We start from the raw sequence: 43160 nt of genomic DNA, 5'->3' as shown, positions 1-43160 counted from the left end.
GCCGGCGGTGGCGGGGGCCTTGCCACCTGCACCGCAGACGGTGGCGGGCCACGCCGCAGCTCAGGTTGCAATTGAGGTTTTGGCGCAACCGCAGCAGCCGGCCTTGATGGCGCGGCGGCACTGGCTGGCGGCGCAACCGCGGGCTGCCGGCCTGCCGGAGCCGCGGGAGCAGTCGCGCCAGTAGCCGGCCGCGCACTGACAGCGCCGGGTGTGGTGGGCGCCCCCGGGCGCAACGGACCCGGAGCTGGCCTTGCGGTCGGATTGACGGCGGCGCTTGGGGGCGTGGGTGGCGCGCCCCTGGCGCCCGGAACCGGCAGGGCGTTGGTCCTCGGCACGGGCTGTGTCGACGGCAGCGCGGCGGGTGCGTTCGCCGGCTGCACCGCGCTCGGCCGTCCGGTCTGCCCGGCCGGAGCGCCGGGCAAACCCGTCCTCACGGCAGGATTGATCGCGGCGCTTGGCGGCACAGGCGCTTTGCCCTGCTGGATCAGCGTGGCCCGTTGCGCCACCGCAGGCGGCAGCGTCGGTGTGGCGCCACCAACCTGGGCCGGCGCAACCCTCGACGCCGGGATGCCGGGACGTCCCCTGTCACCAAGTCCCGCCGCAGGCAAAGTGGGCTGCGGCCTGTTGATGACGCTGTTGATCACGGTCCGGTTGTGGATGTTGGCAAAGATGATGTTGTTCGGCGGCGGCGCGACATAGCGCGGCGGCCTCACATAGACCGGTATCGGCACAAAGATCGGCTGCGGCAGGATGAACAGCCCGATCGGCGGCGGTGGCGGCTCCAGCACCACGAAATCGTCCGGCGGCGGCGGCAGGTAGTAGACCGGCGCCGGTGGTGGCGGGACAAAATCGAACTCGGGATCGCTGAACACCAGCACCGGACGATCGACATAGATGAACTCGTCCGGCGGCGGCGGCGGCACGTCGTAATCGATGACATCGAATGTCGGCGGCGGCTCGAGCGGCGCGGTGAGAATGGCAAGACGGCGGCGCGCATCGGCCGCATGAGGCCCGCGCGGGTAACGTTGCAGATACGACCAATAAGCGTTCGGGGTGTCGGCACGGTAGGTGCGGCGCCAGGTGATCGCTTCGCGCCGCGCCGCCACGATCGCCCTCACCCGCTTTGCCATGGGATCGTCGGGATAGGCGGCGAGAAACTCCTCATAGGCCGGCAACGTGTCGCGCTCCAGCGCCGCGGCGTAAGCGTCCTGCACGCCGAGATCACGGATCGGCTTGCTGCGGATGGCGGCGACTTGATCCGGCGGCGCCGGGGCGGGCGCATCCGGTGAGCGCTCAAAGAACGTGAAGGTAGCGTCGACCTTCTGGCTGTCCCATGGCACCTGGGCGCCCTTGCTGGCTTCGTTGACGCGAAGCCGGACGCGATTGAAGACCTCCGGCAGCGGCAATCCACCTGTCCGGATCATCTCGGCCAGCGATTGGGCGTAGATGCCGTACGGTCCCTGCTCGGCAGGCGCTACCGTCCCGGGCGCTGCGTTGAACGCGATCAGCATATGCGGATCAGCCTCGACCAGAGCGAGACCGCTTGCGATCTGTCCCTCGACGAACGGCTGCTGCCGCGCCGCGTCCAGCACGACGATTCCGGCCTTCAACGGGAGCGAAGCGAGTTGGCGGATGTAGTCGCCGGTACGCAGCGCCTCGGTCGGAATGTCGGTATCCCGGTTGATCGCGGAATCGACCGGCACGAAATAGTTCTCGCCGGCCAATTGCAGCCCGTAACCGGCCAGATAGACCATCGCGACCGTGTCCGGCCCCGAGCTTTCGGCCTTCTGGATGAAGTCGCGGAAACTCTTGCGCAGCGTGTCGCCATCGAGGTCGCGGGCGCCGATCACGTCGAATCCCGCCGCCTGCAAGGTTTGGGCGATCAGGCCGGCATCGTTGGCCGCGGTTGCCAGCGGCGATTTCGCATAGGCGGCATTGCCGACCACCAGCGCGATGCGCTTTTCCTGCTGTTGCGCAACAGCGGAGCTCAAATGACCGGCCAGACCGGACATCGCGACGAGACACACCGAGAGGATCGACAAACTTCTTGCTGCCCGCATGGGATCCCACCCTGTCTCCGCCCGCGCTGTATGAGACGCGCGTTAAGCTGAACCTTTCTTGAACAAATGCGCTCTCAGCAAGGCATTCTGCAAGTCAAATCGCGCCCTGGATTCCTGCTCCTCCCGGTTCCGGCTCGGAGATTCGCATTGTCGCGGCCGCCTGGCGGGCGTATCCTTTCACCCTAATCGTGTTCGCCCGCATCGTGAGGCGACTGCGCGAGTTCCTCCCGGTGTGCGGAATGCCCATGCAATGGAGGAAATCGTCATGACCGTCGCCCCAACCCTGCAGAAATACCTGGATCAAAGCGTCACCTACGACGTGATCCCTCATGCCCCCACGAAGTCATCGACGCGCACAGCAGAAGCCTGCCACGTGCCGGGCGATGCGCTGGCCAAGGCCGTCGTGCTGCGCCGTGACGGCGGCTACATGATGGCCGTTCTTCCGGCCTCCCATCACCTGCATCTGTCGACCCTGAAAAGTCAGCTCGGCCACAAGGTCGACCTGGCGAGCGAAAAAGAGATCGCGGAACTGTTTGTCGACTGCGACATTGGAGCCATCCCGCCGGTTGGCGAGTGCTATGGGCTCGATGTCATCATCGACGACAGCATCGACGCGCGACGGGACATCTACATGGAGGCCGGCGATCATTCGACCCTGATCCGCATGGACGGCGAGCAATTCGCGCGACTCAACGCCAAGGCTTGGCGCGGCCACTTCAGCACGCACGATTGAGGCCGCTTGATCGTGCCTACGCCCGCGTCGATTTCGACGCGGGCTCTACCCATTAGCGCAAGGGCTGCCGCGCGTCAGTGATGGGCGGAAACGCTCTTCACGCATCCGGCCAACAAATCATTGGGCGCTGAACGGCTGACGTCGCCGAGGCTGATCATGCCGACCATTCGCTTGCTCTTGTTGATCACCGGCAACCTGCGGACCTGCAGCGTCTCCATGTGATGGACGGCCTTGGCAAGGTCATCGTCCTCGCGGCAGCAATGGATGCCTTCGGTCATCACGTCGCGCGCCAGCGCACGGCTAGGGTCGAACTTGCCATTCGCAAGCCCTTTGCAGACGATGTCGCGATCGGTGACCATCCCGACCAGATGGTCGTCCTCTCCGATCGGAATGCAGCCGATATCATGTTCTCGCATCAGCTTCGCGACTTCGGTGATAGGCGTATCGGGGTTGACCCAGTCGACGCCCTTGTGCATCGCGTCTTTGACTTTCATGGCGGACCTCCGTAACTGCGATTTCAGGTAATACTCCCGTGATGCAGCACAGTTCCCCCTCGATTCGATTATATGACGGTTCAGGTAGGTCGGCATCGAAAAAGGCAATGACAACTTCTTGAATTCGCGAAACGCATCGTTGCGCGGGTTGAAGTGCCCCCGCAACTCAGAAGGATGTCAGAAGAAGCCGAGCTTTTTCGGGCTGTAGCTGACCAAGAGGTTCTTGGTCTGCTGGTAGTGGGCCCCGATAGACTTTAGTCGGCTTGATAAACGGCGGCGCGGTGGCCGCGGACTGCTCGGGACGCCTACAGCGTCTGCACGTCCACCACACCGGCCACCGCCTTGATCGCACCTGCGATCTGCGGCGAGACCTTGAAGCGGCCCGGCAGCTTCATCTCCACCTCGGTCTGCAGGTCGAGCATGATGACGAGCGAGACGTCGCCATCGGCGCCCCCCGACGGCGCAGGCTTCGCCGGCAGGCCCTTGGCCGAACCGTTTTGCGCTGATGCTTCCGGCATGTTGAGCCGTCGCGCAATCGAATCCAGCGGTTTGGTGTCGCGAACGAAAATCCGCAGGCCCTTCTGGGTTTTGGCCGCAGCGTCATCCAGCGGCTCGGCATGCAGCACCCGCGCGCGCACGTCTTCGCCCTGCAACTCGGCGCCGAGCTGCAGCAATACGGCCGCTCCCGGCTCCAGCACGTCGCGGTATTGCGCCAGGCCTTCGAAAAACAATACGGCCTCAAAATGTCCAGTCGGGTCCGACAGTCCCATGATGCCCATCTTGTTGCCGGTCTTGGTGCGGCGCTCCATGCGCGACACCACGGTGGCTGCAACTTTGCCCGCCGTTGCACCGGTCTTCACGGCACGCGAGAATTCCGCCCAGGACTGCACCCGCAGCCGCTTCAACACGGTGGCGTAGTCGTCGAGCGGATGGCCGGACAGGAAGAAACCGACGGCATCGTACTCGCGGCGGAGTTTTTCGGCCGGCAACCAGGGCTCGATCTGCGGCAGCATGATGGTCGGCGCGTCGGCAGCATTGCCGAACATGTCGTTCTGACCGATCGTTGCGGCTTCGTGGCTGCGCTGACAGGCGGCGAGAATCGCGTCCGCCCCGGCAAAGACGCGGGCGCGGTTCGACTCGAGCGTGTCGAATGCGCCGGCCGCGGCCAGGCTTTCGATGACGCGCTTGTTGATCGCGCGCGGATTGACGCGGGCGGCGAAGTCCGCAAGCGAGGTGAAGGCGCCCTTCTCGCGCTCCTCCACGATCTGCTCGACCGCCTGCAGGCCGACGCCCTTCAGCGCCGCCAGCGCATAGTAGATGGTCTTCTCGCCAACCTCGAAGGTGGCGCCCGAGCGGTTGATGTTCGGTGCCTCGACCTTGATGCCGAGCCGCTGCGCCTCGGCGCGAAATTCCGAGAGCTTGTCGGTGTTGTTGAGTTCGAGCGTCATCGACGCTGCCAGAAACTCTACCGGGTAATGCGCCTTCATGTAGGCGGTGTGGTAGGACACCAGCGCGTAAGCCGCGGCGTGACTCTTGTTGAAGCCGTAGTCGGCGAATTTGGCGAGCAGTTCGAAGATCGTGTCCGCCTGCCCCTTCGGCACGCCGTTCTTGACGGCGCCGGCGACGAAGATCGCGCGCTGCTTCTCCATCTCGGCGCGGATCTTCTTGCCCATCGCGCGGCGCAGCAGGTCGGCGTCGCCGAGCGAATAGCCGGCCATCACCTGCGCGATCTGCATCACCTGTTCCTGGTAGATGATGACGCCGAACGTCTCTTTCAGGATCGGCTCCAGGATCGGATGCAGATATTCCGGCTCCTCGTCGCCGTGCTTGCGCGCGCAATAGGTCGGGATGTTGGCCATCGGACCCGGGCGATAGAGCGCCACCAGCGCGATGATGTCTTCGAAGCGGTCCGGCCGCATGTCGATCAGCGCGCGCCGCATACCCTGGCTTTCCACCTGGAACACGCCGACCACATCGCCCCGCGCCAGCATCTGGTAACTCGGCGCATCGTCGATCGGCAGCGTCGCCAGATCGACGTGGATGTTGCGCTGCCTGAGGAGCTTCACCGCGACGTCGAGCACGGTCAGCGTCTTCAGGCCGAGGAAGTCGAACTTCACGAGCCCGGCCGGCTCGACCCATTTCATGTTGAACTGGGTCACCGGCATGTCGGATTTGGGATCGCGATAGAGCGGCACCAGTTCGCTTAAAGGCCGGTCGCCGATCACGATGCCGGCGGCGTGGGTCGAGGCGTGGCGGGTCAATCCTTCGAGGCGCTGGGCGATGTCAAAGGCGCGCGCAACTACCGGATCCTCGTCTCGAAACGCCTGCAGCTTGGGTTCGCCCTCGATCGCCTGCGCCAGCGTCACCGGCGCGGCGGGATTTTGCGGCACTAGTTTTGTGAGCTTGTCGACCTGGCCGTAGGGCATCTGCAGCACGCGGCCGACGTCGCGCAGCACTCCGCGCGCCTGCAGCGTTCCGAAGGTGATGATCTGCGCCACCTGATCGCGGCCATAGCGCTGCTGCACGTAGTCGATCACCTCGCCGCGGCGGTCCTGGCAGAAGTCGATGTCGAAGTCCGGCATCGAGACGCGTTCGGGGTTGAGGAATCGTTCGAACAGTAGCCCGAAGCGAATGGGATCGAGGTCGGTAATGGTGAGCGCGTAGGCGACCAGCGAGCCGGCGCCGGAGCCGCGGCCCGGACCGACCGGAATATCGTGGGCCTTGGCCCATTTGATAAAGTCCGAGACGATCAGAAAGTAGCCCGCATAGTTCATGCGGTTGATGACGTCGATCTCGAAGGCGAGACGCTTCTGGTATTCCTCTTCCGTCGCGCCGGGCGACAGGCCATGAACCTGGAGACGCCGTGCGAGCCCCGCCTCGGCCTGACGCTTCAGCTCCGCGGCTTCTTCGGTTGCCGCGTCGGAGCCCGAATCGGCGCCGACGGTGAAACGCGGCAGGATCGGCTTTCTTGTCTTTGGCCGGAACGAGCAGCGCTCGGCGATCTCGATCGTGGAGGCCAGCGCTTCCGGAATGTCGGCAAACAGCACCGCCATTTCGGCGCGGGTCTTGAAGCGGTGATCCGGGGTGAGCTGCTCGCGGTCGGCCTCGGCGATCAGCTTGCCGCCGGCGATGCACAACAACGCATCATGGGCCTCATAATCGTCGTTCGACGCGAAATATGGCTCGTTGGTCGCGACCAGCGGCAGGCCCTTGGCGTAAGCGAGATCGATCAGGCCGGCCTCGACGCGACGCTCCTTGTCGACGCCATGGCGCTGCAATTCGACATAGAGGCGATCGCCGAACAGGCCCGCCAGCCGGTCGATACGCGCGGCTGCAAGCGCTGTGTGATCGGCGTTGAGCGCCAGCGAAATCGGGCCGTCGGGGCCGCCGGTCAGCGCGATCAAATCCTCGGCATCGCCTTCCAGCCATTCGAGCTTGATGTGCGGGGATTGATGGACCGGCGTTTCCAAAAACGCCCGCGAGTTCAGCCGCATCAGGCTGCGGTAACCGCGCTCGCGCGCTGCCAGCAGGACGATTCGCGACGGCGTGGCGGCAAGCGAATTACGGGCGTTGGGATCCTGGTCGCCGAAATCGACGGCGAGCTCGCAACCGACAATCGGCTGGATGCCGTAGCCCGCCATCTTGTCGGAGAATTCGAGCGCTCCGAACATGTTGTCAGTGTCGGTCAGCGCCAGCGCCGGCTGGCGATCGGCTTTCGCCAGTTCGCCGAGTTTGGCGATCTTGATGGAGCCCTTCAGCAGCGAATAGGCCGAATGAACGTGGAGATGAACGAATCCGGCACTGGACATGGTCGCTTAACAGGCTCTCGCATCATGGTGAGGAGCGATCATCGGCCGCTGGGTGCGCACCGACTCGCTGCCGCAATGGTGATGCCTTGGCCGGAAGGAGTCCACGCGGAACGCCGCTTGCGCGCCCGCCATACGGCTTTTCCCCAGCCACCCCCGCAAGCCGAATCGGGCCGGGTCTCCGCCGCGCCTCAAAACTGCGGAATCACCTGCGCCCACACTGCGATCATCCCGACAAACAGCGTAATCGACGCCAGTGCTGCCGCCTCTTCCACGAACATCCGCAACATGATCCGACTCCCATTGTCAAAGAACATATGAGGAACATTGTTCCTTTTTTGTTCTCGGAGTCAAGGCCCGTCTCACGGCACATCTTGCGACCATTCCGGCTTGGTTAACCGGCCAGCCGCCAGCAACAAAAAAGCCCCGGGGCAACGCCCGGGGCTTCGATGTTGGTCGCAGGTCGCGTGCGATCAGTACCTCGCGACGCCCGGAGCGCCGAACTTGTAGTTCAGGCGGGCGGTGACGAGATCAACGTCCTGACTGATACGGTCGGTGCCGACGAAGCCGCCACCCGGCGCAGTGAAGGTGTAGGTACGGTCCTGCATGAACAGGTGATTGTACTCGACGCCAATCGACCAGTTCGGCGCGAAGGCGTATTCGAGGCCGGCGCCGATCGTGCCGCCCCAGCGGGTGTCGTCGCCGGTGACGCCAATGGTCGCGCCTGCAAGGTTGGAGATGCGGTAGCTATTCGAGGTCACAGCAGCACCGCCCTTGACGTAGAGCAGGACGTTGTTGACGGCATAACCAACCTGACCGGTGAACAGGCCGAACGCATCGACGTTCGTGTGGTTGCGAGTAGCGAACACCTGGCTCAAATTGCTGCCCGAGAAGTCGGCCCAGTTGCCCTGGGCTTCAACGCCGAACACCCAGGTGCCAGCCTGCCAGCGATAGCCGACCTGACCACCGACCGTTCCGCCAGTCGCATCATGGGAGCCCTCGGGGCCGACGAGACCAGAAGGCGGAACCGAATCCCACTCGTTGCGGCTCGAACCCCAGCCGCCGTTCGCACCGATGTAGAATCCGGTCCAATCATACACGGCCGCGACCATCGGGGGCGCCTTGGTGTAAGGGCGCGCAGCGAGATCAGCAGCAACAGCCGGCGCAGCCGCGCCGAGCGCGATCAGACTGGCCGTAACAAGCAAAACCTTCTTCATTCTTTATTCCCGTTCCTTTTTGACAGCCCCCAAGGCCGCCGCATGCTCATAGCATTGTCTGCTCGAATTGCTGTAACCTCACTGCAACAACGCACGTCAAACGGCCTCAGTGTGAACGTAAGTTAATGTTGTCTTGCAGGCATTTTTTGAAACATTGCGCCGAACCTGGCCGCAAAAAATTCACGTTCTAGTTTTGCGGCGGTATTGCAAGGCGGATTGGCTTGACGTGATTGCAGAGCTGCGGCTTGTGTCGGTCAGAATGGAACGCGAAGTGCCGATGCGCCGTGAGGGAGATTCGAAATGCGTAGAGCGATTCTGGCCGTGCTGACCGCGATCGGATTGGCAGCTATCGGTGCTGCGCCTGCCGAAGCGGTCGGCACTCGATATCCGTTCTGCCTTCAGGGAGACGAATATCCGGCGCTGAGCTACTGCACCTTCACGAGCTACGAACAGTGCCAGGCGACTGCATCGGGACGCTTCCTCACCTGCATCGCCAATCCTTATTATGTCGGCGAGAGCGAACCGCCGCCCTCCAACTATCGCCCGCTGCCCGGCCGCGTGCTGCCGCCTGCCCCCGGCTACGGCAGATACTGACCACCACCACCGAGGGCTCGTTGCGCCCTGTTTGCTTTGCGCCCGCCGACGGCCATTCCAACGCGCGAACGTGATTTGACGCGGACGTTGGCGAGTCGTCTGCTTAGCGACTGAAGATTGCAAACGCTGCGGCGGAGGTTGCATGCGAAGGGCATTGCCGGCGCTCATGGTCGCCGGTGCTGTGTCGGCTGCGGTTGCGATGCCCGCGGCGGCGCGCGAGTTTCCCTGCGGCATCAAGGGCTGCGATTTCGGCGCCGGTACCGGCGATTGCAGTTTTTCGTCGCTCGCGCAGTGTCAGGCAACCGCCTCAGGGCGAGATGCGAGTTGCGCTGCGAACCCCTATTTCAACGCCAAGGCGGAAATGCAGACCGATCGCAGCCGCCAATCCCGAAGGAGATTCTGATGCGTATTCTGGCTTTGGCAATTTTGGCAGTCGGGGCGGCCTCGGCAGCGGCACCGGCGCAGGCACAGACTTACGATCCGCGCTATCCGGTTTGCCTGCATGTTTATAACAGGGGGATCAACTATTACGAATGTGCCTATACCTCCCTGCCTCAATGCAACATGTCGGCGTCGGGCCGCTCGGCGCAATGCGAGATCAATCCGTATTACGCACATGCATCTCAAGAACCGTCGGCACGCCGCCACAAGCGCTACCGCAACGGCTACTGAACGCGAGCCCTTGCAACGCGCGAACGTGATTTGACGCTGGAGCGCCTCGAATGTCTGCTGGCCGTCTGCACATGAGGACCGATTGCACGTCTCAAAGGAGATTCTGATGCGCATTCCGGTTTTGGCGATCCTCGCGATTGCAACGATCTCCGCTTCGGCGCCGGCTTGGGCGCAGACCTACGGCTCCGACTATCCGGTCTGCCTGCGTGTCTACGGCCCGGCCACCTACTACGAGTGCCGCTATACGTCGCTGGCGCAATGTAATCTGTCCGCCTCGGGGCGCGCGGCGCAATGCGTGCCCAATCCCTACGCGTCGAACGCCTATCAGGATCGGCCGGTGCGCAAGCGCGGCGTTTACTGAACGCCGCTATTCCATTTCGACGACCCGGCCATCGACCAGCGACACCCGCCGGTCCATGCGGCCGGCCAACTCCATGTTGTGGGTGGCGATCAGCATCGCGACCTGCGTCGCCTTCACAAGTTGCATCAGCGCCTTGAAGACGTGATCGGCGGTATGCGGATCGAGATTTCCGGTCGGCTCGTCGGCGAGTAGCGCCCGGGGCGCATTGGCGACCGCGCGCGCGATGGCGACGCGCTGCTGTTCGCCGCCGGACAGTTCCGCCGGACGGTGCGAGATGCGATCGCCGAGGCCGAGATAGGCCAAAATCTCCTGCGAGCGCTTGATCGTCTCGGAGCGTTTGAGGCCGCGGATCATCTGCGGCAGCATGACGTTTTCGAGCGCGGTGAATTCCGGCAACAGTCGGTGCGATTGATAGACGAAGCCGATATCGGAGCGCCGGATCCGAGTACGGTCGATATCTGATAGTTGCGAGGTCGGCGTGCCCGCGACATAGACCTCACCCTCGTCGGGGCTTTCGAGCAGGCCCGCGATGTGCAGCAACGTCGACTTGCCCGACCCCGACGGCGCCACCAGCGCCACCGACTGTCCCGCCCACAGCGCAAGCTTGGCGCCGTTGAGGATGGTCAGCGTCGCCTCGCCCTGTCGGTACTCGCGTTTTATCTCGTGGAGATAGATAACGGGTACATCTTCCGCCTCCTCGGCCATCGCGCCCTCACTCATAACGGAGCGCGTCGACGGGATCGAGGCGCGCGGCGCGCCAGGACGGATAGAGTGTCGCCAGGAACGACAGCGTCAGCGCCATGATCACCACCGCAGTGGTCTCGCCGAAATCAATCTCGGCCGGCAGCCGGGAGAGGAAATAGAGTTCCGGCGAGAACAATTCGGTGTTGGTCATCCAGGACAGGAACTGCCGGATCGATTCGATATTCAGGCAGATCAGCATGCCGACGAAAAATCCGGTCAGCGTGCCGACCACACCGATCGCAGCGCCCGTGATCAGGAATATCCGCATGATCGAGCCCTGCGAGGCGCCCATGGTGCGCAGGATGGCGATGTCCTGGCCCTTGTCCTTGACCAGCATGATCAGGCCCGAAACGATGTTGAGCGCGGCAACCAGCACGATCATGGTCAGGATCAAAAACATCACGTTGCGCTCGACCTGAAGCGCGTTGAAAAAGGTCGAGTTGCGCTGCCGCCAGTCGACCAGAAACACCGGCCGCCCGGCTGCCTCCGTCACGCTCTTGCGGAACGCGTCGATTCGATCGGGATTGCTGGTGAATACCTCGATCGCGGTGACATCGTCCTTGCGGTTGAAATAGGCCTGCGACTCCGGCAGCGGCATGAACACGAAGCTTGCGTCATATTCCGACATGCCAATCTCGAACACGGCCGCGACCTTGTAAGGCTTGATGCGCGGCGTCGTGCCCATCGGGGTCACCGCGCCCTTGGGCGCAACCAGCGTGATGGTGTCGCCGGCATGCAGCGACAATTGATCGGCGAGCCGGCGTCCGATGATGACGCCCTGCCCCTCATCAAATCCCTCCATCGTGCCTTGCTTGATGTTCTTGGCGATCGAGGTGAGGTTGTTCAGGTCCGCAGAGCGCATGCCGCGTACCAGCACACCGGCAGCATTAAAGGCTGAGGACGCCAGCGCCTGGCCGTCCACGACCGGCGCGGCAAGGCGGATGCCGTCGACCAGGCTGACGCGCTCGGCGACGTCCTTCCAGTCGGTCAGCGGCGATTCCAGCGGCTGCACCAACAGATGGCCGTTGAGCCCGAGGATCTTGTCCAGCAATTCCTTGCGAAAACCGTTCATCACGGCCATCACGATGATCAGCGTGGCGACGCCGAGCATGATGCCGAGGAACGAAAAGCCAGCAATGACGGAAATGAAGCCTTCCTTGCGACGCGCCCGCAGGTAACGCCCGGACAGCAGCCATTCGAAGGGCGCAAAAGGCGGAGTTCGGGCTGTCTCGTTCATGGTCTCATCCATTACTCGATAATCCCATGATTCGGGCCAAATGTGGCCGTATTGGCCAACATATAAGCCGCGGTGGATATCTTATCCCGCGATCTTCGCCACCACTTCCGCCGGGCTGAGATTCTCGCGCGACCCATCGCTGCGCCGCTTGATCTCGAGCTTGCCCTCGGCGAGGCCCTTCGGCCCGACCAGAATCTGCCAAGGGATGCCGATCAGGTCGGCGGCCGCGAATTTCGCGCCGGCGCGCTGGTCGGTATCGTCGTAGAGCACGTCGACGCCCTTGGCCTGAAGCTCGCGATAAAGCTTCTCGCAGGCGCCATCGACGGCTGCGTCGCCCTGCTTCAAATTCAAGATCACGGCGGTGAACGGCGCCACGGCTTCCGGCCATTTGATGCCGGCATCGTCGTGGCAGGCCTCGATGATGGCGCCGACCAGCCGCGAGACACCGACGCCGTAGGAACCGCCATGGATCGGCACGTCGATGCCGTCGGGGCCGGCGACCAGCGCCTTCATCGCATCGGAATATTTGGTGCCGAAGTAGAAAATCTGGCCGACCTCGATGCCGCGCGTGTTGACGCGCTTGTCGGCAGGCACCTCGTGCTCGTAACGAGCGGCATCGTGGACGTCCTCGGTTGCGGCATAGACCGACGTCCATTGCTTGATGATCGGAGTGAGATCTCCGTCGTAATCGACGTCGTCGGGCGGGATCGGCAGGTTCAGCACGTCGCTGTTGCAGAACACGCCGGACTCTCCGGTTTCCGCGAGCACGATGAATTCATGGCTGAGATCACCACCGATCGGCCCGGTCTCGGCGCGCATCGGGATCGCCTTCAATCCCATCCGAGCGAAGGTGCGCAGGTAAGCGACGAACATCCGATTATAGGAACGGCGCGCCGCCGCCTCGTCGATATCGAAGGAGTACGCATCCTTCATCAGGAACTCGCGGCCGCGCATCACGCCGAAACGCGGGCGCTGCTCGTCGCGGAACTTCCACTGGATGTGATAGAGATTTAGCGGCAGATTTCTGTAGGATTTGACGTAGGCGCGAAAGATCTCGGTGATCATTTCCTCATTGGTCGGCCCATACAGCAATTCGCGCTTGTGGCGGTCGCTGATGCGCAGCATCTCCGGGCCGTAGGCGTCGTAGCGTCCGCTCTCGCGCCAGAGGTCGGCGAGCTGCAGCGTCGGCATCAACAGTTCCAGGGCGCCGGCGCGGTCCTGTTCCTCGCGGACGATCTGCTCGATCTTCTTCAGCACCCGGAAGCCCAGCGGCAGCCAGGCGTAAATGCCTGCAGCCTCCTGCCGCATCATGCCCGCGCGCAGCATCAGCCGATGCGAGACGATCTCCGCCTCCTTCGGATTCTCTTTCAGGATGGGTAGAAAAAAACGCGACAACCGCATGGGACAACTCGAGGAATCAGTGGGCTACCGGAAGACGTGCAGTGAAACCGGATCGGCTGCGAAAACACAAGGCCGGAAGCCGCGAAAAAGCCGCTGAAAACGCGGATTTGTGGGTCGTTCTGGCAGGGTTTCGTAGGATGGGTGGAGCGAAGCGATACCCGTCGCCTTCGCGGTTGCAGGCATTGATGGGTATCGCTTCGCTCCACCCATCCTAAAATTGCTCGCCGCCTATTTCTTCATGCCGGAATGATCGTGCTTCATTTCACCCCCGGCTGGCCCCCGCGCGCCGACGCCCTGCACGTCGAGCGACAACGTCACCTTTCCTGCCTTCTCGAATTCGAGGGTAACCGGCACCTTGTCGCCCTGCTTGAAGGGCTGCTTGAGATCCATCAGCATCAGGTGATAACCGCCCGGCGCGAGCTTGACGGTCTTGCCCGGCTCGATCGGCAGGCCCTTGTCGAGCGGCCGCATCGTCATGACGCCGTTGTTCATCGCCATCTCGTGAATTTCGACCTTGCCGATGTTATCGCCCGAGCCGCCAACAAGCTTGTCCGGCGCGCTGCCCTTGTTTTCGACGGTGAGATAGCCGCCGGCGATTTTTGCGCCGCTCGGTGTAGCGCGGCTCCAGGCTTGCTTGATGACGAGGTCTCCGGCCTTGACCTCCTGGGCGTGCACGGGCGTACCCAGGAGAGCAAACAGGGTAACGAAGGCGAACAATGGCAAGACAGGTTTCATCGGATGTCTTTCGATTCATGAAGTATGGCCGGCACACAACGGACGGTCGGCCGCCGTTGCATTAACGTGAGAATGCAACGTGCATGTTCACAATAGCGGGATTGCGTCCTTATTTCTTCGTGGCCTTTTGCTGAATCAACCATTTTTCGAGGTCCGGTATTTCCGCCGAACCTTCGATCGTGGTCACGGTTCCATCCCGCCCGATCAGGAGCGTGCGCGGGATGTCCCCCTGCCAGGCGGGATCGATCTCGAACCGGAGGCGTTCGACGAAGCCGTCGCTGAAAATCCAGTTCTCCGCCGATCCGAGCCCCGCCTTCTCTAGCATCGCACGCGTTGCGCGGTCCAGATTCGGAACAAGGTCGGCACTGATCATCACAACGTCGATCTCCGAATGGTCCTTCATGAATTGTCCGAGCAACGGCAATTCGACCTTGCAAGGACCACAGGTGACGCCCCAGAAATGCACCAGCGTCGGGCGCCCGGCATGGGAACGCAGCACGTCCTGCCAGCTTCCCCGCACGAACGGCTTGAGCGTGAGCTCGGACGGCGTCTCGGCGCCGGGCGCAGCGCCCAGACAGGCAACGAGGAATATGGCGGCGAGCAGAAGGCGTCTCATGATCCATCTCCGATCGGCAGAAGGCGATATCCGTCGGCCTTGGTCATCCAGGAAAGGTAGGTCTTCTGTCCGGCGCTGACCAGCAACGGGTGGTCAGATGTGTCCGTCGTCGTGGCGATCACGACCGGCTTTGACCAGCTCGTGCCCTCATCATGCGACGTCATTGCGTTGACGGCGGTCTTCTCGCCATCGAACTCTTTCCAGACCATGGTGGCGCCGCGCGGGCCGGCAAGCACGTAGGGCCGCGTGGGATTGCGGTCGGAGCGGCCGAGCGGAAGCGGATCGGAAAACGTGCGCCCCTCATCTTGCGAGCGGGCGTAGAACAGCCCCTTGCGCGCCTTGCCACTGGTGTACCAGGTCGCGTGGTAAGTGCCGGCGGGCGAGATCGAAAGACTTGGCCCATGATGCGGGCAGGCGGCAATCTGCCAGTCGTCATGGCTGACGCGGCGAACCTCGCTCGGCGTCGCCGGATCGGCAAACGTCATGATCGCGTGATCGCGCACACCGCCTTCGAAGATGTTCCTGAACACCACCACGGGACGGCCGGCGCCTGCGAACGCCAGGCCGAGCCGGCAACATTCGCAGGTGTTGTCGGCTGCCAGCCGCGTCTCGGAATAGCTCGCGCCGCCATCCTTCGACGACGCGAAGAACAGCCCTGCCCCTTCGTATTTCCTGCCCTCCTCACGCGCAGGCGCCCGGTTGCGCTTGTCGATCCAGGCTGCAAACACCGAACCGTCAGCATCAAGACCGAGCGCGACAAAGCGCTGGCTCTCGTTGCTTGAGGTAATCGGCCGCAACTCGGCAAAGCTCTGGCCGCCATCGGCCGACCTTGTGGTAAGCACCTGGCCATTGAACGCCTTGTCCCGGAAGCGCGAAAAGGCCAGTGCAATGCCGCCGTTCTTGTCGATGACGATCTGCGGACGCGCATCCGGACCCCAATCGAGGTTGAGCTTTTCCCTGGTCACCTGAACCGGCGATGAAAAGCTGCGCCCCTCGTCCTTCGAACTCGCCACCGAAATCTGACCTCCCGCCATCCAGACGAGCCACAGCGTTCCATCCGGCGCGAAGGCCGGCGTCACCTTCGACGCGCAGCGCAAGATGGCCTCCTCGCATGCCGCTTCCGAGGCATGCTGATGATGGCTCATCTGCGCATGCGCGGCGGGCTGGCAGAGCGAGAAGGCGAGCATCGCGAGCAGGCTCATTCGCAGCATGGCTTTACTCCTTTTGAAGTGTTGTCCGGTCATTTGAACGCCAGCTTCATTCCGGCGATGAACGCGCGCGGCGAACCGGCGTAGATCGAGCCGGTCGTGTTGGCCAATACGCCGGCGGAGTTCTGGATACCGCCGGCCGTCACCGAGTTTGCGATGTTGTTCGCGGAAGCCACATAGGTCCGGTCAAATACGTTCCTGACTTCGACATACATACTCAACGAATTGAAATAGTCGGACACGAGATCCGTCTTGTAGTGAACGTTGAGATTGACCAGTTCGTAGCCGGGCGCCTTCAAGAGATTGGCGTTGTCCATGTAGAACGATTCTTTCCACTGGACTTCGACAAATGCGCCGAGGCCCGCGAGCGGCCCCCACATCTGCTCATAGCCAAGGCGCGCGGTGAGTTCGTTCGGCGAGATGCCGGGAATCTTGTTGCCCGCGCGGTTGAAGCTGAACGTTGCGCCGTTGACGATATTCTCGGTGTATTGGGTGTAGACCTCGTCGAGATAGGTGTACGCCGCGGTAAATCGCCAACCCGGCAGGAACTGCCAATCGGCCGCCAGTTCGATGCCGCGATGCTCCGATCTCGGCGCATTGAACGTATAGCTCGCATTGGGCGCGCCGACCTGAGTTGCCTGGGTCACCAACTCGTCCTTGAAGAACTCGTAGAATCCCGTCGCGCTGAACCTGAGCGTGTTGTTCGGCGTCCAGTCGAAGCCGAGGTCGTAGCCGATGTTCTTCTGCGTCCTAAGCTGCGTGTTGTTGCCGTTCTGCCCGTTCGGGAGGACAAAGAGATTTCCGACCTGCGGCGTGCCGTAGCCGGTGGCGACGCGCGCGCGAAACAGCCATTCGGGGTTCAGCCTATAGAGCAGCGCCAGCTCGGGCGCGGCGTTCTGAAATTGCCGATCGGCGACTATCGGCACTCCTGGCGTCGCCGTTGGAACATTGGGCGTGTTGTAGGCGTAAGAGGTGTTAATCCCCTTGAGATGAGTGGTTTCCCATCCAATGCCGGCGATAGCCGTCAGATTCGGCGTCAGCTTGAGTTCTTCGCGAGCGCGAACGCCATAGTTCGTGGTGTCGCTCCAGGTATTGCTTTGCAGAAGACCGAGCCTCGCATTGCCTCCCGGCATGACGTGACGTGAGTCGCTTGACGCCGTCAGCGTGTTGTAGAACGCGCCAAAATACGTCGTCGATTCCATGCCGAGGATTTCGCCGCGCTTGGTGACGTCGCTCATGTAGTTGTACGACGGGAAATCGCCGATCGCGCTGGTTGCTCCGGTCGGCTGACTGATGTTGCGATCGTCGAACACGAACTGGTTGCGCCAGGTCGTCGTATTGTCGAAATCGTGCTCCCATCTACCGCCGACGATGGTGCGGCGATCTTCGCGGCCGAGCCCGGCCTGGATGGCGGTGATCGGAGTCCTTGTGCCGTTGAAGCCGTTGTTAAGCAGGTTAACCGAGGCGCAGCCAGCGATGCCCGCCATATCGCAGCCCTGCTGGAACGGGTTCTGATAATACTGGTTGAGCGACAGCCGGATCGGCACCCGTGCATCGAGATTGTTGTTGATGAACTTGACCGTGAAGCGATCGTCAGGCGTCGCCTGCAACGTCCCTAAGAAATTCACCGTCTGGGTGTTGAACCAGCTATTCTGGATAAAACCGTCGCCGCGCGCGTCGCTGGCGAACAGCGAATACTCGAAATTGCCGACCTTCTTGCCTGCGGCAAGATAGTTATTGAGATATCCGAAGCTGCCGCCATCGACGCCGTATTCGACCCCGTCGATTGTATGCCCCCGGCGGGTGCGGAAATTGAGCGCGCCGCCGGTGGCGTAGTTGCCAAAGAGCGCTGACGACGGTCCTCGAATGACATCGATCGCGCCATAGGCCTTGGGATCGATCAGGTCGCTGCGGGACAGCCCGTCCGGCTGGGTGACCGGAAAGCCGTCGTCGAAGATCACGAGATTGCGGATGGCAAAGCCGTTGCGGGCGTTGGAGCCGCGAATCGAGATGCCGATATCGCGCGGCCCGTTGCCCTGCTTCACCGAGATACCCGGGCTCTCGCGCAGCACGTCGGCCACGGAGAACGACGGCCGGTTGTCGAACTGACTGCGATCGATGGTCGTCTCGGTCTGGCCATTGGGCGCCTGGTAGAGCAACGCACGCGCCACGCTGGGGGTAATGCCGGCGGTTAGCGACCCTGAAGGCGCAGGGTTGGCCGAAGGCGGCCTCGCCTGCGTTCTTGCAGCGGCGCGAACGGTCGGCCCGCGAGCCGCAGGTCTGGCGGTCGCGGGGCGCGGGGCGTCGACGGTCACCGCCGGCAAGGCCGTCTGGGCGGTCGCGTTCGACGGCGTGAGGCATAGCGCACTGCCAAGCACAAGCAGGCTCGCGCTTCCCAAAACACGATGGGGGTACATAAGACATTCCTGACGCCAGCACTTTGGCTGGCTTGCTCAACTGAACGAACTGGCACGGCCGCGGCCGCACCATTTGACGAAGGTCAAGTGAAGTCAGGAAATGGAGGGAGGCGCACGCGCCTGCGCGTGGCGGCCGGCGCGAGCGTTTGTCAGCCGGAAAGCAAAGTCGAACCAGGTCACCTGCTCGGCAACCCGATCGACGTCGATCACCGCAGTCTGCGGCACGTCGACCGGCGCACCGGTCTGCAGCACGTTGCAAACCGAACAGCATCCGTCGTGGGCGCGGTGGTTGGCCTGGTCAGCCTGCCCGGCACCGGGCGTGCCATTGCCGTGGCAGATCACGGCACCAGCGAGCGGATCGGAGGCCGCGATGCTCGCCGCCCAGCATGCGCCGATCGGTGCAAAAATCTGCACCACCAGAGCAATCAGGACGATTGGCAGGAAATTCTTCAGCCGCCGGCGCATCGCAAAACCCATCCGCTTCAGACCTTAATCACCCCTGGAGTCCGAAGTCGAGCACAGGTTCCCGGAACTATGTTGCAGCTTCAAGGAGTAAACCTGGCGAAAAGAGATGCGTTTTGCAGCATTTGGACGGCGTCCTACCATGATACCAAGTCTCGGGCGAATTAGTGTTAAATCCACAACCCTCAGTCGTAAATTCCCAATCATTTCGCAGAGTGCTGGAATTTTGAACAAACGTTGCTGAAATTGGTGACAAGACGAAAAAGATGGTCTACCAATTCAGGCTCAGGCTTGCCGACAGGCAAAGCTTGGTGGTCCAAGTCTCGGGAGGAGCCCTGACGCGCACAAGCAGCGTCGCCTCGACAATCAAGAGCAAATCTCACTTTTCGGGGAAATTAAGGGTCGACACAATTTTTGAGCAGGGCTTGGTGCCCTGCTCTTTTTTTTCGTTACGATCGCAAACGACAATGACGGCATCGTCAAATCCGATCGAGCGAAGTTTTGAACTGGCCGCCGAGCGCTGCGAAGATCTGACGCCGCTGGTCTATCGCCGCCTGTTCGAGGCGCATCCCGAAGCGCGGGCGATGTTTCGGACCGAGGGCAGCGAACTCGTCAAGGGCTCGATGCTGGCCCTCACGGTCGACGCCATTCTGGATTTTGCCGGCCAACGCACCGGCCATTTCCGCCTGATCGCATCGGAAGCTTCCTCGCACGACGCCTATGGCACGCCGCGTGAACTGTTCGTCGCGTTCTTCGGCATCATCGCGCAGACGGTACGCGAAATCATCGGGCCGGACTGGTCTGGCGAAATCGATGCGGCGTGGCAAGAACTGCTCGGCGAGATCGGGGGCCTCGTTGCAGCGCAGTGAAATGACGAGACCAAAGTCTCCCGGCGCTCATTGATACCGACGATCAAGTCATCCGGTGGCGCAAACGCGCCGAGTGTGAAAGACTGCCTCGATCCGCGGTGCGTGCAATCGACGCCGACGGCCATAACAAACGACAAGCGAGGGAGCAAACGATGTCCGGAACTGACAAAACGGCAACGACCAGGCGCGACCTTCTTCAGGCCGCGGGCGCGGCTGGCGCAGCCACCGCCCTGCTCGGGGGACTGGGTATTAATCCAGCGCTGGCGGCGGCCGCACGTTCAGAGAAACCGTTGAAGGCGGCGTTCTCCAATGCGGGCCTGCAGGCGACCTGGTGCGCCCAAGGCAAGCAGGCGGCGGAATGGTGGGGCAAGCTGTTCAACGTCGAAGTTACCTGGTTCGACGGCCAGCTCGACGCCGTCAAGCAACGCGCGGCGATCGATAACATGGCGTCGCAAAAATGGGATTTCGTCGCCATCCAGGCGTTCGGCATCGGCACGCTGACCCAGCCCGTGCAGAAGATGATCGATGCCGGCATTCCCGTGATCGACATGGACACGCTGATCGCGCCGCTCGATCAGATCAAGGTTCATTCGTTCCTGGCGCCCGACAATGAGTTCATGGGCGCTTCGGTGACCCAGGCGCTGTGCAACGCCATGGGCGGCAAGGGCAAGATCATCATGACGCAGGGCGCGCTCGGCCATACCGGCGCGCAGGGCCGCGCCAAGGGCTTTAACACGGTGGTGAAGCAATTCCCGAACATCGAGGTGCTGGACACCCAGCCCGCGGATTGGGACGTCTCGAAGACGGCGCGGCTGTGGGAGACCTATCTGACAAAGTACCCGCAGATCGACGCGGCCTTCTTCCACAATGACGACATGGCGCTGGCCGCCTACAACATCATGAAAGCGCGGAACCGCACCAACATCCTGATCGGCGGCGTCGACGCCATGCCGCCGGCGATCCAGGCGGTGAGCGAAGGTCGCATGTTCGCGACAGTCCGCAATCCCTCCTGCCGCATCCACGGCGGCGCCATCATTGCCGGCGTGGCCGCGGTGACCGCGGGCGAGAAGAGCGGACAGGGTATTCCAAAGCATGTCATCACCGACGGTCCGGTAGTGACAAAGGCCAATGCCGCCGGCATGCAATGGATGCAGGACCATTTCCTGATCTGAGCCAGCATGCCCGCGGGAGTTAGGCCCATTCTCGAACTGCAAGAGATCACGAAGGCCTTCGGCGGCGTCGAAGCCCTTCGTGGTGTCGATTTTGCGCTTTCTCCCGGCGAGATCCACGGTCTCGTCGGCGAGAACGGCGCGGGCAAAAGCACGCTGATGAAGATCATCGCCGGCGTGCATTCCGATTTTTCCGGCCGCTTTATCCTGGACGGCCGGGAGACCCGCTTCCGCTCGGTGCGCGACGCGCATGCGGCGGGTATCGCCATGGTGCATCAGGAGCTGAGCGTGGCGCCCGATCTGTCGGTGGCCGAGAACGTCTTTCTCGGCAACCAGCCGACCAACCGCTTTGGCTTCGTGCAATGGCGGCGCATGGCGCGCGAGGCCGGCGAGCAACTCAAACGTTTCGGCATCGACGTCGATCCGATGTCGCGGCTCGGCGACCTGCCGATCGGCCTGCAGCAACTGATCGAGATCGCCCGCGTGCTGTTCTCGGGGGCCCGCATCATCATCCTCGACGAGCCGACCTCGGCGCTGTCGCCGCCGGAAGTGGAGCGCCTGTTCGCGACCCTGAAGCGGCTGCGGGATGAAGGCACCAGCATCGTCTTCATCTCGCATTTCATCGAGGACATCCTGCGCGTCTCCGACGTCGTAACGGTGTTCCGCAACGGCAGGAAGGTCGCCGAGACGAGGGCCGCCGATACCAACAAGCCCGCGCTGATCGAGGCCATGATCGGCCATGGCCGCGAGGCGCTGGAGGAGACCTACACGCATGACATCATGCTGCCGCCGCCCGGCGAGAAGCCGGTCGTGCTCAACGCGAGCGGGCTGTCGCTCGCCCGCAGCCTGCGCGACGTTTCGTTCGACGTTCGCGCCGGCGAAGTGCTGGGCATCTACGGCTTTATGGGATGCGGGCAGCTCGAACTGGCGCGGATCCTGTTCGGCAAGCTCAAACCCGACCAGGGCTCGCTGGCGATCGCCGGCAAACAAAAAGCCTTCCGCAGCACGGCCGGCGCGCGCCGCGCCGGCATCGCCTTTGTGCCCGAGAGCCGGCGCGACATGCTGTTCCACCAGGAGCCGGTCTACAAGAACATCTCGATCAGCGTCCTCGACCGCATTTCATCCCTGCTGCTCAAGCCGTCGCGCGAACGCGAGATCGCGAGCCGACAGGTCGAGCAATTGCGGATCCGGCCCGCGGCCGTCGATCTCGATCTCGGCATGCTCTCGGGCGGCAATCAGCAGAAGGTCGCGCTGGCGAAGTGGTTGAGCTATCCGCCGCGGCTATTGGTGCTGTGCGAACCGACCCGCGGCATGGATGTCGGCGCCAAGGACGACGTCATTCACATCGTCAGAGATTTGCGCGCCAAGGGGCTCGCCGTCATCGTGCTCTCCACCGAGCCGGAGACGGTGCTGTCGCTCGCCGACCGCATCATCGTGCTCAAGCGCGGCGCGGTGGTGCGCGAATTTTCCAACGAACGGATCAGCAAGGACCGCCTGCTCGAAGCGGCGTGAGGAGACCGACATGACTTCAGGTGAAAGCGTGACAGTCCCCGCTCCAGATCGCAAACGCCCGCACCGGCTCGCCGTGATGCTGCGCTCCCAGATGCGCAATATCGCGCCGTTCCTGACGCTGATCTGCCTGTTCGGCTTCTTCGCCGCCGCCAGCCCCTCGTTTGCGACGCTGGACAATCTTGGCAACATCCTCACCCAGATATCGGTCACCGGCATCATCGCCGTCGGCCTCACCTTCGTGATCCTGTGCGCCGAAATCGACCTCTCGATCGCCGCGATCGCCAACGTCACCGGCATTGCGGTCGCCTATTTCACGCTGCAGGAATCCTACGTCAACATTGCCAACGTGCCGATGCCCGGATGGGCCGCGATCCTCTTGGCGCTGGCGCTTTGCGCCCTGCTCGGCCTCGTTAACGCCTTCGGCCTGACCGTGATCGGCATCCCCTCCTTCATCATGACGCTGGCGATGATGCAGATCGCCGCCGGCATCTCGGCGCTGTTGGTGCGCGGGCAGATCGCCTACAAGGTGCCGCCGCTGGTCACGACGCTTGGTTCAACGTCGATCGGCGGGATTCCCTGGATCGTGATCGTGGCCGCGCTGATGCTGCTCGGCGGCCATCTGGTGCTGACCTACACCCGCTTCGGCCGCTACGTCTACATGGTCGGCGGAAACCGCGAGGCGGCGGAATATTCCGGGCTCAACGTCAAGCTCATCCTCGGCAGCGTCATGGTGATCTCGGCGGTCTGCGCCGGCATCGGCGGCATGCTCGGCGTCGCGCATTTCGGCAGCGCGCAGCAGAACGAGTTCGACACCTATCTTCTGGATTCGATCGCCGCCGTCGTGGTCGGCGGCACCAGTCTCTTTGGCGGTCGCGGCGGCATCGGCAACACCATCGTCGGCCTGTTCGTGCTCGGCGTGCTCAACAACGGGCTTGACCACGTCAACATCGACAGCTTCCTGAAGATACTGATCCGCGGCCTCATCCTGCTGGCGGCGCTGGTGATCAACGTCTATGCGCAGCGATTGCGGGAACGGACGGCAGAATAGGTCCGGGTGGCCCCCGCTTTACTCCCCGGCTTGAGTTTCGACCATGGCCGGAGCTGCTATCTTATCCTTCATTTCTTCGCAGATCTTGCGTACCTCTGCCGTCACCAGCGAACAGTTCTCGATTTGAAGGAAGACACGTTTAGCCTCCGCGCGGTAGCGCGCTGCAGTCTCCTTCAGTTCTTCGGTCACCGCGAGCGCCTCGCGAGTCATGGCCTCGCATTGCCTGGCCTGTTCAATGAGCTCGACGCCCAGGGCTTCGATGTCTTTCGCGGCGGCCTCATATTCGCGGACGACAGCTTCCGCTGACAGCTTGCCGATCTCCGTGGCCCCGTCGCTATGCTCCACATAATCCGGCATCCCCAAATCCGGAGCGCGTACGGAAGGCGGCGCGAAATCAGTCGGTTGGGATTGGTGAATCGGCAGCTTGCGAAATTCTTCTTCAATCTCGCGTTCAAGATCGAGCGTACCTAAAATCGACGGTTTTGTTGAACGTGCCATGGCAGCGCTCCCTAAATGAAAATGTGAGCAGACAGTACAAATCTTTCGAAATGCGGCTTAGACGGTTAGCTCTCCCGTTGAGGCGAGCAACCGAATTGCTTGGGTAAGCTTGTTATTTAACCTTGATGTCCGCGCTGACGGTTAATTCTGGAACTATCGAAGCTAAGGTCAACCCGAGGGCAAGAACCAGATACCGGACTCCCGGTATCTGCGCCTAAAGCGGACATTGCCCCTCCGTGCGCCGGCGGGACGGCTCTCACCTGGCGAAATCCGGCTGCCAATCGCGGACCTCCCGGGCTGCCTTGGTCACGGCACCGATGGTCGGGAACGAGGCCACGTCCACCATCATGGCGCGCGCCAGCCGCAGGCTGCGCGCCTCGGAGATCGCCCGCCGCTTCGGGTCTTCGATCAGTTCGAAATCGATGTTGTGCGCAAGCCCCAGAATGCGGCGGATGATTTTTGCCGCCGCGAATCCGACGGTATCCTCGAACAGCCGCACCATGTAGGCCTGCCGCTCGGCCTCCAGACGCGCTGCGCCTGCCTCGCCGGAAAACAGCGTTCGCGGATAGGCATCCCCTGCGGCTTGCGTTCGCCACAGCTCCAGGAACTTGCGGGAGAACTCAGTCCAGATACCCTGTACCGTCTCCAGCACCCACGCCTCGAATGCGCGGCGCTCGCTCGGCGAACGCTCGTGGCCGGTGGACGCCAGATAAGCCATCAGCAGATTGGCGATCACCGCGCCGATATCGAAGCCCATCGGGCCATAGAACGCGAATTCGGGATCGATCACCTTCGTTTCGTTTTCCGTCACCATGATCGATCCGGTGTGGAGGTCGCCGTGGATCAGGGCTTCCGGCGCGTTCAGGAATTTCACTTTCAGCCGCGAGATCGCGACGTGGAGGTCGAGGTCTTCGCGAAAGGCCGCCGCGGTCGCATCGAGCCAAGGCTGCGTCCAGCGGTTCTGCTCGGCGACACGGTAGGGATCGGTGAAGATCAGGTCCTCAGTGATCTTGCAGAGCGCATGGTTGCCGGCGAACGCGGCGATCCCCTCTTTCTTCTCGGCGGCTGATACCGCGAGGTCAGACGAAAGAAACAGCGTGCGCGCCAGAAACGTCGTGATGTCCTCGACGAACCGCGGATAAGTGGTGCCCGCCACCAGCCCCTTGCGCATGATGATATGCGGCTCGAGCAGCTCCATGATGACAAGCGCCAGCGCCTCGTTGTGGTGCAGCACATCAGGCACGAGACCGGGCGCCAGCCGCGCCTGATGCGTCAGCGCCAGGTATTCGTAATGCGACCGCGACAGCGGCAGCGGCCAGCTCTCGCCGACGAGGCGCACATAAGGCAGCGCCTGCTTGACGGCGACGCCGCCCGCCGTTCCCTTGACGATAAAGACGAGATTGAGGTTGCCGTCACCGACCTCGCCGATGGACCACGAGGCCGGAGCGCCGCCAAGACGGGCAGCGACCTCGGTAAGTGCTGCGAGGTAATCCCGCAGATCGGCTGCATGCAAAATTCGATATTCGTCCTGTCGCGGATCAGCCAGTGATCGAAGTGAACTCATGCCGGTCTCCCCCCATGCCGGCGCGGGAGTTGCGGTTCACTCCCATTTCAGGAATTTTAGCCGGCCTTTCTTTAACGGATCATAGCCACAAGGTGCGGTCGGCGGCCAGCGTCTCTCACCTCCCACAGCTTACCCAGCGTCTCAAATGAGCTGCGCAAGCCAGACGGTATGGCCGCCGCAGTCGGGGTCCTCGACGACACGCGACACCACGCGAAAGCCATTCTGATCGAGCAATGAACGATATTCGGCGGGGTCGAGGCTTGCATGATACAGCGGCTCGCCTCCAAGACTCCCGATCGCCTCCCCATGCGCGGGACCGCTGGTGAACATCAGCGCCGCGCTTGCCGCGGCGTGCTCCCGAAACACCGGAAACATCCGGCGTTGATCGTTGTGGCAGAGGTGAAAGAAACTGTCCCACGCAAGGATGCCGGAGAACTGCCGCCGCAAGGCAAGTGTGCGCATATCGGCGACGATCCATTCCTGCTTCGGGAAACGCTCCCGGCAGGCGGCGATCATGGCCGAAGAAGAATCCACGCCAGTTATGGGATGGCCGAGACCGATCAGATATGCAGCCATCGGTTCGGCGGAGCCGCAGCCGAGATCAAGGATCGGGCCGGCGGGCGGCAGCAGTGCCCGGAAACGGTCGAGCCAGGGCTTTTCAAACAGGCCGGTGTGCGCGCGGCTCTGGATCCAGTCCTGGGCCTTGCGCTGGTACAGGTCGATGATCCCTGCGGCCTCTTCCGACGCCATCTCTCCCGCCAGATCGAAGTGTCAGAACGGCAGCCCCATCAGCTTCGACAGCCGCTCGATATTCAGATAGCCCTGGTGATAGGCCCACATCCCGATGCCGAAGATCACGCCCGAAACAATCGTGGTCCACATCAGCTTCCAGCCCATCCGCGCCATGACCGGCGCACCGGGATCGGTGCCGGGCGCGCCCTCGCCGTCCTCATGCTGGCTGCGGACGCCGAACGGCAGCGTCGTGAACAGAACGACCCACCACAGCACGAAGTAGATCGCAAGCGCGGTGGAGATGCTGTAAGCCATCGATATTCAAGCCTGTTCGATCTCGACGAGCGCGCCGGAGAAATCCTTCGGGTGGAAAAATAGCACTGGCTTGCCGTGCGCGCCGATCTTCGGCTCGCCGTCGCCCAGCACGCGCGCGCCCTCGCTGATCAGTCTGTCGCGCGCGGCGACGATGTCGGGCACCTCGTAGCAGATGTGATGGATGCCGCCGTCCGCATTGCGCTCGACGAATTTGGCGATCGGCGAGGCCTCGCCAAGCGGCTGGATGAACTCGATCTTGGTGTTGGGCAGCGTCACGAACACGGTGATGACGCCATGCTCCGGCAGCGGCACCGCGCCGGAGATTTCCGCGCCGAACGCGCCACCGTAGATTTTGGCGGCCTTTTCCGCATCCTTGACCGCGATCGCGACGTGATTGAGCCGGCCCAGCATGATTACTCCACTCCCTGCCTCTAGCGCTCCCCGCGAGGACCAGTGTCCGCCCGCAAAATCTTTTACCTCAAACCATCAGAACATGAACGAGGCAAATCGGCTTCTTGCCCCAGTTCTCGGCGATGACCGCGCGCACTGCGCGGCGCACCGATTCCGCGGTCGCGTCCGCATCGCGCCGCCGCGCCCGCGGCAGGCCTTCCACGGTGGAAACCACCACGTCGAACACGATCTCGTCGATAATCTCACCGGCCACGTTCTTCTCGGGGATGCCGACGAGATCAACCTCGGGATCGTCGACCAACTCGCCCTTGTCGGTCATGGCAATCGCCACGAAAGCGCAACCGGCAAAGCCCATCCGGCGCCGTTCGACCACCGCGCGGGATTTGGAATCCTCCAGGATCGCGCCGTCCTTGTAGAGCCGCCCCGACGGCAATTCGTCGATGATGCCGGGCTCGCCGGGCCCGAGCTTGATCAGATCGCCATTACGGCAGGTCATTACCTTCGGCACGCCCGCCGCGCGGGCAAGCTTGGCGTGCTCCGACAGATGCAGCGCCTCACCATGGACGGGGATCAGTATCTGCGGGCGCACCCATGAGATCATGTCGCGCAGCTCGTCGCGGCGCGGGTGGCCGGAGACGTGGACGAGATCGTTCCGGTCGGTGATGACCTCGATGCCCTGAACTATCAGCCCGTTGATGATGGAGCCGACCGCCTTCTCGTTGCCGGGAATGGTGCGCGAGGAAAAGATCACGCTGTCGCCCTTGTTCAGCGTCACCTGCGGGTGGTCGTTGTTGGCGATGCGGGCCAGCGCGGCGCGCGGCTCGCCCTGGCTGCCGGTGCAGAGCGCCAGCACCTTGTCCGGCGGGAAGTGGCCGTAATAGTCGGCGCCGCGAAAATTCTGCACGCCATCGAGATAGCCGGTCTCGCGGGCGACCTGCACCATGCGCTCCATGGCGCGGCCGACCACGACCACCTCGCGGTCGGCGGCCTTGGCAGCGTCCGCCACCGCTTTCATCCGCGCGACGTTGGAAGCAAAGGTGGTGACGGCGACCCGGCCCTTGGCCGCGCCGACCAGCTTCTTGATGGTGGCCGCGACCTCGGTTTCCGAGGGCGAGCGTCCGTCCCGCACCGCATTGGTGGAATCGCCGACCAGCGCCAGCACGCCCTCATCGCCAAGCTCGCGCAGGCGGCGCTCGTCGGTCGGCAGACCGATGATCGGCGTCGGATCGATCTTCCAGTCGCCGGTATGGAGGACGGTACCGACGGAAGTGTGGATCGCCAGCGCATGCGATTCGGGAATCGAATGCGCGACCGGAATGAACTCGACGGTGAACGGCCCAAGCTCGATGCGGCCGCCCGACGGCACCACCGTCATCGGGATTTTCGGCGGGTTACGCTCGGCGGCGCATTTGGCCTCGAACAGCGCAGCGCTGAATTTGGTCGCATAGACCTTGCATTGCAGCTTCGGCCAGAGGTCGATGATTGCGCCGAAATGGTCCTCATGGGCGTGCGTCAGCACCAGGCCCATCAGGTTGTTGCGCTCTTTCTCCAGGAAACGGATATCGGGCATGATCAGGTCGATGCCCGGCAGATGCTCCTCGTCGCCGAAGGAGACGCCGAGATCGACCGCGAGCCAGGACCGCTGGTGGCGGTTGCCGAGCCCGTAGATCGATAGGTTCATGCCGATCTCGCCGACACCGCCAAGCGGCGCAAAGGTCAGTTCATCCGGCCGCGCCATCAGGCAGCTCCCACCGACGCTGCCGCGCCGAAATAGACGTCGCCCGCCGTGATCGGCACCAATTGGCCGGCTGAGGTGCGGACGATCATGCAGCCCCGCTCATCGATGGTGTCGAACGTACCTTCGATCGTCGAGCCCGCGGACTTTATCGCAACCGCCTGCCCAAGCCCTGCCGCACAATCGAGCCAGCGCCTTCGGATTTCACCAAAGCCGCGGCCGTTGTCCCAGATACCAAGAAATTCGACCCAACTGTCCGACAGTGACGAAAACAGCTCCTCGGCGCCAATCTGTACGCCGAGTGCGGCAAGCGAAATCGCCGGCGTAGGCGTTCCCTCCGGCGCGCCCACAACGTTAGTGCCAATGCCGACGACAACGGCCAGATGATTACCCACGGCTTCGGCATCCAGCGATATCCCGACCAGCTTCTTGCCTCCGACGAGAACATCATTTGGCCATTTGAGATCGTATTTGAGGCCCTGCGATCCCGCGCGCAACGCAGCTTCAACACTGACCTTTTGCAGCGCGGCCGCGGTGGCCAATCCCGCGGCGAACCCCAAGGTCGCAGCCGTCGCAGGCGCAACTTCAAGGACCTCGAGCACGCTACTGGCGAGATTGCCGCGCGGCGCAATCCAGGCCCGCTGACGCCGCCCCCGTCCCGCCGTCTGCTCCGAAGTGACGAACCATATCGATCCGCGGTCACCGTCACGCGCCCGCGCCATCGCCTCGACATTGGTCGACCCGACCTGGTCGTAGGCGGCGAGGCGGTAGCCCGCCGATGTGGCTTTGAGACCGAGCGAGAAGGTCATTTCCAATTTCTGCGCATGATCCTCTCCGGGATCATGCGGCTAAAACAGCGACTTCGCCGCGGCCGTGGCGACGCTGACCAGCGGCCCCGGATAGACGAAGAAGAAGATGTTGAAGATACCGGCAACCGCCAGCACCGTACGCAGTTCGATGCGCATCGGTTCGACCTGGCCGGCCGGTTCGTCGAAATACATCAGCTTGATGATGGTGAGATAGTAGAACGCGCCCACCACGCTGGTCAGAACGCCGATGACGGCGAGCGTAAACAGGCCCGCCTTGATCGCGGCCACGAAGACGTACCATTTGGCGAAGAAGCCCGCGAGCGGCGGAATGCCGGCCAACGAGAACAGCAGCATGGCGAAGAAGAAGGCCAGCATCGGGTTGGTGCGCGACAGCCCTGCGAAATCGCTGATCTGCTCGACCGCCTGCCCGTTGCGCTTCATGGTCAGGATGACGGCGAAGGAGCCCAGCGTCATCGCGACATAGATCGCGATGTAGACCAGCACGCCCTGCGCGCCCTCCACTGTGCCCGAGGCAAGCCCGACCAGCGCAAACCCCATATGGCCGATCGACGAATAGGCCATCAAGCGCTTGATGTTCTTCTGCCCGATCGCGGCGAACGAACCCAGCGCCATCGAGGCAATCGCGACGAACACGAGGATCTGCTGCCATTGCGGCACGATGCCCGGGAAAGCGGTCAACGTCACGCGAGTGAACACCGCAAGGGCTGCGACCTTCGGCGCCGAGGCAAAGAACGCCGTGACCGGCGTCGGCGCGCCCTCATAGACGTCAGGCGTCCACATGTGGAACGGCACGGCGGATACCTTGAAGCAGAGCCCGGCCAGCAGGAACACGAGGCCGAACACGATGCCGACGCTGCCGGTCTTCACCGCCGCCGCAATACCCGCAAAATCGACTGTGCCGGTGAAACCGTAGATCAGCGAAGCGCCGTAGAGCAGCATGCCCGAGGACAGCGCGCCGAGCACGAAATACTTCAGCCCGGCCTCGGTGGACTTGGCGTTATCTCGGTTGCTTGCCGCGACCACGTAGAGCGCGAGCGACATCAGCTCGAGCCCAAGATAGAGCATGATCAGGTCGGCGGCCGAGATCAGCACCATCATGCCGAGCGTGGAGAGCAGCACCAGGATCGAATACTCGAAAATGCGCCGCGACGGATCGGATAAAAACTCCGTCGACAGGATCAGCGTCACCGCCGAGCCGATGATCGCAAGGATCTTCAGGAAGCGGGCAAAGTCGTCGACAATGAAGCTGCCGCCGAACGTCGTGAGCTTACCGGCCGGCAGCATCAGCTCCAGCACGCCGGTGACGACCAGCAGCACGACCGCGAGGCTCGTGACGATCTTCGTGGTCCCCTCGCCGCCGCGGTACGCGCCGAGCATCAACAGCGCCATGGCGCCGACGGCGAGCACCAGCTCCGGCAATACCGGCAGCAACTGATAACCTGCACTCGAAAAGCTCATGACGTTCTTATCCTTGGCGCGTCTTCTTCATGCGAACCGGCTTCCACTTCGCTTGAAAACGCTACGTTATTGCGCGACCAGCGCGGCTGCCTTCACGGCAGTCACGGCGGCGTTGTAGTTATTGACGAGTTGCTGAACCGAGGCCGCCGACATGTCGAGCACCGGCTTCGGATAGACGCCGAACAGGATGGTCAGCGCCACCAGCGGGAACAGCGTCAGGCTTTCGCGGGGCGTCAGGTCCTTGATGCTGGCGAGCGACGGCTTGGTCAGCGCGCCGAATACGACCTTGCGATAGAGCCACAGCGCATAGCCCGCCGACAGGATGACGCCGAGGGTGGCAAAGGTTGCGGTCGGGATCGAGACCTTGAAGGTGCCGATCAGCGTCATGAATTCGCCGACGAAGCCGCTCGTGCCGGGCAGCCCGACATTGGCCATGGTGAACACCATGAACACCAGTGCGTAGAGCGGCATCCGGTTGACGAGGCCTCCATAGGCCACGATCTCGCGGGTATGCATACGGTCGTAGACGATGCCAACGCACAGGAACAGCGCGCCGGAGACGATGCCGTGCGACACCATCTGGAACACGCCGCCGGCCACGCCTTGCGTGGTCGCGGCGAAGATGCCCATGGTGACGAAGCCCATATGGGCCACCGACGAATAGGCGATCAGCTTCTTGATGTCTTCCTGCATCAACGCCACCAGCGAGGTGTAAACGATGGCGATCACCGACAGTGAGAAGATCAGCGGCGCAAAATCATGCGACGCCAGGGGGAACATCGGCAGCGAGAAGCGCAGGAAGCCGTAGCCGCCCATCTTCAACAGGATCGCGGCCAGGATCACCGAGCCTGCCGTCGGCGCCTCGACGTGCGCGTCGGGCAACCAGGTGTGCACCGGCCACATCGGCATCTTCACCGCAAACGAGGCAAAGAATGCCAGCCACGCCCACGTCTGCAAGCTGCGCGGCACGGCGGTTTGCATCAGGGTCGGGATGTCGGTGGTGCCGGCATTCCAGTACAGCGCCATGATCGCGAGCAGCATCAGCACCGAGCCGAGCAGCGTGTAGAGGAAGAACTTGAACGACGCGTAGACCCGGCGCGGACCGCCCCAGACGCCGATGATCAGGAACATCGGGATCAGGCCGCCTTCGAAGAACAGATAGAACAGCACGAGGTCGAGCGCCGAAAAGGTGCCGACCATCAGCGTTTCCAGGAACAGGAACGCCATCATGTATTCGCGCACGCGATTGGTAACGGATTTCCAGCTCGCGATGATGCAGAGCGGCATCAGCGCCGTGGTCAGAATCACGAACGGCAGCGAGATGCCATCGACCCCCATGTGATAGCTGATGCCGCTGGCGAGCCAGTTCGCTTTTTCGACGAACTGGAATTCCGCACTTGCGGCATCGAAGCGCCACACCAGAATCAGCGACACCGCGAAGGTCACCAGCGTGGTCCACAGCGCGATCCAGCGCGCATTGCGCTGCGCGGCTTCGTCGTCGCCACGGCTGAGATAGACTACCAGTGCGCCCAGCACCGGCAGGAAGGTGACGACGGAAAGAATCGGCCAGGTTGTCATTACTGGCCTCCCAAGCCGAACATGAACCAGGTGATCAGCCCCGCGACACCAATCAGCATCGCAAAGGCATAGTGATAGAGATAGCCGGTCTGGATCCTCACCACATTGCGGGTGACGTCGAGCACGCGCGCCGAGACACCATCCGGGCCGAAGCCGTCGATGACGAAACCGTCGCCCTTCTTCCACAGGAAGCGGCCGAGCCACTTCGCCGGGCGAACGAAGATGATTTCATAGAGCTCGTCGAAGTACCATTTGTTGAGCAGGAACTGGTAGAGCATCTGGTGCTGGTTGGCGAGCTCGACCGGCAGATATGGCCGGCGGATGTAGAAGACATAAGCGATATAAAGGCCAATCCCCATCATGACGGTCGGCAGATAGACGATGGTCTTCGGAATGTGGTGCATCTCGTCGATGATGTTCGGATGCATCTTCAGAGATTCGCGGAAGAACTCTCCCACACCGTGGCCGGCAAACAGTTCGTAGAACGGGAAACCGGCCAGGATCGATCCGGCGGCGAGGATGCCGATCGGGACCAGCATCCACATCGGCGACTCATGGGCGGCCTCGTAATGGTGCTGGTCGTGCGGCTCGCCGTGGAACGTCTTGAAGATCAAGCGCCACGAATAGAACGAGGTCAGGCCGGCCGCGATCACCGTCATCGCGAAGCCGTAGTACCCGAACGGGTTGTGCGCCACATAAGCCGACTCGATGATCGCGTCCTTGGAGAAATAGCCCGCAGTCAGCGGGAAGCCGGTCAGTGCCAGCGTGCCGATCACCATCACTGCATAGGTGTAGGGGATCTTGCGCCACAGCCCACCCATATTGCGGATGTCCTGCTCGTGGTGCATCGCGTAGATCACCGAGCCCGAGCCTAAAAACAACAGCGCCTTGAAGAAGGCGTGGGTGAACAGGTGATACATACCGACCGAATAGGCTCCTGCTCCCATCGCCACGAACATGTAGCCAAGCTGCGAACAGGTCGAATAGGCGACGATGCGTTTGATGTCATTCTGGACGAGGCCGACGGTTGCGGCGAAGAACGCGGTGGTGGCGCCGAAGAACATCACGACGGCCTGCGCGTTGGGCGCCAGCTCGAACAGCGGCGACAGCCGCGCCACCATGAATACGCCCGCCGTCACCATGGTCGCGGCGTGAATCAGCGCCGAGACCGGGGTCGGACCTTCCATCGCGTCCGGCAGCCAGGTGTGCAGCAGGAACTGGGCTGACTTGCCCATCGCGCCCATGAACAGCAGCAGGCAGATCAGCGTCAGCGCGTCGGCGTGCCAGCCGAAGAAGTCGATGGTCTTGCCCGAGAGCCCCTGCGCGCCGGCAAAGATGGTCTCGAAATCCGTGGTATTCAGCAGCATGAAGACGGCGAAGATGCCGAGCGCAAAGCCGAAGTCGCCGACACGGTTGACCACGAAGGCCTTGATCGCCGCCGCATTTGCCGACGGCTTCTGGTACCAGAAGCCGATCAGGAGGTAACTCGCCAGACCGACGCCCTCCCAGCCGAAGAAGAGCTGGACCAGGTTGTCCGCGGTCACCAGCATCAGCATCGCGAAGGTGAACAGCGAGAGATAGGCGAAGAAGCGCGGCCGGTGCGGATCCTCGTCCATGTAGCCGATGGAATAGAGGTGCACGAGCGAGGAGACGGTGTTGACCACCACCAGCATCACGGCGGTCAACGTGTCGACGCGCAGCGCCCACGACACCTGCAGATCGCCGGAATTGATCCAGGGAAACAACGCGATCCGCGCGTCATGGTGCATGAAGCCGACATCGACCAGCGTCACCCAGGAGAGCGCGGCGGACACGAACAGAAGTCCCGTCGTGATCAGCTCGGCCGCCCGCGAACCCTGAGCCGGCGGCTCGGAAACGTGATGATCGTCGTGACCGTGATCGTCATCGCCATGGGCCTCGGCAGCGTGCGCATGATCGCCATGGCCGTGGTCGTGATGCTTGACCTCATCGCCACTCGGGTTGCGCGCATGCGCCCCGAAGATCGCGATCAGGCCAGCCAGAATGGCACCCAGCAGCGGCAGAAAGACGATTGCCTGAACCATAGCTGCTTTAGCCCTTCATCAGATTGACGTCTTCAACCGCGATCGAACCGCGGTTGCGGAAATAGACCACGAGCACCGCGAGACCGATCGCGGCCTCAGCCGCCGCGACCGTCAGCACTAACAGCGCGAACACCTGGCCGACGATGTCGCCGAGGAAGGTCGAGAACGCCACAAGGTTGATGTTGACGGCCAGCAGGATCAGCTCGATCGACATCAAAATGACGATGATGTTCTTGCGGTTCAGGAAGATGCCGAGGATCCCGATCGTGAACAGGGTGGCGGCGACCGCGAGATAGTGGCCCAGACCGATCGTCATTTCACCCACTCCGCCGCGTCCGTATCCTGCAGCCCCTGCCCCGACGCCACCTTACGCACGGCCATCGCGAGCTCCGGCGTACGCGCGTTCTGCACGTTGATGTCCTGCCGCTTGACCTTCGCCTTGTGGCGCAGCGTCAGCACGATGGCGCCGATCATCGCGACCAGAAGCACCATGCCGGCGATCTGGAAGTAATGGATGTACTTCGTATACAGCACCAGCCCGAGCGCCTCGGTGTTGCTGAGATTGGCCGGAATCGCCGCCGTGATCGATTTCGCCGTGTCGGGATTCATGACCCAGCCGCCGGCAACCAGTAGCAGCTCGGCGAGGAAGATGCCGCCGATCACCAGACCGATCGGCAGATATTCGATGAAGCCCTCGCGCAGCTCGGTGAAGTCGACATCGAGCATCATGATCACGAACAGGAACAGCACCGCGACCGCGCCGACATAGACCACGATCAGCATCATGCCTAGAAATTCGGCGCCCATCAGCACAAACAGGCCGGACGCATTGACGAAGGCCAGGATCAGATACAGCACCGAGTGCACGGGATTGCGCGAGACAATCACCATCACGGCCGAGGCCACGCAGACGCCGGCGAAGAGATAGAAGAACAGTGCGGGAAGGATCATATCCTCACCTCACCGGTACGGCGCGTCGAGTTCGATGGCTTTCGCAATCTCGCGCTCCCAGCGGTCGCCGTTGGCGAGCAGTTTCGCCTTGTCATAATAGAGTTCCTCGCGGGTCTCGGTCGCGAATTCGAAATTCGGTCCCTCGACGATGGCATCGACCGGACAGGCTTCCTGGCACAGGCCGCAATAGATGCATTTCACCATGTCGATGTCGTAACGCACGGTGCGGCGGGTGCCGTCATTGCGGCGCGGCCCGGCCTCGATCGTGATCGCCTGCGCCGGGCAGATCGCCTCGCACAGCTTGCAGGCGATGCAGCGCTCTTCGCCGTTCGGGTAGCGGCGCAGCGCATGTTCGCCGCGGAAGCGCGGCGAGATCGGGTTCTTCTCGAACGGATAGTTGATCGTCGGCTTCGGCTTGAAGAAATAGCGCATGGCGAGAAAGAACGCCGATACGAATTCGCTCAACAGAAGCGCGCGGGCCGTTGCGTTGACGTTGACACTCATGATGGCCTCACTTCGGCGCAATGCCGGCGAACTGCAGCACCCCGGCCACAATCACCACCATCGCCAGCGACAGCGGCAAAAACACCTTCCAGCCGAGCCGCATCAGTTGATCGTAGCGGTAGCGCGGCACGATCGCCTTCGCCATCGCGAACAGGAAGAACATGAAGAACAGTTTCAGCGCGAACCAGACCACACCCGGGATCCAGGTGAACGGCGGCAGCGCCACCGGCGGCAGCCAGCCGCCGAGGAACATGATCGTCGCCAGCGCGCACATCGTGGTGATCGCGACGTATTCGCCGAGCATGAACAAGAGATACGGCGTCGAGCCGTATTCGACCATGAAGCCGGCCACCAGTTCGGATTCCGCTTCCACCAGATCGAACGGCGGACGGTTGGTCTCGGCCAGCGCCGAGACGTAGAACACCACGAACATCGGGAACAGCGGCCACACATACCAGTTCAGGATGGTGAGCTGCGGCAGCCCGATCAGACTGGCGAAACCGCGGGCATTCTGCGCTTCCACCACCGCCGAAAGGTTGAGCGAGCCGGCGCACAACAAAACCGTGATGATGACGAAGCCGATCGAGACTTCATAGGAGACCATCTGCGCCGCGGAGCGAAGCGCCGCCAGGAACGGGTATTTCGAGTTCGACGACCAGCCGGCCATGATGATGCCGTAGATCGACAGCGACGAGATCGCGAAGATGTAGAGAACGCCGACGTTGATATTGGCGATCACCCAGCCGGCATCCATCGGAATGACGGCCCAGGCGGCCAGCGCCAGCACGCAAGACACCAGCGGCGCCAGCAGGAACACACCCTTGTTGGAGCCGGACGGGATGATCGGCTCCTTCAGCACGAACTTCAAAAGGTCCGCGAAGGATTGGAGCAAGCCCCAGGGACCCACCACGTTGGGGCCGCGGCGGATTTGCACCGCCGCCCAGATCTTGCGGTCGGCGAGCAGGATGTAGGCGATCGCAATCAGCAGCACGACGAGCAGCAGCAGGCTCTGCGCGACCATAATGATCAGCGGCCAGAGGAAGCCGGTCCAGAACGAGCTTGCGAAGAATTCAGCCATCAGATCACGCTCACTCCGCTGCCGTCAGCATTTTCCCGGACGCCAGCCGGGAACATTCCGCCATCACCGCCGAGGCCCGCGCGATGGGGTTGGTCAAATAGAAGTCCTCGACCGAACTCTTGAACGAGGTCTTGTCGAGCTTGCCGCCCTTCTTGCCTGCAAGCGCCTTGACGTCACTGGCGTTGCCGGGCTCGATCTGGTCGATCCGCATCAGATGCGGGAAGGCCTTGAACAGCGCCTGGCGCAGCGCCTGCAGCGAGTCATAGGGCAGCTTCTTGCCGAGCACATCCGACAACGCCCGGACGATCGCCCAGTCCTCGCGCGCCTCTCCGGGCGGAAACGCCGCACGGCTGGCGATCTGTGCCCTGCCCTCGGTGTTGACGTAGAGGCCGGACTTTTCGGTGTAGGCCGCGCCCGGCAGGATGACATCGGCGCGGTGTGCGCCGCGGTCGCCATGGGTGCCGATATAGACCACGAACGTGCCGTCCGGCACCTTCACCTCATCCGCCCCCAACAGGAACAGCACGTCGAGCGTGCCGAATGTCGTCATCTGCGCCAAATTGAGGCCACCTGCGCCTGCCGCAAAGCCGACATCGAGCGCGCCCGCGCGCGAGGCGGTATCCTGCAAAACGGCAAAGCCGTTCCAGCCGTCCTTGAGCGCGCCCGTGCCTGCCGCGACCTTGGCCGCCAGCGAAAGCACCGCCGCCCCGTCATGGCGCGCCAGCGAACCGGCGCCGACCAGCACGATCGGGTTCTTGGCAGCCTTCAGCACCTCGACGAAGGAATGCTTGCCGCTGGCGAGTTCGCCAAGCGTATCCGTGCCCGCGCCGAGATAGTCGTAGTCGTAGGTCAGATCGGCCTTGGCGCCGACGAGAGCCACCTTGAGCTGACCCGTGCGCCAGCGCTTGCGGATCCGCGCGTTGAGGACGGCTGCTTCCTTGCGCGGGTTGGAGCCGATGATCAGGAGCGCATCGGCCTGCTCGATGCCCACAATCGTCGGATTGAAGATGTAGGTTGCCCGTCCTGCCTTGGGGTCGAAGGCGTCACCGCCCTGCACCGCCAGATTGCTGGAGCCGTATCGGCCCAATAGATCCTTGAACGCGAACATCTCCTCGACCGCGGCGAGGTCACCGGCGATGGCTCCCATCCGCTTGCCGTCGCTCATCCTGACCTTGGCAGCGACCGCCGCGAAGGCCTCCTGCCACGACGCGGCGCGAAGCTTGCCGTTCTCGCGGACGTAGGGCCGATCGAGCCGCTGCGTACGCAGGCCGTCGACGACGTGACGGGTCTTGTCGGAAATCCATTCCTCGTTCACCGCCTCGTTGATGCGTGGCAGGATCCGCATCACCTCGCGGCCACGGGTATCGACACGGATTGCGGAACCGACGCCATCCATGACGTCCACCGACTGCGTCTTGCCGAGCTCCCACGGACGCGCGGCAAAAGCATACGGCTTCGAGGTCAGCGCGCCCACGGGACAGATATCGACGAGGTTGCCCTGCAGCTCGGAAGTCAGCGCCTGCTCCAGATAGGTCGTGATCTCCATGTCCTCGCCGCGCCCGGTGGCGCCCATTTCCGGCGTGCCGCAGACTTCGGCAGAGAAACGGACGCAGCGCGTGCACTGGATGCAGCGGTTCATCGAGGTCTTGACCAGCGCGCCCAGATATTTGTCCTCGACCGCGCGCTTGTTCTCGGCAAAGCGAGAGGTGTCGACGCCATAGCCCATCGCCTGGTCCTGCAGATCGCACTCGCCGCCCTGGTCGCAGATCGGGCAATCCAGCGGGTGGTTGATCAGCAAAAACTCCATCACGCCTTCGCGTGCCTTCCTGACCATCGGCGAACGCGTGGAAATTTCCGGCGGCTCGCCCTTGGGGCCCGGCCGGCAATCGCGCACGCCCCAGGCGCAGCTTGCGACCGGCTTCGGGCCGCCCTTGATCTCGACGAGGCACATCCGGCAATTGCCGGCGATCGACAGCCGCTCGTGGTAGCAGAAGCGCGGGATTTCGGCGCCCGCGGCCTCGCACGCCTGCAGCAGCGTGTACTCTGCGGGCACATCGATCTCTTTGCCGTCGATGATCAGTTTGGTCATTGCTGTCTCAAGTCTTTCCCAGCTTGCAGTCTGGCGGTGTAACGCTGGCGGTCTTCATCGCCGCCGTGATCCATCGCTGAGTCTCGGCGCCATAGGTAGCGAGATAGGCCGGCTGCGCCGCGTTCTTTTCGCACAGGAACGGCAGATGCGGCTTCAGATCGTAATCGCAGGACGCCAGCCACTCGCGCTTTCCGGCGAACGCGCCGATCGCTTCCTCGCAGGCGTAGAGGAAATACGTGACGAAGCTCTCGTACTGAACCTGCTCATCGCCGCCGGCCGCCTTGATCTTCTCGTAGTCCGGCTGCGCGAACTTCGGATTCTTGAACGCCAGATCAGTGTAGCCCAGAAACGCCTGCCGAGCGCTGGAAGCGCGGTTGCCGGTGCGGATCTCGTTGATCTGGAACAGGATCGCAACAAAGCCGAGCAGCGCCACGGCCGCCTGCGCCATCTGCGCCAGCGTTCCGTATCTCTGCCACCAGAAGCTCGGTTGCGCCATCTGCCCTACTCCGCCGCGACCATATGCGCGGGATCGCGCACGCCGACGTCGTGCCGGTCGGCCCTGTGCGAATACTGGTCGATGCGTTCTTCGATCTCGTGACGGAAATGCGCGATCAGGCCCTGGATCGGCCAGGCGGCGGCGTCGCCGAGCGCGCAGATGGTGTGGCCTTCGACCTGCTTGGTCACCTCCAGCAGCATGTCGATCTCGCGCTTGTGTGCCCGGCCCTCGGCCATCCGCGTCAGCACCCGCCACATCCACCCGGTGCCTTCGCGGCACGGCGTGCACTGGCCGCAGCTCTCGTGCTTGTAGAAATAGGAGATCCGCGCGATCGCCCGGATCAGGTCGGTCGACTTGTCCATAACGATCACAGCGGCGGTACCGAGGCCGGAACGCAGCTTGCTAAGGCTGTCGAAATCCATCGGCGTGTCGATGATCTGTTCGGCCGGCACCATGCGCACCGACGAGCCGCCGGGGATCACGGCTTTCAGATTGTCCCAGCCGCCGCGAATGCCGCCGCAATGGCGCTCGATCAGTTCGCGGAACGGAATCCCCATCGCCTCTTCGACGTTGCAGGGTCGCTCGACATGACCGGAGACGCAGAACAGCTTTGTGCCGACATTGTTGGGCCGGCCGATCGCCGCGAACCACGCCGCCCCGCGCCTGAGGATATCGGGCGCAACGGCGATGGACTCGACATTGTTGACGGTGGTCGGGCAGCCATAGAGACCGACATTGGCCGGGAATGGCGGCTTTAGCCGCGGCTGGCCCTTCTTGCCCTCCAGGCTTTCCAGCAGCGCCGTCTCTTCGCCGCAGATATAGGCGCCGGCGCCATGCGCGACGTAGATATCAAACGGCCAGCCGTTGATGTTGTCCTTGCCGACCAGCTTCGCGTCATAGGCCTGGTCGATCGCGGCCTGCAGATGCTCGCGCTCCCGGATGAATTCCCCGCGCACATAGATGTAACAGGCATGCGCGCCCATCGCGAAGCTCGCCAGCAGGCAGCCCTCGACCAGAAGATGCGGATCGTGCCGCATGATCTCGCGGTCCTTGCAGGTGCCGGGCTCGGACTCGTCGGCATTGACGACGAGGTAGCTCGGCCGGCCGTCGGTCGATTCCTTCGGCATGAACGACCATTTCAGCCCGGTCGGGAAACCCGCCCCACCGCGACCGCGCAGGCCCGACGCCTTCATTTCGTTGATGATCCAGTCGCGGCCCTTGTCGATAATCGCCTTGGTGCCGTCCCATGCGCCGCGGCGGCGCGCACCTTCCAGCCCCCAATCGTGGAGGCCATAAAGGTTCTTGAAGATGCGATCCTTGTCGTCGAGCATGACTTGAAGCTTCCTCAGATCAGCGATTGGACTGCGCGCAGGCGAGCCCCGGCACAGCGTGACTTCTCCATCATGCGGCCCCTCTCCGGCCGGTTTACGGACAATGTAGCGTCACGCCTCATGTGGATTCCTTCAGCGTCGTCGGCCCGCCCACAGGCGCGGAGAACTGACGGTCGATCTGCGGTCCGGGCTTCGGCGGATTGCCCGAGGCAAAGCCGTCCAGCACCTTGCCAAAGCTTTCCTTGGTCAGGTCCTCGTAGGTGTCCTTCCAGATCTGCACCATCGGTGCATTCACGCAGGCGCCGAGGCACTCGACCTCTTCCCAACTGAAATTGCCGTCCTTCGACAGATGGAAGGGCTCGTGATGGATGCGGCTCTGGCACACCTCGATCAGGTCGCCGGCGCCGCGCAGCCGGCACGGCGTGGTGCCGCACACCTGCACATGGGCCTTCTTGCCGACCGGCTGCAACTGGAACATGGTGTAGAAGGTCGCCACTTCCAGCACGCGGATGTAGGGCATGTCGAGCAGGTCGGCGACCACGCGGATCGCGGCTTCCGAAACCCATCCCTCATGCTGCTCCTGCGCGCGCCACAGGATCGCGATCACGGCGGAGGCCTGACGACCCGGCGGATACTTTGCGATCTGGGCCTTGGCCCAGGCGAGATTCTCATCCGTGAACGTGAAGCTCGCGGGCTGCAATTCCTTCGGTGCGAGGCGGCGGACGGACATCGTTCAGTCTCTCATTGCACGCGGGCGCGCGGCCTTCGCATTGAGCGCATCGATCCGGGCGAGCCAGAATGCGCTTGCGGTGCCGAACACGTTGTAGCCGACATGGGTTGAAACCTTGATCCGATCCAGAATCGAAAGGTCGGTCACGGTTTCAAGGCGATGGCTGCGCGGATCGTAGACGATCAGCTTCAGCGGGGTCTCTTCGAGGATGTAACGCGATACGGTATGCTTGGGATCGTTGCCGTGCTCCTCGCACAGGAAGACACTGTCGATCTGCATCAGCCGCGCGCCACCCTTCATGGCCTCGATCTCGACGCCCTCGACATCGAGCTTGATCAGGTATTTTCCATCCGAGGCGACCTTGCCGTCATCGAGCAGATTGTCGAGCGCGATGACCGGCACTTCCTCGCCGTCCGACTGAGCGCCGGCGATGCTGAACGCCTCATGCTTGGTGCCTGATAGCCGCGCGGTGCCGCGCGCGGCGCCGATCGCGCATTTCATCGCCTCGAAACGGTTGCCGTTGATTTTGGCGTTGTTGGCCAGCTTCGGGAAGTTCTGCCCCGACGGTTCGATCGCGATCGCCTTGTGCAAGCCGAACGGCTTGCTCGACACCAGGACCGACCAGTAGCCGTAATTGGCGCCGCAATCGAGCAGCGTGTAGTCGACGTCAGCGGAGTCCTTGAACAACAGCTCGAGCTCGTCCTCGTAGCTGTAGGTGCGGTTGAGCAGCTTGCTCCAGTAGCCGTCGCCATAGGGAAATTCGAAGATGGCGTCGGGATTGAGCCTGATCTGGATGCCGCGATCGGGCAGCGTGGTGCGCAACAGATTGGCGCAGAGATTGTAGCCGCGATGAGAAAAATTCGACGCCACCTTCGACCCCAGTGCCAGCGCCACCGCAGCCAAATGCTCCCACGCGTTCGCACCCTCGAGTACGCCCGAAGCCCGGTCAAACTGGATGGGCGCCTGCGCCATCACCGATCGACCTCTCCGAACACGATGTCGAGCGAGCCGAGAATGGCCGAGACGTCGGCGAGCAGATGGCCGCGGCAGATGAAATCCATCGCCTGCAGATGGGCAAAGCCCGGCGCGCGGATCTTGCACTTGTAAGGTTTGTTGGTGCCGTCAGAGACCAGGTAGACGCCGAACTCACCTTTCGGCGCCTCGACCGCGGCATAGATCTCGCCGGCCGGCACGTGCACGCCCTCGGTATAGAGCTTGAAGTGGTGGATCAGCGCTTCCATCGAGCGCTTCATCTCGCCGCGCCGCGGCGGCGCGATCTTGTTGTCCTCGACGACGACAGGCCCCTGCCCGTCCGGCGAGTTCAGCTTCGCGATGCACTGCCTCATGATGCGAACCGACTGGCGCATCTCTTCCATGCGGATCAGGTAGCGATCGTAGCAGTCGCCGTTCTTGCCGATCGGAACGTCGAAATCCATCTCGGT

General features: G+C 62.8%; 41 protein-coding genes (1 of these 41 running past the window's edge). 9 read left to right on the top strand and 32 right to left on the bottom strand.

The annotated features are described in order from the left end of the window. The coding region (locus CQ13_RS18755) for a caspase family protein (protein WP_082637535.1) at nucleotides 1-2060 on the bottom strand (2060 nt) is incomplete at its 3' end. A 265-nt stretch (nucleotides 2061-2325) separates the two neighbouring features. Between CQ13_RS18755 and CQ13_RS18750 the strand changes: the two genes are divergently transcribed. Beyond that, on the top strand, nucleotides 2326-2793 hold the full coding sequence (locus CQ13_RS18750) for an aminoacyl-tRNA deacylase (RefSeq protein ID WP_057844323.1): 468 nt from the start codon (nucleotides 2326-2328) through the stop codon (nucleotides 2791-2793). A 74-nt stretch (nucleotides 2794-2867) separates the two neighbouring features. Here the strand turns inward: CQ13_RS18750 and CQ13_RS18745 are convergent, their stop codons facing one another. The 3 genes from CQ13_RS18745 to CQ13_RS18735 all read right to left on the bottom strand — a co-directional run bounded on the left by CQ13_RS18745 (nucleotide 2868) and on the right by CQ13_RS18735 (nucleotide 8310). Beyond that, complete coding sequence (locus CQ13_RS18745; protein WP_057844312.1) at nucleotides 2868-3287, bottom strand: CBS domain-containing protein; 420 nt, start codon at nucleotides 3285-3287, stop codon at nucleotides 2868-2870. Nucleotides 3288-3592: 305 nt separating this feature from the next. Beyond that, nucleotides 3593-7096, bottom strand: coding sequence for a DNA polymerase III subunit alpha (gene dnaE, locus CQ13_RS18740; RefSeq protein ID WP_057844311.1), 3504 nt, complete (start codon nucleotides 7094-7096; stop codon nucleotides 3593-3595). Between the two features lie 470 nt (nucleotides 7097-7566). Beyond that, nucleotides 7567-8310: an outer membrane protein gene (locus tag CQ13_RS18735; RefSeq protein WP_057844310.1), complete on the bottom strand. Its 744-nt coding sequence runs from the start codon at nucleotides 8308-8310 to the stop codon at nucleotides 7567-7569. Between the two features lie 300 nt (nucleotides 8311-8610). On the opposite strand from CQ13_RS18735, the gene CQ13_RS18730 reads away from it, so the two are divergent. From CQ13_RS18730 to CQ13_RS18715, 4 genes are all read left to right on the top strand, one after another. Continuing rightward, the gene (locus CQ13_RS18730; protein ID WP_057844309.1) at nucleotides 8611-8904 is read left to right on the top strand and encodes a DUF3551 domain-containing protein; all 294 of its coding nucleotides are present in this window, start codon (nucleotides 8611-8613) and stop codon (nucleotides 8902-8904) included. Nucleotides 8905-9046: 142 nt separating this feature from the next. After that, the gene (locus tag CQ13_RS18725) at nucleotides 9047-9307 is read left to right on the top strand and encodes a DUF3551 domain-containing protein (protein WP_057844308.1); all 261 of its coding nucleotides are present in this window, start codon (nucleotides 9047-9049) and stop codon (nucleotides 9305-9307) included. Next, entirely contained in the window at nucleotides 9307-9576 is a 270-nt protein-coding gene (locus CQ13_RS18720) for a DUF3551 domain-containing protein (protein WP_063800102.1), read from the top strand. The genes CQ13_RS18725 and CQ13_RS18720 overlap by 1 nt, the downstream gene beginning before the upstream one ends. A 106-nt stretch (nucleotides 9577-9682) precedes the next feature. Beyond that, entirely contained in the window at nucleotides 9683-9937 is a 255-nt protein-coding gene (locus tag CQ13_RS18715; RefSeq protein WP_057844307.1) for a DUF3551 domain-containing protein, read from the top strand. Nucleotides 9938-9943: 6 nt separating this feature from the next. Here CQ13_RS18715 and CQ13_RS18710 read toward each other — a convergent pair whose 3' ends face one another. The 8 genes from CQ13_RS18710 to CQ13_RS18675 form a co-directional block, all read right to left on the bottom strand. After that, nucleotides 9944-10642, bottom strand: a complete 699-nt coding sequence (locus CQ13_RS18710) for an ABC transporter ATP-binding protein (RefSeq protein ID WP_057844321.1) — start codon at nucleotides 10640-10642, stop codon at nucleotides 9944-9946. A 7-nt stretch (nucleotides 10643-10649) separates the two neighbouring features. Continuing rightward, nucleotides 10650-11930, bottom strand: coding sequence for a lipoprotein-releasing ABC transporter permease subunit (locus tag CQ13_RS18705; protein ID WP_057844306.1), 1281 nt, complete (start codon nucleotides 11928-11930; stop codon nucleotides 10650-10652). A 69-nt stretch (nucleotides 11931-11999) separates the two neighbouring features. Continuing rightward, nucleotides 12000-13319: a proline--tRNA ligase gene (gene proS / locus CQ13_RS18700; RefSeq protein ID WP_057844305.1), complete on the bottom strand. Its 1320-nt coding sequence runs from the start codon at nucleotides 13317-13319 to the stop codon at nucleotides 12000-12002. A 228-nt stretch (nucleotides 13320-13547) separates the two neighbouring features. After that, on the bottom strand, nucleotides 13548-14054 hold the full coding sequence (locus tag CQ13_RS18695; RefSeq protein ID WP_057844304.1) for a copper chaperone PCu(A)C: 507 nt from the start codon (nucleotides 14052-14054) through the stop codon (nucleotides 13548-13550). A 109-nt stretch (nucleotides 14055-14163) separates the two neighbouring features. Beyond that, nucleotides 14164-14670 carry a TlpA family protein disulfide reductase gene (locus CQ13_RS18690; RefSeq protein WP_057844303.1) on the bottom strand — a complete coding sequence of 169 codons (507 nt, stop codon included), beginning with the start codon at nucleotides 14668-14670 and terminating at the stop codon, nucleotides 14164-14166. Next, complete coding sequence (locus CQ13_RS18685) at nucleotides 14667-15881, bottom strand: sialidase family protein (protein ID WP_057844302.1); 1215 nt, start codon at nucleotides 15879-15881, stop codon at nucleotides 14667-14669. The genes CQ13_RS18690 and CQ13_RS18685 overlap by 4 nt, the downstream gene beginning before the upstream one ends. Before the next feature lie 29 nt (nucleotides 15882-15910). Continuing rightward, the gene (locus CQ13_RS18680; protein ID WP_082637534.1) at nucleotides 15911-18295 is read right to left on the bottom strand and encodes a TonB-dependent receptor family protein; all 2385 of its coding nucleotides are present in this window, start codon (nucleotides 18293-18295) and stop codon (nucleotides 15911-15913) included. Between the two features lie 93 nt (nucleotides 18296-18388). Next, nucleotides 18389-18772, bottom strand: coding sequence for a DUF2946 domain-containing protein (locus CQ13_RS18675; protein WP_063800101.1), 384 nt, complete (start codon nucleotides 18770-18772; stop codon nucleotides 18389-18391). 452 nt (nucleotides 18773-19224) lie between these two features. Between CQ13_RS18675 and CQ13_RS18670 the strand changes: the two genes are divergently transcribed. The 4 genes from CQ13_RS18670 (at nucleotide 19225) to CQ13_RS18655 (ending at nucleotide 23355) form a co-directional block, all read left to right on the top strand. Beyond that, the gene (locus CQ13_RS18670; RefSeq protein ID WP_057844301.1) at nucleotides 19225-19626 is read left to right on the top strand and encodes a globin; all 402 of its coding nucleotides are present in this window, start codon (nucleotides 19225-19227) and stop codon (nucleotides 19624-19626) included. A 152-nt stretch (nucleotides 19627-19778) separates the two neighbouring features. Next, nucleotides 19779-20798 (top strand): sugar ABC transporter substrate-binding protein, encoded by a 1020-nt coding sequence (locus tag CQ13_RS18665; RefSeq protein WP_057844300.1) that lies wholly within the window; start codon nucleotides 19779-19781, stop codon nucleotides 20796-20798. 6 nt (nucleotides 20799-20804) lie between these two features. Then, nucleotides 20805-22307 (top strand): sugar ABC transporter ATP-binding protein, encoded by a 1503-nt coding sequence (locus tag CQ13_RS18660; protein WP_057844299.1) that lies wholly within the window; start codon nucleotides 20805-20807, stop codon nucleotides 22305-22307. A gap of 10 nt (nucleotides 22308-22317) precedes the next feature. Further along, on the top strand, nucleotides 22318-23355 hold the full coding sequence (locus CQ13_RS18655; protein ID WP_057844298.1) for an ABC transporter permease: 1038 nt from the start codon (nucleotides 22318-22320) through the stop codon (nucleotides 23353-23355). An 18-nt stretch (nucleotides 23356-23373) separates the two neighbouring features. Here the strand turns inward: CQ13_RS18655 and CQ13_RS18650 are convergent, their stop codons facing one another. From CQ13_RS18650 to CQ13_RS18555, 20 genes are all read right to left on the bottom strand, one after another. Then, nucleotides 23374-23853: a hypothetical protein gene (locus tag CQ13_RS18650; protein ID WP_057844297.1), complete on the bottom strand. Its 480-nt coding sequence runs from the start codon at nucleotides 23851-23853 to the stop codon at nucleotides 23374-23376. 256 nt (nucleotides 23854-24109) lie between these two features. Beyond that, entirely contained in the window at nucleotides 24110-25417 is a 1308-nt protein-coding gene (gene mtnK, locus CQ13_RS18645) for an S-methyl-5-thioribose kinase (RefSeq protein WP_057844296.1), read from the bottom strand. 141 nt (nucleotides 25418-25558) lie between these two features. Next, on the bottom strand, nucleotides 25559-26167 hold the full coding sequence (locus tag CQ13_RS18640) for a class I SAM-dependent methyltransferase (protein WP_057844295.1): 609 nt from the start codon (nucleotides 26165-26167) through the stop codon (nucleotides 25559-25561). Nucleotides 26168-26188: 21 nt separating this feature from the next. Further along, the gene (locus CQ13_RS18635) at nucleotides 26189-26464 is read right to left on the bottom strand and encodes a DUF1467 family protein (RefSeq protein ID WP_057844294.1); all 276 of its coding nucleotides are present in this window, start codon (nucleotides 26462-26464) and stop codon (nucleotides 26189-26191) included. Between the two features lie 6 nt (nucleotides 26465-26470). Continuing rightward, nucleotides 26471-26875, bottom strand: a complete 405-nt coding sequence (gene mce, locus CQ13_RS18630) for a methylmalonyl-CoA epimerase (protein WP_057844293.1) — start codon at nucleotides 26873-26875, stop codon at nucleotides 26471-26473. Nucleotides 26876-26942: 67 nt separating this feature from the next. Further along, nucleotides 26943-28613, bottom strand: a complete 1671-nt coding sequence (locus CQ13_RS18625) for a ribonuclease J (RefSeq protein ID WP_057844292.1) — start codon at nucleotides 28611-28613, stop codon at nucleotides 26943-26945. After that, entirely contained in the window at nucleotides 28613-29419 is an 807-nt protein-coding gene (locus CQ13_RS18620) for a biotin--[acetyl-CoA-carboxylase] ligase (RefSeq protein ID WP_057844291.1), read from the bottom strand. Before CQ13_RS18620 ends, CQ13_RS18625 begins: the two co-directional genes overlap by 1 nt. A gap of 39 nt (nucleotides 29420-29458) precedes the next feature. Further along, the gene (gene nuoN / locus CQ13_RS18615) at nucleotides 29459-30898 is read right to left on the bottom strand and encodes an NADH-quinone oxidoreductase subunit NuoN (RefSeq protein ID WP_057844290.1); all 1440 of its coding nucleotides are present in this window, start codon (nucleotides 30896-30898) and stop codon (nucleotides 29459-29461) included. Between the two features lie 66 nt (nucleotides 30899-30964). Further along, the gene (locus CQ13_RS18610; RefSeq protein ID WP_057844289.1) at nucleotides 30965-32476 is read right to left on the bottom strand and encodes an NADH-quinone oxidoreductase subunit M; all 1512 of its coding nucleotides are present in this window, start codon (nucleotides 32474-32476) and stop codon (nucleotides 30965-30967) included. Beyond that, complete coding sequence (nuoL, locus tag CQ13_RS18605) at nucleotides 32476-34539, bottom strand: NADH-quinone oxidoreductase subunit L (protein WP_057844288.1); 2064 nt, start codon at nucleotides 34537-34539, stop codon at nucleotides 32476-32478. The genes CQ13_RS18610 and nuoL overlap by 1 nt, the downstream gene beginning before the upstream one ends. 7 nt (nucleotides 34540-34546) lie before the next feature. Next, nucleotides 34547-34855 carry an NADH-quinone oxidoreductase subunit NuoK gene (gene nuoK, locus CQ13_RS18600; RefSeq protein ID WP_028345789.1) on the bottom strand — a complete coding sequence of 103 codons (309 nt, stop codon included), beginning with the start codon at nucleotides 34853-34855 and terminating at the stop codon, nucleotides 34547-34549. Next, nucleotides 34852-35490 carry an NADH-quinone oxidoreductase subunit J gene (locus tag CQ13_RS18595; protein WP_057844287.1) on the bottom strand — a complete coding sequence of 213 codons (639 nt, stop codon included), beginning with the start codon at nucleotides 35488-35490 and terminating at the stop codon, nucleotides 34852-34854. The genes nuoK and CQ13_RS18595 overlap by 4 nt, the downstream gene beginning before the upstream one ends. Before the next feature lie 9 nt (nucleotides 35491-35499). Next, nucleotides 35500-35994 carry an NADH-quinone oxidoreductase subunit NuoI gene (gene nuoI, locus CQ13_RS18590; RefSeq protein WP_028345787.1) on the bottom strand — a complete coding sequence of 165 codons (495 nt, stop codon included), beginning with the start codon at nucleotides 35992-35994 and terminating at the stop codon, nucleotides 35500-35502. A gap of 7 nt (nucleotides 35995-36001) precedes the next feature. Continuing rightward, the gene (gene nuoH, locus CQ13_RS18585; protein WP_057844286.1) at nucleotides 36002-37072 is read right to left on the bottom strand and encodes an NADH-quinone oxidoreductase subunit NuoH; all 1071 of its coding nucleotides are present in this window, start codon (nucleotides 37070-37072) and stop codon (nucleotides 36002-36004) included. 10 nt (nucleotides 37073-37082) lie between these two features. Beyond that, nucleotides 37083-39161 carry an NADH-quinone oxidoreductase subunit NuoG gene (nuoG, locus tag CQ13_RS18580; RefSeq protein ID WP_057844285.1) on the bottom strand — a complete coding sequence of 693 codons (2079 nt, stop codon included), beginning with the start codon at nucleotides 39159-39161 and terminating at the stop codon, nucleotides 37083-37085. Nucleotides 39162-39168: 7 nt separating this feature from the next. Continuing rightward, entirely contained in the window at nucleotides 39169-39657 is a 489-nt protein-coding gene (locus tag CQ13_RS18575) for a hypothetical protein (protein ID WP_057844284.1), read from the bottom strand. Nucleotides 39658-39662: 5 nt separating this feature from the next. Beyond that, a complete protein-coding gene (gene nuoF / locus CQ13_RS18570; protein ID WP_057844283.1) occupies nucleotides 39663-40988 on the bottom strand; it encodes an NADH-quinone oxidoreductase subunit NuoF in 1326 nt (441 codons plus the stop codon). Nucleotides 40989-41106: 118 nt separating this feature from the next. Next, entirely contained in the window at nucleotides 41107-41718 is a 612-nt protein-coding gene (nuoE, locus tag CQ13_RS18565; protein WP_057844282.1) for an NADH-quinone oxidoreductase subunit NuoE, read from the bottom strand. A gap of 3 nt (nucleotides 41719-41721) precedes the next feature. Continuing rightward, complete coding sequence (locus CQ13_RS18560; protein ID WP_057844281.1) at nucleotides 41722-42690, bottom strand: FkbM family methyltransferase; 969 nt, start codon at nucleotides 42688-42690, stop codon at nucleotides 41722-41724. Continuing rightward, nucleotides 42690-43160: the end of an NADH-quinone oxidoreductase subunit D gene (locus CQ13_RS18555; protein WP_057844280.1), read on the bottom strand. The gene runs 726 nt beyond the window's last position; only the last 471 of its 1197 coding nucleotides appear in the window; its start codon lies beyond the right edge, outside the window — the gene reads right to left on this strand; its stop codon occupies nucleotides 42690-42692. The genes CQ13_RS18560 and CQ13_RS18555 overlap by 1 nt, the downstream gene beginning before the upstream one ends.

This window comes from Bradyrhizobium retamae, from assembly GCF_001440415.1.
Taxonomy (GTDB): domain Bacteria; phylum Pseudomonadota; class Alphaproteobacteria; order Rhizobiales; family Xanthobacteraceae; genus Bradyrhizobium; species Bradyrhizobium retamae.
Note: the sequence above shows the minus strand (reverse complement) of the source record. Positions and strands in the feature narration are given on the sequence as shown.

What these genes read in the sequence shown, in the direction of transcription:
- CQ13_RS18750 (WP_057844323.1), top strand. Translation starts at nt 2,326, where the DNA reads ATGACCGTCGCCCCAACCCTGCAGAAATACCTGGATCAAAGCGTCACC.
- CQ13_RS18745 (WP_057844312.1), bottom strand. Translation starts at nt 3,287, where the DNA reads ATGAAAGTCAAAGACGCGATGCACAAGGGCGTCGACTGGGTCAACCCC.
- dnaE (WP_057844311.1), bottom strand. Translation starts at nt 7,096, where the DNA reads ATGTCCAGTGCCGGATTCGTTCATCTCCACGTTCATTCGGCCTATTCG.
- CQ13_RS18735 (WP_057844310.1), bottom strand. Translation starts at nt 8,310, where the DNA reads ATGAAGAAGGTTTTGCTTGTTACGGCCAGTCTGATCGCGCTCGGCGCG.
- CQ13_RS18730 (WP_057844309.1), top strand. Translation starts at nt 8,611, where the DNA reads ATGCGTAGAGCGATTCTGGCCGTGCTGACCGCGATCGGATTGGCAGCT.
- CQ13_RS18725 (WP_057844308.1), top strand. Translation starts at nt 9,047, where the DNA reads ATGCGAAGGGCATTGCCGGCGCTCATGGTCGCCGGTGCTGTGTCGGCT.
- CQ13_RS18720 (WP_063800102.1), top strand. Translation starts at nt 9,307, where the DNA reads ATGCGTATTCTGGCTTTGGCAATTTTGGCAGTCGGGGCGGCCTCGGCA.
- CQ13_RS18715 (WP_057844307.1), top strand. Translation starts at nt 9,683, where the DNA reads ATGCGCATTCCGGTTTTGGCGATCCTCGCGATTGCAACGATCTCCGCT.
- CQ13_RS18710 (WP_057844321.1), bottom strand. Translation starts at nt 10,642, where the DNA reads ATGGCCGAGGAGGCGGAAGATGTACCCGTTATCTATCTCCACGAGATA.
- CQ13_RS18705 (WP_057844306.1), bottom strand. Translation starts at nt 11,930, where the DNA reads ATGGATGAGACCATGAACGAGACAGCCCGAACTCCGCCTTTTGCGCCC.
- proS (WP_057844305.1), bottom strand. Translation starts at nt 13,319, where the DNA reads ATGCGGTTGTCGCGTTTTTTTCTACCCATCCTGAAAGAGAATCCGAAG.
- CQ13_RS18695 (WP_057844304.1), bottom strand. Translation starts at nt 14,054, where the DNA reads ATGAAACCTGTCTTGCCATTGTTCGCCTTCGTTACCCTGTTTGCTCTC.
- CQ13_RS18690 (WP_057844303.1), bottom strand. Translation starts at nt 14,670, where the DNA reads ATGAGACGCCTTCTGCTCGCCGCCATATTCCTCGTTGCCTGTCTGGGC.
- CQ13_RS18685 (WP_057844302.1), bottom strand. Translation starts at nt 15,881, where the DNA reads ATGCTGCGAATGAGCCTGCTCGCGATGCTCGCCTTCTCGCTCTGCCAG.
- CQ13_RS18680 (WP_082637534.1), bottom strand. Translation starts at nt 18,295, where the DNA reads ATGTACCCCCATCGTGTTTTGGGAAGCGCGAGCCTGCTTGTGCTTGGC.
- CQ13_RS18675 (WP_063800101.1), bottom strand. Translation starts at nt 18,772, where the DNA reads ATGGGTTTTGCGATGCGCCGGCGGCTGAAGAATTTCCTGCCAATCGTC.
- CQ13_RS18670 (WP_057844301.1), top strand. Translation starts at nt 19,225, where the DNA reads ATGACGGCATCGTCAAATCCGATCGAGCGAAGTTTTGAACTGGCCGCC.
- CQ13_RS18665 (WP_057844300.1), top strand. Translation starts at nt 19,779, where the DNA reads ATGTCCGGAACTGACAAAACGGCAACGACCAGGCGCGACCTTCTTCAG.
- CQ13_RS18660 (WP_057844299.1), top strand. Translation starts at nt 20,805, where the DNA reads ATGCCCGCGGGAGTTAGGCCCATTCTCGAACTGCAAGAGATCACGAAG.
- CQ13_RS18655 (WP_057844298.1), top strand. Translation starts at nt 22,318, where the DNA reads ATGACTTCAGGTGAAAGCGTGACAGTCCCCGCTCCAGATCGCAAACGC.
- CQ13_RS18650 (WP_057844297.1), bottom strand. Translation starts at nt 23,853, where the DNA reads ATGGCACGTTCAACAAAACCGTCGATTTTAGGTACGCTCGATCTTGAA.
- mtnK (WP_057844296.1), bottom strand. Translation starts at nt 25,417, where the DNA reads ATGAGTTCACTTCGATCACTGGCTGATCCGCGACAGGACGAATATCGA.
- CQ13_RS18640 (WP_057844295.1), bottom strand. Translation starts at nt 26,167, where the DNA reads ATGGCGTCGGAAGAGGCCGCAGGGATCATCGACCTGTACCAGCGCAAG.
- CQ13_RS18635 (WP_057844294.1), bottom strand. Translation starts at nt 26,464, where the DNA reads ATGGCTTACAGCATCTCCACCGCGCTTGCGATCTACTTCGTGCTGTGG.
- mce (WP_057844293.1), bottom strand. Translation starts at nt 26,875, where the DNA reads ATGCTGGGCCGGCTCAATCACGTCGCGATCGCGGTCAAGGATGCGGAA.
- CQ13_RS18625 (WP_057844292.1), bottom strand. Translation starts at nt 28,613, where the DNA reads ATGGCGCGGCCGGATGAACTGACCTTTGCGCCGCTTGGCGGTGTCGGC.
- CQ13_RS18620 (WP_057844291.1), bottom strand. Translation starts at nt 29,419, where the DNA reads ATGACCTTCTCGCTCGGTCTCAAAGCCACATCGGCGGGCTACCGCCTC.
- nuoN (WP_057844290.1), bottom strand. Translation starts at nt 30,898, where the DNA reads ATGAGCTTTTCGAGTGCAGGTTATCAGTTGCTGCCGGTATTGCCGGAG.
- CQ13_RS18610 (WP_057844289.1), bottom strand. Translation starts at nt 32,476, where the DNA reads ATGACAACCTGGCCGATTCTTTCCGTCGTCACCTTCCTGCCGGTGCTG.
- nuoL (WP_057844288.1), bottom strand. Translation starts at nt 34,539, where the DNA reads ATGGTTCAGGCAATCGTCTTTCTGCCGCTGCTGGGTGCCATTCTGGCT.
- nuoK (WP_028345789.1), bottom strand. Translation starts at nt 34,855, where the DNA reads ATGACGATCGGTCTGGGCCACTATCTCGCGGTCGCCGCCACCCTGTTC.
- CQ13_RS18595 (WP_057844287.1), bottom strand. Translation starts at nt 35,490, where the DNA reads ATGATCCTTCCCGCACTGTTCTTCTATCTCTTCGCCGGCGTCTGCGTG.
- nuoI (WP_028345787.1), bottom strand. Translation starts at nt 35,994, where the DNA reads ATGAGTGTCAACGTCAACGCAACGGCCCGCGCGCTTCTGTTGAGCGAA.
- nuoH (WP_057844286.1), bottom strand. Translation starts at nt 37,072, where the DNA reads ATGGCTGAATTCTTCGCAAGCTCGTTCTGGACCGGCTTCCTCTGGCCG.
- nuoG (WP_057844285.1), bottom strand. Translation starts at nt 39,161, where the DNA reads ATGACCAAACTGATCATCGACGGCAAAGAGATCGATGTGCCCGCAGAG.
- CQ13_RS18575 (WP_057844284.1), bottom strand. Translation starts at nt 39,657, where the DNA reads ATGGCGCAACCGAGCTTCTGGTGGCAGAGATACGGAACGCTGGCGCAG.
- nuoF (WP_057844283.1), bottom strand. Translation starts at nt 40,988, where the DNA reads ATGCTCGACGACAAGGATCGCATCTTCAAGAACCTTTATGGCCTCCAC.
- nuoE (WP_057844282.1), bottom strand. Translation starts at nt 41,718, where the DNA reads ATGTCCGTCCGCCGCCTCGCACCGAAGGAATTGCAGCCCGCGAGCTTC.
- CQ13_RS18560 (WP_057844281.1), bottom strand. Translation starts at nt 42,690, where the DNA reads ATGGCGCAGGCGCCCATCCAGTTTGACCGGGCTTCGGGCGTACTCGAG.